Raw genomic sequence first — 56324 nt, 5'->3', positions numbered from 1 at the left:
AGGCAGTCACACCGGCGCCGCCAATGACGCCGGCGGCGAGCAGCGCGATCACCAGGCGTGTGCTTTTCAGGGATACGGTTTTCATGGGCTGTGCTCCTGTGGGTTGAATCGATATCGATGATCCAACTATGGGCAGGCCCGCTTAGGTGAAACTTAAAGGGGCGCGGCGCCGCAGGCAGCGTCAGATCTGGAAGCCCAGCCAGCGCACCAGACCCTCCAGGATGTCGCGCCACAGCGATGCGGCGCGCGCTACATAGCGGCGCGCGCCGCGGAAGTTGGCGGCGATCCAGTGGTCGACGGCCGCGATGTCTTCGGCCGCATAAAAAGCCACCATCAGCTCGAAGTTCAGGAACAGGCTGCGTGCGTCCAGGTTGAGCGAGCCGCACAGGGCCAGCGTGTCGTCCACCACGATCGCCTTGGCATGTGTCATGCCGGCTGTAAGCCGCACCTGCGCACCGGCCGCCGCGAGATCGCGCATGGCGCGCGGGCGCGCAATATCGGCCAGCCGGTGGTTGGAGCGGGCTGGCACGATCAGTTCCACACGCACACCGCGCTGGGCGGCCAGGCGCAGGGCGGTCAACAGGTTGTCGTCCGGCACGAAGTAGGGCGTCACGGCCACCACCCGCTGGCGCGCCCGGTAGATCGCGGTCAGCAGTAGTGCGTGGACCGTGTCCTCGGCCTGATCCGGGCCGCTGGGCACCATCTGGGCCAGGTGCTGGCCCGGGCCGGGCGCTGGTCCGGCCGACTCCGGTGCGGTTTTTTGGCGACTGTTTTCCTGTGGGCCGCTGGTGTGGCGCCAATGCGATTCAAACAGGTCCAGCGCCTCGCCCGCGAGCGGGCCGTGCACGGTGAAACTCAAATCGATCCACGGCGGCGTGCGGCCATCGCCCGTGAAGTATTCCGCTGCCAGGTTGCGCCCGCCGCTCCACACATGCCTCCCGTCGGCAATTGCCAGTTTGCGGTGGTTGCGCAGGTTCACGCGCCCGCGCATCGGGTTGTGCAGCAGGGGCATGAACCAGCGCACCTCCACGCCGGCCGCGCGCAGCCGTTCGATCTGCTGACGCGAGGTGCGCAGGCTGCCCACCGCATCGAGCAGCAGGCGCACGCGCACGCCGGCGCCGGCCCGGTCCTGCAGCAGGCGCACCACACGCTGGCCCACCTCGTCATTGGCGAGAACATAGGTGCAGATGTCCAGCCGGCTTTGGGCGCTGCCGATCACGGCCAACAGTTCGTTCCACGCCGCGTGGCCATCGGCATGGAAGCGCACGGCCCGCTGGGGCTGGGGCGCGGCCAGGCCCATGCCTTCCAGCGTGGCGATGGCCGCGGCCCGCGGTGTGTCGTCATACCCATCCGTCACGGCGCCGGGATGGCGTGGCGGCCTCACAAACTTGCGCGATCCAAAGAAAAGATAGAACGGCAGGCCGATGTACGGCAGCAGGGCAATAAGCAGCACCCACGCGATGGCGGCCGACGGATGACGGCGCTGCCCGCCGACGTGGGTGTTGATCGCATAAATCAACAGGCAGATCAGGACGAAGACAAAGTGACCGAGGATTAGCAAGGCAGGGCGCGGTGGAGGAGGTGTCGCATCCTAACGCAGCTCAGGATGTTCCGAGCCAGTTCAAGCCTCCATCAAGAAGCCAGCGGGGCCGGGCCTCAATCCCTTGCCGGCGCTGAGTCCGCCAGCGGGAAGCGCACCTCGACCTGCAGACCGCCGAGGCGTTCAGACCGATCGAGCCTGAGCGTCGCACCGTGGCGATCGGCGATGGTCTTGACGATGGCCAGCCCCAGTCCGCTGCCGCTGGCCCCCGAGTCACTGGCGGCGCGAAAGAAACGGTCGAACACGCGCGGGCGGTCAAGCGGGGCTATACCCGGCCCGCTGTCCTCCACCACCAGCACGGCGTGCGCGCCCACGATGCGCAGCGCGACATCGACCCGGCCCGGCGCCGGTGTGTACTTGAGCGCGTTGTCCAGCAGATTGCGCAGCAGGATGCGCAAGGCGTCAAGCTGGCCGCGAACCCAGGCGGGTTCGGTGTCTCCCACGCCCAGATCGATGTGGCGAGCCTGGGCCTGCGGCAACACGTCGGCCACGGCGAATTGCACCGCATCCTGCAGATTCAGCCGCTCGCTGGCAGCCGGGTGTCCCGGACCGGCTTCCTCGCGGGCCAGCGCAAGGAGTTGCTCGACCAGCCGGATCGCGCGGTCGATGCCCTGGTTCAGGCGCGCCACGGATACTTCGCGTGCGGCCTCGTCGCCGCTGCGGCGCAGCGCCTGGGCCTGCAGTTTCAGGGCCGTGAGCGGGGAGCGCAGTTCATGCGCCGCATTCGCCACGAACTGGGTTTGCGCGTCGAACGCCGTGCGTACCCGACCCAGCAGCAAATTGAGCTCATCGACCAGCGGACGCACTTCTTCGGGCAGGCCCTCGCCCGGCAGGGGCGAGAGGTCACCGGCGCTGCGACTGGCCACCTGGCGGCGCGTGCGCTCCACCGGTGCCAGCGAACGGCTGATCACCCACCACACCACCAGCATGAGCAGCGGCGCCATCAGCGCGATGGGCAGCACCGCGTGCGCGGCCAGGGCGCGCGCGCGCGCCAGCCGGGCGCTCATGTTCTGTGCGATCTGCACGGTTTGCAGCGGCGTCTGCACGGAATACACGCGGTAGCTGGTGCCACCCACGGTCACGTCGGAAAACCCGAGCACGGCCTGCGGCGGCAGCGCCCTGGGGGCCGAGCGGAAGATCTGGGCGCCGTCCGGGCCCCAGATCTGGACGTAGAAGTCGAAATCGCCCGGTGCGTCACTGTCGGGCGCAGGCGGCCCGAGCGGGATGCCGCCGCGCAGCGAACGCGCCATCTGCTGCAGGTGGTAGTCGAACATGTCGTCGGCCTGCTGCAGCGCACCGCGATACGCCGAAACCCCCTGCACCACAGAGGCCAGCAAGATCGCCAGCAGCAAAAAAAACAGCAGGCGTTTGCGCAAAGAGTGGGTGGCAGGGGGATTCATTGCCGCGGCACCAGGTAGCCCAGGCCGCGCACCGTCTGGATCAGTTCGCTGCCCAGTTTCTTGCGCAGGCCATGGATGTAGACCTCCACGGCATTGCTGCTGATGTCGTCCTTCCAGCTGTAGAGTTTTTCTTCCAGCTGGGTCCGCGACAGCACCATGCCGGGGCGCGCCAGCAGGGGCTCGAGCACGGCCCACTCGCGCGCCGACAGATTCACCGCCTCGCCGTTGACGCTGGCCTCGCGCGTGGCCGGGTTCAGGCTCACGCCCCTGTGCTCGAACGCCGGCTCGCCGCGCCCGGCGCTGCGCCGCAGCAGCGCGCGGATGCGGGCCAGCAGCTCGTCTGTGTCGTAGGGTTTGACCACGTAGTCGTCGGCGCCCGCGTCCAGGCCGGCGACGCGGTCGCCCACCGCGTCGCGCGCCGTGGCGATCAGTACCGGCACGGTTTCGTGGCGCGCGCGCAAGCTGCGCAGCACCTCGATGCCGTCGCGCCGGGGCAGGCCCAGGTCCAGCAGCACGAGGTCATATTTCTGCGTGCCCAGCGCGGTATCGGCCATGGCGCCGTCCCTGACCCAGTCCACGGCGTAGTGCTCGGAGCGCAACAGGTCCAGCACGGCCTCGCCGATCATGGAGTCGTCTTCGACCAGCAGCAATCGCATCTTTTCGGTCCTCGGGTTGAAAAGATTATGGGTCGCCGCGGCTTAGGCCAGGCTTAAGGCCGCACCTGGCCGCGCACCCGGGGCCGGGCGGCTTCAGGTCAGTCGCGCCCGGTGCCGCGTGATCTGCGCACGTACTTGCGCGGGAGCGGTGCCGCCGAGGACGTTACGGGCATTGAGCGAGCCGCGCAGGCTGAGCACGTCGTACACGTCTTTCCCGATCTTCGGGTTGAACTGCTGGAGCACGTCCAGCGGTAATTCGGACAAGTCCACCTTGTGGGCGATCGCCGCCTTCACCGCGTGCGCCACGGCTTCGTGCGCATCGCGGAACGGCAGGCCTTTCTTGACCATATAGTCGGCCAGATCGGTGGCCGTGGCGTAGCCCTTGAGCGCGGCGCGCTCCATGGCCTGCGGCTTGACCGTGATGCCGCCCACCATCTCGGCAAAGATGCGCAGTGTGTCCTTCAAGGTGTCCACCGTATCGAACAGCGGCTCCTTGTCTTCCTGGTTGTCCTTGTTGTAGGCCAGCGGCTGGCCTTTCATGAGCGTGATCAGGCCCATCAGGTGGCCGACCACGCGGCCGGTCTTGCCGCGCGCCAGTTCGGGCACGTCGGGATTCTTTTTCTGCGGCATGATCGACGAGCCGGTGCAAAAGCGGTCGGCAATGTCGATGAAACCAAAACTCTGGCTCATCCACAGCACCAACTCTTCACTGAGGCGGCTGATGTGGATCATCGCGAGCGCGGCCGCCGCGCTGAATTCAATCGCGAAATCGCGGTCGCTCACGGCATCCAGGCTGTTCTGGCAGATGCAGGCATGGCCCTGCTCATCGACCATGCCCAGGGTTCTGGCGACGCGTTCGCGGTCCAGCGGGTAGCTGGTGCCGGCGAGCGCGGCAGCGCCGAGCGGCAGGCGGTTCACGCGCCGGCGCACGTCGGCCATGCGCTCGGCATCGCGGCTGAACATTTCCACATAGGCCAGCATATGGTGGCCGAAGCTCACGGGCTGCGCCACCTGCAGGTGCGTGAAGCCGGGCAGGATGACCTCGACGTTCTTCTCGGCAATGTCCAGCAACGCCTTTTGCAGGGCGGTCAGCAGGCCGGCAATCAGGTCAATCTCGCCGCGCAGCCACAGGCGCACGTCGGTGGCGACCTGGTCGTTGCGGCTGCGCCCGGTGTGCAGGCGCTTGCCGGCATCGCCCACCAGCTGGGTCAGGCGCGCCTCGATGTTGAGGTGCACGTCTTCCAGTTCGAGTTTCCATTCAAACGCGCCCGACTCGATTTCCTGCGCGATCTGCGCCAGACCCTGTTGAATGGCCGCATGGTCGGCGGCGCCGATGATGCCCTGCGCGGCCAGCATCTCGGCGTGCGCCAGCGAGCCGGCGATGTCGGCCTGCCACAGCCGTTTATCAAAAAATACGCTGGCGGTATAGCGCTGGACCAACTCGCTCATGGGTTCCGAGAACAGAGCCGACCACGCTTCGGATTTCTTATCGAGTTGGTTTTGGGACATGTGGGGCAATAATGTTGGTGAATGAAGGACTCCCAAATTTTATCGACCTTCTCGGAACTGTCGGCGCCGGCCGCCCTGGAGCCGCCGCTTCAGCCGCCGCCCAGGGTGCTGGTGTTCGACGCCTGCCATGTGGGTGTGATTTTGCGCGCGGTGCTGTTCATGGAGGCGGTGATCGCCGTTGGGGCGATGTTTGGGGCGCACACTTTCCTGGACTGGCTGGGCCGCCTGTCGCTGCTGACGGGCGGTGCCTTGCCCGCCACGCTGGCCTGGCTGATTGCCGCCTGCAGCCTCAAGAAGCCGCTGGCGCGCCTGCCGCGCGCGGGGCAGTACGTGGCCGGCGTCACGCTCGGCGCGCTGGCGGGTCTGTACGGCTGCGGCCTGCTGGCGCTGGCGGGATTTAGCGAATCGGTGCCGTGGCTGGCCAGTGCGTTTTTGGGCGCCTTGCTGTCGGCCCTGCTGGTGGTCGCGCTGGTGCTGCGCGCCAAGGGCCGCACGCCGGCCGCCACCGCCGCGCGCCTGAGCGAGCTGCAGGCGCGCATCCGCCCGCATTTTTTATTCAACACGCTGAACAGCGCCATTGCGCTGGTGCGCGAAGACCCGGCGCGTGCCGAGACCATGCTGGAAGATCTGAGCGACCTGTTCCGCCACGCGCTCGCCGATCAGGGCGAATCCGTGACGCTGGCTGAAGAAATTGCGCTGGCCCGGCGCTATCTGGCGATCGAACAGGTTCGTTTTGGCGAGCGGCTGCGGGTCGAGTGGGTGCTCGACGGGCAGGCGGACAACGCCAGGCTGCCGCCGCTGCTGTTGCAGCCGCTGGTGGAAAACGCCGTCAGGCACGGGGTCGAACCCAGTGCGATGGGCGCCCAGGTCAAGATCTCGACGCGGCGCCGCGGCACCTCGGTCGTCATCAAGGTCACCAACACGGTGAGCGCCCCCGGCCGGCCCGGCAACGGCGTGGCGCTGGAAAACGTGCGCGACCGCCTGAGCCTGCTGCACGACGTGCAGGGCCAGTTCCAGACGGCACTGAAAGACGGCGTGTTCCAGGCCCGGATCGAGGTGCCCGCATGAACGCCAGAAGGTGCTGCACATGATGATCCTCAACGTGCTGCTGGTGGACGACGAAGCGCTGGCCCGCTCGCGCCTGCGCACGCTGCTGGGCGAGTGCACCTCGCCCCGGGCCATCCTGGGCGGCGAGGCGGCCAACGCGGCGCAGGCGGTGGAGCTGCTGCAGCGCCACGCGTTCGATGCGGTGCTGCTGGATATCAACATGCCAGGCACCGACGGCCTGGCCTTGGCACAGACCCTGTGCAGTCTGCCGCAGCCGCCCGCCCTGGTGTTTGTCACGGCTCATGCCGAACATGCCGTCACGGCGTTCGAGCTCGAGGCGGTCGACTACCTGACCAAGCCGGTGCGGCTCGAGCGGCTGCAGGCGGCGCTACAAAAAGTAGAGCGTATTGTGACCGCCAGGGAAGGGGTTCAGCCCGATTTCGTGAAAGATTTCCTGGTTATCCAGGACCGCGGACGGACCGAACGGGTGCCGCTGGCAGAGGTGGTGTACCTCAAGGCCGAGCTTAAATACGTGACCGTGCGCACCGCCACCCGCAGCTACGTCATCGACGACAGCCTGAGCGAACTCGAAGAGCGCCATGCCCCGCGGTTCCTGCGCATCCACCGCAACGCGCTGGTCGCACGCCAGGCGGTGCGGGCCCTGGAAAAGCATTTCGACCCCGAGGAGGGCGAAGGCTGGGCGGTGCGGCTCAATGGCACCGAAGAAGTGCTCGCGGTATCGAGGCGGCAGTTGCCCGCGGTGCGGGACACGATTGCGGGCGCGGGCAATTGAGCCTTGACCCATCTTCTCCACAGGAAACACCCATGACAGACGATTCTTCGACGCCGGCTGCCGGCTTGCCGCCGGCCGAGACCGTGGCCCTGGCGCCAGACCCACGCGTGCTGCTACACATGCCGGTCGATGTGCGTAGCCTCTCGCTGGTGGTGCTGGCGCTGCTGGGCAGCCTGTTTGTGCTGCGCTGGGCCAGTGCCGTGTTCATCCCGCTGCTGCTCGGGGTGCTGTTCAGCTACGCCTTGTCGCCGGTGGTGGACTGGATGCAGCGCTGGCACGTGCCGCGTGTGCTGGGTGCGGCGGTGCTGCTGGCCGCCCTGCTGGGAGGCGCCGGCTGGACTGTCTATTCACTCAGCGACGATGCCGCCTCATTGATCGAGTCGCTGCCGGTGGCGGCGCAAAAGCTGCGCCAGTCGGTGCGGGCGCGGCGCGGCGCGTCGGAAAGCGCCATTGCGACGGTACAAAAGGCCGCGACCCAGCTGGAGCAGGCGGCAGAAGACAGTGGCGCCGCCAAGCCGGCTGCCAGTCCGGGGGTGACGCGGGTGCAGGTCGAGCGGCCCAGGTTCGACATCAAGGACTACCTGTGGAGCGGTACCGTCGGCCTGATCGGCCTGCTGGGTCAGATGCTGGTCGTGATGTTCATCACCTACTTTCTGGTCGCTTCCGGCGACGTTTTTCGCCGAAAACTGGTGAAAGTTGCCGGTCCGACCTTCAGCAAAAAGAAAATCACGTTGCAGGCGCTCGACGAAATCACGGGGCAGATCCAGCGCTACCTGCTGGTGCAACTGTTCACCAGTACCCTGGTGGGCTTGGCCACGTGGCTCGCATTTTGGTGGATAGGTCTGGAGCACGCCGCGGTGTGGGGCATTGTGGCGGCCGTCCTCAACCTCATCCCCTACATCGGCTCCATTGTCGTGGCAGGCGCATCGGCGATGGTCAGCTTCCTGCAGTTCGGCACGCTCGAGATGGCCGCGCTCGTGGCCCTGGTGTCGTTCGTGATCCACAGCATCGAAGGCTACGCGATCACGCCCTGGCTGACCAGTCGCGCCGCCAGCATGAATCCGGTGGCGATCTTCGTGGGGGTGCTGGCCTGGGGCTGGCTGTGGGGCGTGTGGGGGCTGCTGCTCGGCGTGCCCATTTTGATGGCCATCAAGGCGGTGTGCGACCGCGTCGATGACTTGAAGCCGGTCGGTGAGTTTCTCGGCACCTGAACGCAGGCCCGGCTACTTCAGGGTGCGAAACACAGTGTCCCAAAACGAGGTGGTGACGCCGTAGTAGCCCGCCTCTTCGCTGCGATGGTGCAGTGCGTGGCAGTACTTGCGCCGCCGCAGCCACTTGCCGCCGCCGTGCCAGTGGTGTACCGCGTGATGCACACACGAATAGGCCAGGTAGCCCACCAGCACACCCAGTGTCAGCGCACTGCCGCGCCACAAATTGCTCAGCAGCAGCGCCGGCAGAAAAACCAGCAGGGCGATCAGGGAGCCACTCAGGAGCGTGGGCGTGCAAATCAGGGCAGTAGGCCGCGCGTGATGGTCCGCATGCCAGGTGCTGAACGGCGGCACGCCGTGCAGCACAAAGCGGTGCGCTACGTACTCCATCAGGCTCCAGCCCAACAGCCCCAGCACGACCAGCGTGGCCATGACGGGCCAGTCGGCGCGCGGACCGGCCGCCAGCAAGGCGTAGGCAATCAGCACCACGGCCAGCGCGTAGACCACGAAGTCGGCGCGGTACGCCAGTTTGCTGTGTTCGAGTGCAAAGCTTCCCATGCACGTCCTTCTGTGTTGCTTGTCCGACGGGCCACGGTGTGGCCCGCTCCCGGTTCATCTTACGCGATTGATCCGCCAGCCGGCATGACCCCTCAACCGGTATTGCGCAGCCCCGCCGCGATGCCGTTGATGGAGATGTGAATGCCGCGGTGCACCCGCTCGTTCGCCTGCCCCGCGCGGTAGCGGCGCACCAGTTCCACCTGCAAATGGTGCAGCGGGTCGATGTACGGAAAGCGGTGCCGGATGGAGCGCGAGAGCGCAGCATTGCCGGCCAGGCGCTGCTTCTCGCCGGTGATCAGCGCCAGGGCGTCGGTGGTACGCTGCCACTCCATCTCGATCGCGCTGAAGATCTTCTTGCGCAGGCGGGCGTCGCCCACGAGGTCCGCATAACGCGAGGCCAGCGCCAGGTCGCTCTTGGCCAGCACCATATCCATGTTCGACAGCAGGGTGCGAAAGAAGGGCCACTGGCGGTACATTTTTTGTAGCAGGACGAGCGCGTCCTTGCTGGGCTTCAGGCCTTTTTCATGCTCATTGCCATGCAGGAAGGCCTGCACCGCCGAGCCAAAGCCGTACCAGCCCGGCAGGGTCAGCCGGCACTGGCCCCAGCTGAAGCCCCAGGGAATGGCGCGCAGGTCCTCGATTTTTTGCGAGGCCTTGCGCGACGCGGGACGCGAGCCGATGTTGAGCTCGGCGATTTCGCGGATCGGCGTGGCGCTGAAGAAGTAGTCGGTGAAGCCGGGCGTCTCGTACACCAGCGCGCGGTAGGCCGCCATGCTGGTTTGCGACAGCACGGCCGCGGCTTCCAGGAAGGCCTTGGTGGCCGGCTTGGTCGGCTGCAACAGGGTCGCTTCCAGCGTGGCGGCGACGAGAGTTTCAAGGTTGCGCCGGCCAATCTCGGGGTTGGCGTACTTGGAGCCGATCACCTCGCCCTGCTCGGTCAGGCGAATCTGCCCGCGCACCGTGCCGGGCGGCTGCGCCAGGATGGCCTGATAGCTCGGGCCGCCGCCGCGCCCCACGGTGCCGCCGCGGCCGTGGAACAGGCGCAGCTGCAGCCTGTGCGAGCTTGAGAGCTCATCGAACAGCTCCACCAGCGCGATCTCGGCGCGGTACAGCTCCCAGTTGCTGGTGAAGATGCCGCCGTCCTTGTTGCTGTCGGAGTAGCCGAGCATGATGTCCTGCTCGGCGCCGCTGCGCTGCACCAGGTTGGCCACGCCGGGCAGGGCGTAGAACTCGCGCATGATGGGCGCGGCGTTGCGCAGGTCCTCGATGGTCTCGAACAGCGGCACCACGATCAGGTCGCAGCTCGCGTGGGCGTCATCGAGAACGCCGTGCATCAGCCCCACTTCCTTTTGCAGCAGCAGCACCTCCAGCAAGTCGCTCACGGTCTCGGCGTGGCTGATGATGTAGTGGCGAATGGCCTGTTCGCCAAAGCGCTCGCGCATCACTTTGGCAGTTTCGAAGATGGCCAGCTCGCCCTGCGCCAGCGCTGAGTAACTGGCGCCGAGCACGCGCAGTGGCCGTGCGTCGTTCAGCAGCTGGAGCAGCAGCGCGCGCCTGGTCAGCTCGTCCAGGCTGGCGTAGTCGGGCTCGACGCGCGCCACCGCCAGCAACTCGGCCACCACGTCCTCGTGCTTGTCCGAGCTCTGGCGCAAATCCACCGTGGCCAGGTGAAAGCCGAACACCTCGACCGCGCGGATCAGCGGGTGCAGGCGCTGTGCGACCAGCGCCGCGCCATGGTGGGCCAGCAGCGAGGCCTCGATGGTGCGCAGGTCGGCGCACAGGTCCTGCGCTCTCAAATACGCGTTTTGCGGGGCCACCGCATGGCGCGCGGCCTCGCCGCCGGTCAGGTCCTTCAGGCTGGCCGCGAGTCGTGCATAGATGCCCGTGAGAGCCCGCCGATACGGCTCGTCCTGGCGATGCTCGTTGGTGTCGGGCGAGCGCTCGGCCAGCGCTTGCATTTCGGGGCTGACCTGCACCAGCATGGCCGACAGCGACAGCTCGCTGCCCAGCAGGTGCACCTCGGTCAGGTAGTGGCGCAGCGCGACCTCGGCCTGGCGCCGCAGCGCGTACTCGAGGGTTTGCGCGCTCACATTGGGATTGCCGTCGCGGTCGCCGCCGATCCACTGGCCCATGCGCAAGAAGCTGTGCACCGGGTGGCTGCCCAGTTCGCGCTCCAGTTCGGCGTACAGCTTGGGGATCTCGCGCAAAAAGGTGGCCTCGTAGTAGCTCAGCGCGTTCTCCACCTCGTCCATCACGGTGAGCTTGGAAAAGCGCAGCAGCCGCGTGTGCCACAGCTGCATCACGCGCGCGCGCAGCTGGGCTTCGTTGGCGGCCAGCTCGCGCGGGGTGAGCGCGTCCCGGCTTGTGGGATTCAGCGCCGCGCGGCTTTTGATCTCGTCACGCGCGGCCAGCAGCTGCGCGATGTCGCGCTCGGCGTCCAGAATGCTTTTGCGCTGCACCTCGGTCGGGTGCGCTGTCAGCACCGGCGACAGATACGCGTGGGCCAGCGTGTTGGCGATGGTTTTGGGCGCAATCCCGGCCCAGCGCAGGCGCGCCAGCGCCACTTCGATGCTGCCTTCCTGGGTATTGCCCGCGCGTTCGTGGATGGCGCGGCGGCGGATGTGGTGGCGGTCCTCGGCCAGGTTCGCGAGGTGGCTGAAGTAGGTGAAGGCGCGGATCACGCTGACCGCCTGCTCGCCACTCAGGCTTTTCAGCAGTTTCTTGAGGGCCTTGTCGGCCTCCTGGTCGGCATCGCGGCGGAACGCCACCGAGAGCTTGCGTACCTGCTCCACCAGTTCATACGCGGCGACGCCGTCCTGCTCGCGGATCACGTCGCCCAGGATGCGGCCCAGCAGGCGGATGTCTTCCACCAGCGGTCGCTCGTTGTCCCGGGATCTGCCTGGCGCTCGCTCGTTGTTTTTGGGCCCGACGGCGCCTGCAACGCGTTTTGGGGGTTGATCCTTGTCGGCCGTTTTCATGGGCGCGTATCCTTGGCGGGTGAGCTGGTTTGGCGGGAGTGGGTGGGGAGCGTGCATGCTAGCATTGCCTTCTCCCGCAAACCCCCCCGAAGATTACGAACAGGTTACGACTTTGAGTTCGCCCGCCCGCCCCCCCATCGTTATCGCCACCCGAGAAAGCCGCCTGGCGTTGTGGCAGGCCGGGCACGTGCAAACCCTGCTGGAGCAGCGCGGCCACCGCGTCACCCTGCTGGGCATGACCACCTTGGGCGACCAGACCCTCGATCGCAGCCTGAGCAAGGTGGGTGGCAAGGGCCTGTTCGTGAAGGAGCTGGAAGCTGCCCTTGAAGATGGGCGCGCCGACATCGCCGTGCACTCGCTCAAGGACGTGCCGATGGACCTGCCCGAAGGCTTTGTGCTGGCCTGCGTGCTGGAGCGCGAAGATCCGCGCGATGCGTTCGTGTCCAGCCGCCATGCTGCGCTGGCGGACCTGCCGCAGGGCGCCGTGGTCGGTACCTCCAGCCTGCGCCGCATCGCGCTGCTGCGTGCGCTGCGCCCCGACCTGCGCATCGAGCCGCTGCGCGGCAACCTCGACACCCGGTTGCGCAAGCTCGACGAGGGCCAGTTCGATGCAATCGTGCTGGCCGCGGCCGGCTTGAAGCGCCTGGGCCTGGGCGCGCGCATCCGCGGCGTCTTTGAGCCCGTCGACATGCTGCCGGCCGCCGGCCAGGGCGCGCTCGCGATCGAGGTGCGTGCGGGGCGTCAGGATTTGATCGAGGCGCTGGCCCCGCTGGCGCATCAGGCCACCTGGCTGGCCACCGCGGCCGAGCGCGCCGTGAGCCGCGCCATGGGTGGCAGCTGCTCCATGCCGCTGGCGGCGTTTGCCCGCTTTGACGGCGAATACCTGCAGCTCGGTGCCGCCTGGGGTGACCCGGACGGCACCGGCCCACTGGTCAAGGCGCGCGGGGCCGCCGCTTGTGCCGACCTGGCGGCCGCGCAGGCTCTGGGCGAGCAGGTCGCGGCGAAGCTGCGCGAGGGCGGCGCCCGCTATTTGCCGGGTTAGCACGTACGCTAATTCGTGTCACAACCGCCTGCGGCCATGCGTGTCATCGTGACCCGCCCCGAGCGCGAGGCCAGGGGCTGGAGCCAGCAGCTGTCGGCGCGGGGATTCGACGTGCTGGCGTTGCCGCTGATCGCGATTGGCCCGGTGACAGACCCGCCGGCGCGCCAGGCCCTTGAATCGGCCTGGCAGCGGCTGGACGAGTTCTTTGCCGTCATGTTTGTCAGTGGCAATGCCGTCGCGCATTTCTTTGCATCAAAACCGCCTCTAGCCCATATTCCACGGGGATGGTTAGCTACCAATTCGGGAGTTCAGGAGCATCTGTCGCCGCGTTGCTGGGCCCCCGGGCCGGGCACGGTCCGGGCCTTGCAGCACGCCGGCGTGGCGGCGCACGCCATCGATGCACCCGATGCGCAATCCGGCCAGTTCGACTCCGAGGCGCTGTGGCAGCAGGTGCACGCGCGCGTGCCGGCCGGTGCGTGCGTGCTGATCGTGCGCGGCGGCGATGGGGGCGCCAGCGCCGGGCGCGACTGGCTGGCTCATCAGCTGGCCGGCGCAGGCGCTCAGGTCGAGACCGTGGCAGCCTACGAGCGCCGTGTGCCGGTCCTCGAAGCGCAGCAACTGGCTCTGGCGCAGCAGGCCGCGCAGGACGGTTCCGTCTGGCTGTTCAGCAGTTCGCAGGCCATCCGCCATCTGGCGCAACTGTTGCCGGCGCAATACTGGGGCCGCGCCCGCGCCGTGGCGACCCATCCGCGTATCGCCCAAACCGCGCGGGAGGCCGGTTTTGGTGTTGTTTGCGAGTCACGTCCCACGCTGGATGACGTGGTGGCCTCGATAGAATCTGTGCCATGAACGCGACCGAGCCCCCTGCCGACGCTGCCAGCCCGCTGGCCGGATCCGTGGCCGAGCCGTCCGATTCCATTCCCTCCCTCACCGGCGCGCCGGGGCATGCCGTGTCGCGCACCCTGGTGATTGTCGTGGCGGTGGTCGCGGCATTGGCGCTGTTGCTCAGTGTGCTGCTGTGGCAGAAACTCTCTGCCATCCAGGGTCAGCTGGCGCGCCAGAGCGCCGACTCGGGGGCCCGGGCGGTCGAGGCGAGCGGCATGGCGAAACAGGCGCTGGATCTGGCCCGCGAAACCGCGGCGCGCCAGGCCGTGGCCGATGAACGGCTCAGCGAAGTGACGCTGCAACGCACGCAACTCGAAGACCTGATGCAGAGCCTGTCGCGCACGCGCGACGACAACCTGGTGGTCGATCTGGACTCGGCCGTTCGTCTCGCGCAGCAGCAGGCCCAGCTCACGGGCAGCGTGGCGCCCTTGCTGGCCGCCTTGAAGACCGCCGACCAGCGTGTCACCCGCGCCGCCCAGCCGCGCCTGGCGCCCGTGCAGCGAGCCATTGAACACGACATCGACCGCGTAACGGCGGCGCGTGTCGCGGACACGCCGGGCCTGCTGGACAAGCTCGACGAGCTGGTGCGACTGGTCGACGAGCTGCCGGTGCTCAATGCCGCCATGAGTCCCGCCGCTGCCCGCGGCGCCGCGCCGAAGACCCCGGCCGCGACACCGGCCTGGTGGCAGCGTGCCCTCGAGGTGCTGCATATCGAGGCGCGCAGCCTGCTGCGCGTGAGTCGCATCGAGCAGCCCGAGGCGATGCTGCTGTCGCCCGAGCAATCTTTCTTCCTGCGCGAAAACCTCAAGCTCAAGCTGCTCAACGCACGGCTTGGCCTGCTCGCGCGGCAGATCGACTCGGCGCGTTCCGATCTGGCCGCTGCCAGCCTGGCGCTGAACAAATATTTCGACCCGGCCGCGCGCAAGACACAGGTCGTGGCGGGCTTGCTGCAGCAGGTGCAGGGCCAGATGAAGACGGTGGAGCTGCCGCGCGTGGATGACACGCTGGCGGCGCTGGCCACCGCGGCGGCGGGCCGGTAAATGCGTGCCGCTTTGTGGCTGGTCGCCCTGTTTGGCGTGGCCGTGGCCGTCGCCCTGTTTGCGGGCAACAACCAGGGCCTGATCACCGTGTTCTGGCCGCCGTACCGGGTCGATCTCTCGCTCAACCTGGTGGTGTTGCTGCTGCTGGCCGCCTTTGTGCTGATCTACGCGGCGTTGCGCGCGCTCGCGGCATTGTTTGATTTGCCCCGGCAGGCGAAACGCTGGCGCATGCAGCAAAAGGAGCGGACCATGCACGCGGCGCTGATGGATGCGCTGTCGTATCTGCTGGCCGGGCGCTTCATCCGGGCCCGCAAGTCGGCGCAAGCGGCCCTGAGCCAGGAAAAGGCGCTGGGCGCCTCCGGCGTGAAACTAGTGAATGCGGTGCAGCTGCGAGCCCTGTCGCACCTGGTCGCCGCAGAAAGTGCACAGGCCTTGCAGGACAAGGCCGGGCGCGATGAACACCTGCGGCAGGCGCTGGAAGACCCGTCACAGCGGCACACGGCACTGGGACAGGAAACGCGCGAAGGTGCGCAACTGCGCGCTGCGCGCTGGGCGCTGGACGACCGGGATGCGCCAGCCGCGCTGGCCTGGCTCGACGAGCTGCCGCAGGGCGTGGCGCGCCGCACGCTGGCGCTGCGCGTCAAGCTCAAGGCCGCTCGTCTGGCGCGCCAGACGGTCGATGCGCTGGAGACGGCGCGGCTGCTGGCCAAGCACCGGGCCTTCCCGGGCGACGCGGCGCAAAGCATCGTGCGCGGACTGGCCACCGAGCTGATCAACGGCGCATATGACACCGCCCAACTGCTGCGCGTCTGGAACTCGCTGGAGAACGTTGAGCGCGTGACGCCCGAGCTGGCGATCGAGGCGGCCCAGCGCATGGCGGCCCTGCAGGGGGACGCCAACATCGCGCGCGCCTGGCTGCTGCCGGTATGGGAGCGTATGGTCGCGCCCCACGGTGATCCATCGGCAGGCCTCGGCGATTACCAGAGCATCAAGCTGGTGCGCGCGCTGGAGTTGGGACTGGAGTCGCTGGATGCGCCATGGCTCGCCCGCATCGAGGCGGCCCAGCAGCGAAATCCGCGCGACGCCCGGTTGCAATACCTGGCTGGCATGGCCTGCATGAAGCGCCAGCTGTGGGGCAAGGCGCAGCTGCTGCTGGCCCAGGCCGTGATGGGCCTGCAAGACGCGGGGCTGCATCGCAACGCCTGGTGCGCACTGGCCCAATTGGCCGAGCAGCGCGGTGACGATGCCGCAGCCGCCCAGGCCTGGAAGCGCGCCGCACAGTTGTAACGGCCCCATAAAAAAGCCACCGGGGCCTGGCTGACCCGGCGGCTTTTTTGGGGTTGCTGTGGGGCAGCAACGTCACGCTGAGCGGTCTCCCGCCCAACGGTTGCCTTACGGTGTCGCTTCGTGCGAGGCCTGCTCGAACGGCAGCGTCATGTCGCGCAGATCGCGTTTGGTTTCCACCAGGATCAAGGGGCCGTCGTCCTGCACCACGACCGGGGCGCGCTCGCGCGGCACATGCACGGCGCGCGGCTCGGCCGCCATGGCGGCGCGCGCGGCGGCGATCTTGCCGGCGTCGGAATTCACCCATTGCAGGCCCGAGCCCGTGGCGACCTGCGCCAGCTCGGCCAGCGGCAGTTCGAAGGAGGCTACCTTGGGCAGCGCGGGCGCCGACGAGGCGACGGCGGGTGCGGCAACCGGGGCCGCCGCAACGTGCACGGGCGCAACGGGTGCGGTCGCACCGGGAATCGGTGCCTGCACCGGGATGGCGCTCACGGGTGCCTGACTGGCTGCAGGTTCAACGGCGGCCGGTTCGCTGGCTGCCGGCGCGGCCGTGTCGAAATACGACCTGCGCTGCACCGGTTCATGCTGGGCCGCAGGCTGGCCGGCCTCCGGCACGCCGGATGGTGCTGTTTCAGCGGCCTCCGAGGCATCGCGCGGCGCGCGTTCGCGGCGGTCGCGGCCATAGCGATCACGCGAGCGGCGCTCGCGCGGTTCGCGCTGGCCATCCGTGCGCTCGGCCGACATATCACCGGCGTGGCCTTCGCCCGCCTCGGCTGCAACGCCGACCGTTGCCATGGCCGCTGCGGCCACCTCGGCGCCGACAGACAGCGGTTCACTGCGATTAGCGGCCTCGTCCGTGCCCGGTGCGTGGTCGCCGCTGCGGTCATTGCGACGCTCGCCGCGGCTCTCGGGCTGGCTGTCGCCACGATCGCTGCGCTCACCACGCTCACCACGGCCCTCGGTGCGCTCACCGCGTTCGCCGCGGCCTCCACGTTCGCGCCGCTCACCGCGCTCACCGCGCTCGCCGCTGCGCGGCGCACGCTCCTGCCTGGGCTGCTCATTGCCGGCGCCTTCCACGGCCTGCGGCGTACCCGTCATGGGGCTGGTCGCTGTCGCGTTGTCGGGTGCCGGCGGGCGGCCTTCGCCGTCACGGCGTTCACGGGGTCCCTGGCGGTCGTTGCGGCGTTCACCGCCACGGCCACCGCGGCCACCGCGACCTTCGCCGCGCGGGCCCTGGCCTTCTACCTCGGCGCCTTCTGCGCGACCTTCGGCGCGCTCTTCGCCGCGGCGCTCACCGTCGCGGCCGCCACGACCCTCGCCACGGCCTTCGCCCCGGCGGCCACCGCGGCCTTCGCCCCGGCCTTCTCCACGGCGACCATCGCGGCGTTCACCGTCGCGACCACCACGGCCTTCGCCGTCGCGTCCCGTGCGGCCTTCGCGTTTGTCGTCTTTTTTCGGTTCTGCGGCCACCACCACCGGCGCGGCAGCGGGTTTGCTGCCAAACAGGCCCTTGATCCAGCCAAAGAAGCCGCTTTCCGCGGGCACCGGCGCCGCCATGGCGGCTGGCGCCGTCTTCTCCACCGGAGCAGCCGGGACGGGCTGAGGCTTGGGTACAGCCACCGGGGCGGGTGCATCGGGCAACACACCCTTGATGACGGGCTCCTGCTTGTTGCTGCGCTCCTGCGAGCGACGCGTCACGGTGGTCGGATCCTCGACTTCTTCCGCCATTTTGTAGCTGACTTCCATGCCGTCCAGGCGTGGGTCGTCGTGCTTCAGGCGCTCGAGCCGGTAGTTCGGGGTTTCCAGCGTCTTGTTGGGCACCATCAGCACGTTGATGCGCTGCTTGAGTTCGATCTTGGCGATCTCGGTGCGCTTCTCGTTGAGCAGGAAGGACGCCACTTCTACTGGCACCTGGCACAGCACGGAAGCGGTGTTGTCCTTCATGGACTCTTCCTGGATGATGCGCAGGATCTGCAGTGCCGAGCTTTCCGTGTCGCGGATGTGGCCCGAGCCGCCGCAGCGCGGGCAGGGGATGGAGGCACCTTCGGACAGCGCGGGCTTCAGGCGCTGGCGGCTCATTTCCATGAGACCGAACTTGCTGATGGTGCCGAACTGCACGCGCGCACGGTCCTGCCGCAGCGCATCGCGCAGGCGGTTTTCCACGTCGCGGCGATTGCGCGACTCTTCCATGTCGATGAAGTCGATCACGATCAGGCCGCCCAGGTCGCGCAGGCGCATCTGGCGCGCCACTTCGTCGGCGGCCTCCAGGTTGGTGCGGGTCGCGGTTTCCTCGATGTCGCCGCCACGGATGGCGCGCGCCGAGTTCACGTCCACCGAAACCAGCGCCTCGGTGTGGTCGATCACGATGGCCCCGCCGCTGGGCAGCTGCACGGTGCGCGCGTAAGCCGACTCGATCTGGTGCTCGATCTGGAAACGGCTGAACAGCGGGGCGTCGTCGCGGTAGCGCTTGACGCGCGCGGCGTGCTCGGGCATCACGTGCGCCATGAACTGCTGGGCCTGGTCGTACACGTCGTCGGTGTCGATCAGGATGTCGCCGATATCGTTGTTGAAGTAGTCGCGGATGGCGCGGATCACCAGGCTCGATTCCTGGTAAATCAGGAACGCACCCTTGCCACTTTTGCCGGCACCGTCGATTGCGGTCCACAGCTTGAGCAGGTAGTTCAGGTCCCATTGCAACTCGGGCGCGCTGCGCCCGATGCCGGCGGTGCGCGCGATGATGCTGGCACCGGCAGGGTATTCCAGCTGGTCCATGGCTTCCTTGAGCTCGGCCCGGTCATCGCCCTCGATGCGCCGGCTGACGCCACCGCCGCGCGGGTTGTTGGGCATCAGCACCACGTAGCGGCCGGCCAGCGAGACAAAGGTGGTCAGGGCCGCGCCCTTGTTGCCGCGCTCTTCCTTCTCGACCTGCACCAGCAGTTCCTGGCCTTCCTTGATCACGTCCTGGATGCGCGCCTGGCTGACCGGCACGCCCTGGGCGAAGTACTGTTTGGAGATTTCCTTGAACGGCAAAAAGCCGTGACGGTCTTCGCCGTAGTCGACAAAGCAGGCTTCCAGCGAGGGCTCGACGCGGGTGACGACGGCCTTGTAGATGTTGCCCTTGCGCTGCTCGCGCCCTTCAATTTCAATTTCGTAGTCGAGCAGCTTTTGCCCGTCCACGATCGCCAGCCGGCGTTCTTCGGTCTGGGTGGCGTTAATCAGCATCCGTTTCATGATGCGTTTCCTTCAATCTAAAACATTCACAGGCCTCTTGCGGGCCAACGATGCCTGATCGGGCGCTTTGAAACGAAGGGAATTGCCGGAGAGCCTGCGACTATGCCGGGCCGCGGCTCGGTTGTCGGGGCGTAGGCGCTTGGACGCGGGCGAGAGGATGCAGATATGGATCAGCTACAAAATGGGTAGCTGGGCGCGCCCGAAAGACGGGGGCCACGGGCTTTTCCACGCCGAGGGGCGGGGGCAACAGCCACCGCCACAAGGTTTGAATCAGCACCATCAACACAAGAGTTCTCGCTTTAGTCCGCCGGCAACCCGGTGCGCAGCGCGCGAGGTTGCCGGATTTGGGTATTCCGTATCAGTGTTTCAATTGCGTCGTCTCGACTCACGGGGTTGTGTGCCACCTGGCGCTCAGGCGCCCGGTTTGCAGACAATGGCCATGAGTGGCATCGACCTGCCAGTGCATTTTGTTCGGTGCCCTAAACTTGTAGTTAATCAAGCACTTACAACATATCGCTGGTGAAAAACATTATAGGCGTTCACAAGCCCCCTGCGCCACCCAAGGCCGCGCCGGAAGTCAAATTCATTACGATCGACGATGAGTCTGCCGGTCAGCGGCTGGACAACTTCCTGATGCGGCACCTCAAAGGGGTGCCCAAAACGCATGTGTACCGCATCATCCGCAGCGGCGAGGTCCGGATCAACAAGGGCCGGGCCGCCGCCGACAGCCGGGTGCAGGCCGGCGATGTGGTGCGGTTGCCGCCCGTGCGGGTGTCTGAGCGCCAGCAGGAAAAAGCGGCGAATCCGGCGCCGGCCCGTGAATTCCCGATCCTGCTGGAAGACGACTGGCTGCTCGCCATCGACAAACCGGCCGGCGTGGCGGTGCACGGCGGCAGCGGCGTGAGCTTTGGCGTGATCGAGCAATTGCGCCGGGCCCGGCCGCAGGCCCGGTTCCTGGAACTGGTGCACCGGCTGGATCGCGATACCAGCGGCATCCTGCTGGTGGCCAAGAAGCGCAGCGCCCTGACCCACCTGCAAGACCAGTTTCGCGAGCGCGAGACCGGCAAGACCTACCTGGCGCTGGTCGCGGGCGGCTGGCCGGCGAATAAAAGGGTGATCGACGCGCCGCTGCACAAATACCTGCTGCCGGCGGGCCAGGACGGGGAGGGCGAGCGCCGCGTCAAGGTGGTGGCCAAAGGCGACCCCGACGGCATGCGCTCGGTCACGCTGGTCAAGGTGGCGCGCCAGCTGGCGGGCTTTACCCTGCTGGAGGTCACCATCAAGACGGGACGCACGCACCAGATCCGGGTGCATCTGGCGTCCCAGGGGCACGCCGTCGTCGGGGATGACAAGTACGGCGATTTCGAGTTGAACAAGTCCCTGCAAAAGCAGCAGGGGAATTTGGGCCTGAAGCGCATGTTTTTGCATGCGTGGCGGTTACAGTTCAATCATCCCTCCAGTGGCGAGCGCATCGAGCTGCTGGCCGAACTGCCCCCGGAACTTCAGAGATTTGTCGACCATGTCCCAGCTCCAAAACCCTGATGCCATGCGCGCGCGCCAGTTTGACCTGATCGCCTTCGACTGGGACGGCACGCTGTTCGACTCCACGGCCATCATCACGCGCTGCATCCAGCTGGCCGTGCGCGATGTCGGCGGCACGGTGCCCAGCGACAAGGAGGCCGCCTACGTGATCGGCATGGGGCTGATGCAGGCGCTGGCGCACGCCGCGCCCGATGTGCCGGCCTATAAATATCCCGAACTCGGCGCGCGCTACCGTTTTCACTATATGGCGCGCCAGAGCGATATCGTCCTGTTCGACGGCGTGCTGCCGCTGCTGGCCGACCTGAGATCGCGCCATCATTTGCTGGCGGTTGCCACCGGCAAGAGCCGGCGCGGGCTCGACGAGGCGCTGCGAAGCTCACAGCTCGCGGGCTGCTTCGACGGCTCGCGCACCGCCGATGAGACGGCCGGCAAGCCCGATCCGCGCATGCTGCACGAATTGATGGCCGAATTTGGCGTGCCGCCCGAACGCACGCTGATGATCGGCGACACCACGCACGACCTGCAAATGGCTTTGAGCGCCGGCTGTGCCAGCGTGGGCGTGAGCTACGGCGCGCACGAGCCCGGGGACTTCGAGGCGCTGGGCCCGCGCGTGGTCGCGCATTCGGTGCGCGCGTTGCACGACTGGTTGCTGCAAAACGCCTGAGCGCGACGCATGACCCCCCTGATTGCACTGTGCAGCGCCTCGGACCTGAAGGAGGGCGGCGAGGCGGTTCCGTTTGACGTGGTCTTTGGCGGCCAGACCTGCCGCGCCTTCGCCATCCGCTTCGAGGGCCGGGCGCACGCCTACCTGAATCGCTGCGCCCATGTGGCGATGGAACTGGACTACCAGCCCAACCGGTTTTTTGACGATACGGGTCAGTGGCTGATCTGCGCCACGCATGGTGCGGTGTACCGTCCCGACACCGGAGCGTGCAGCGGCGGGCCGTGCCGGGGTGGCCTGGTCAAAATACAAATTTCCGAGCAGGACGGTGTAGTGCACTGGCATACTGCACACAATCTTTTACCTGTCGAGTTTTGACATGACTGACTCAAATAGCCCGCAAGGCCCCGAAGACTTTACACAGGCTGCTACGAAATCGGTAGCGAACAGCAGCGCGACGAACGCCCCCGGCTGGGAGCGCGCCGCGCTGGAAAAACTGGCCTTTGCCGCGCTCAACGAGCAAAAGTCCTCGCGCCGCTGGAAAACCTTCACCCGGCTGGCGTGGCTGGCGTTTTTTGTCTTCATCGCGTGGGCCCTCATGCACCGGGGCAGCGCCGGCACCGACAAGAGCACGGCGCATACCGCCGTGGTCGATATCAAGGGCGAAATTTCCTCGGGCGGCGAGACCAGCGCCGACGCCGTGGTGGAGGCGCTACGCAGCGCGTTTGACGACGACGGCTCCAAGGCCGTGGTGCTGTTGTGCAACTCGCCGGGCGGCAGCCCGGTGCAGGCCGGCATCATGAACGACGAAATCTACCGCCTGAAAGCCAAATACAAGAAGCCCGTGTATGCGGTGGTGGAGGAGTCCTGCGCCTCGGCGGCCTACTACACCGTGGTGGCGGCCGACAAGATCTTTGTCGACAAGGCCAGCATCGTGGGCAGCATTGGCGTGCTGATGGACGGTTTTGGCTTTACCGGGCTGATGGACAAGCTGGGCATCGAGCGCCGGCTCCTGACCGCCGGCGAAAACAAAGGCTTTCTGGACCCGTTCAGCCCGCAGACCGACAGGCAGCGCGCCTACGCCCAAGTCATGCTCGACCAGATCCACCAGCAGTTCATCGACGTGGTGAAGAAGGGGCGCGGCGAGCGCCTGCACGAAACGCCCGAAACCTTCAGCGGCCTGTTCTGGACCGGCCAGCAAGCCATTGACCTGGGGCTGGCCGATCAGCTAGGCAGCCTCGACTACGTGGCGCGCGAGGTCGTCAAGGCCGAAGACATCGTCGACTACACGCAGCGCGCCAACGTGGCCGAGCGGCTGGCCAAGAAGTTTGGTGCTGCGGTCGGCGAAGGCGCGGTGCGGGCCCTGGAGGCGATTCCGGCGCTGCACTGATCAGCGCCCGATGGCAAACACGGCCGGCGTCTGGTTGTCGGGACCGCCGCCGTGCTGGCGCCATTGCTTCACCGACTGGCTGCGCGTGGCGGCGCTGGCCAGTGTGAGTCCGCTGCTGACGGCCAGCCGGGTGTTGTGCTGCAGCGCTTGCAGCAGTGCCTGCAGCAGCACGGCATTGCGGTAAGGGGTTTCGATGAAGAGCTGGGTCTGGCCCGTTTTCAACGCCAGCGACTCCAGTTCGCGGATTCGGCTGGTGCGCTGCGCCGGGTCTTGCGGCAGGTAACCAACAAAAGCAAAGTTCTGCCCGTTCAGGCCGCTGGCGGCCAGCGCCAGCAGCAGCGACACGGGGCCCACCAGCGGCACCACGGCCAGCCCCAGATCGTGCGCCGCCCGCACCACCGAGGAGCCCGGATCGGCCACGGCCGGCATGCCGGCCTCGCTGACCAGGCCCATGTCATGCCCCTGCAGGGCCGGCGCCAGCAGGGGCCGTGCGTCGAAGTTGCCGGCGTGATCGCCCTTCTTGTGCACCTCGCGCGGCAGCTCCTGAATTTGTAGCGCCTGCAGCTGATGTGATAAGGGCTGCAGCTCGTTTACGCGTTTAAGGTAGGCGCGCAGGGTTTTCGCGTTCTCGCACACCCAGTGCTCCAGCTGCGCCGCGACCTGCAGCGTGGCCAGCGGCATCACGTCGGCAAGCGGGGTTTGCCGGTCGCAGCCAAAGTCCAGCGGCGCCGGCACGAGGTAGAGCTTGCCGAGGCCGGGCATGCTGCCGGGCTGCGCCATCACAGCACCTTCACACCGGCGGCGCGAATCATGCGGCAGGTGCGGATCAGCGGCAGGCCGACCAGCGCGGTCGGGTCGTCGCTTTCGATGGCGTCGAGCAGCGCGATGCCGAGCCCCTCGCTCTTGGCGCTGCCGGCGCAGTCGTAGGGCTGTTCGGCCTGCAGGTACGCCTCGATTTCGGCGTTGCTCAAGTCACGAAACTTCACCTTGACCGGGGCCAGTTCCGTCTGCGCAAAGCCGGTCTGCGCGCAGACCACGGCCACCGCCGTCTGGAAAATCACCGTCTGGCCGCGCATGCGGCGCAGTTGCTGGGTGGCGCGCTCGTGCGTGCCGGGCTTGCCCAGCGGCTCGCCGGCCAGATCCGCCACCTGGTCCGAACCGATCACCACGGCGCCCGGAAATTGGTACGCGATGGCCTGCGCCTTGGCCAGCGCGAGGCGGCACGCCAGGTCGGCGGGCGCCTCGCCCGGCCGCGGCGTTTCATCGACTTGGGGTGCGGCCACTTCAAACGGGATGTGAAGACGTTGCAGCAGTTCGCGCCGGTAGCGCGAGGTCGAACCGAGCACCAGTGCGCGCGACGTCGCAGGGGGCGATTGAGCAAAAACTTGAGCCATACGGGGATTCTCTTACACTGACAGCCATGAAAACCGGGTTTGTTGCCAGCCGTCTCGACGTCAAGGCCTTCGCGCAAGCGGCAGGGCAGTTGGCGGCGCAAGACACGCTACAGAAATATGAGCGCCTTCTGCAGGAGACGCAAGGACTGGGAGCCGATTTTCCTCTCAACTGGGCGGCCACGGGCGAGTTGCGTGCAGTGCCGGGCGAGGCGGACCAGGTCTGGCTGCACCTGAAGGTTGACGCGACCCTGCCGCTGACCTGCCAGCGCTGCCTCGGACCGGTCGATGTGAGCGTGGCGGTGGATCGCGCTTTCCGCTTTGTGGCCGACGAAGAAACCGCGGCCGCGCAGGACGACGATTTCGAGGAAGATTTGCTGGTGCTCAGTCACGACCTCGATCTGCGCGTGCTGATCGAGGACGAGGTGCTGATGGAGCTGCCTCATCTGCCGCGCCATGAGGTGTGCCCGGTAGACGTGAAGTTAGCGGTTGCTGACGAGGCTTTCGAGGCGGAAACAAAGGCCAAGCCCAATCCGTTTGCCGTGCTGGCCAGGCTCAAAGGGGATAAAGCCAGTTAAATCAAGGAGTTGGGCTATAATCGCAGGCTCGGCGCGGACCAGGGACGTTATCCTGTTTGCGCATGGATACGAATCCCTTCAGTCAACCGCATTAATTCCAGGAGCCAACCATGGCCGTCCAGCAGAACAAAAAGTCACCCTCCAAGCGCGGCATGCACCGTTCGCACAACGCCCTGAACGTGCCGGGCATCGCGGTGGAGCCCACCACCGGCGAGACGCATCTGCGCCACCACATCAGCCCGAACGGCTTTTACCGTGGCCGCCAGGTGCTCAAGAACAAGTCTGAAGCCTGATTGCGTTTCAGTGCCAGGGCCCGGCGCTACAGTTTGAGTAGCAACGGGCCTTTGTTTTGATGCCTGCCGTTTCCGGTTATTGCGCGCAGAGTCACCTTGCTGGCGGGGTGAGCCGCCCATGATCACCCTTGCGGTCGACTGCATGGGGGGCGATCACGGCCCCGGCGTCACGCTGCCGGCGTGCCGGCATTTCCTCGAACAGCACCCCGACGCCGAACTCCTGCTGGTGGGCTTGCCCGCGAGCCTGGCCGCGTTCACGCACGAGCGCGCCCGCATGGTGGCGGCCACCGAGGTGGTCAGCATGGACGATTCGATCGAAGTGGCGCTGCGCCGCAAAAAAGACTCCTCCATGCGCGTGGCGATTGCCCAGGTGAAGAGCGGCGCGGCGCAGGCCGCGGTGTCGGCCGGCAATACCGGGGCGCTGATGGCGATCGCGCGTTACCTGCTCAAGACGCTGGACGGCATCGATCGTCCGGCCATTGCCGGGCAAATCCCGAATGCGAAGGGTGCGGCCACTACAGTGCTGGATCTGGGCGCCAATGTGGACTGCACGGCGGAGCACCTGCTGCAGTTTGCCGTGATGGGCTCGGCACTGGTGTCCGTGCTGAGCGACAACGAAAGTCCGACGGTCGGCCTGCTCAATATTGGCGAAGAAGCGATCAAAGGCAACGATATCATCAAGCAGGCCGGTGAATTGCTGCGAACGGCGGCCGGGCTGGGTGATTTGAATTTTTATGGCAATGTCGAGGGCAACGACATTTTCAAGGGCACCACCGACATCGTGGTGTGCGACGGTTTTGTCGGCAACGTGGCGCTGAAAACCAGCGAAGGCCTGGCGACGATGATGGGCAACTTCATCAAGCTGGAGTTCTCACGCAATTTCCTGACGAAAATCGCGGCGGGTGCGGCTTATCCCGTTTTAAAAGCAATTAAAAGCCGCATGGATCACCGGCGCTACAACGGCGCGGCGCTGCTGGGCCTGCGCGGCCTGGTGTTCAAGAGCCACGGCTCTGCCGATGCCTTTGCCTTCGGGCAGGCGCTGAGCCGCGCGTATGATGCCGCTAAACACAATTTGCTCGACCGTGTCCAGGCCCGAATTGCTCATGCGGCGCCCCTCTTGGTGTCTGCCCAACCGATCGCAGAGCCTGTCATGGCGGCACCGATACTCTAAAGCGCAATGAAACGATATTCCCGCATCACGGGCACCGGCAGCTATCTGCCTCCCCACCGGCTCAGCAATGCCGACCTGGTGGCCGAACTGGCCACCAGGGGCGTTGAAACCTCGGACCAATGGATTGTCGAGCGCACCGGCATCCGGGCCCGGTATTTTTCCGCGCCCGGCGTGACCTGCAGCGACCTGGCGCTGGTAGCCGCCCAAAATGCCCTGCAGGCCGCCGGCGTTGACGCCAAAGACATCGACCTGATCATCGTGGCCACCTCCACGCCCGACATGGTGTTTCCGTCCAGCGCCTGCATTCTCCAGCACAAGCTGGGCATCGCGGGCTGCCCCGCGTTCGACGTGCAGGCCGTGTGCAGCGGCTTTGTCTATGCGCTGGCCGTGGCCGATGCGATGATCCAGAACGGCACCGCCAGCCGCGCGCTGGTGATCGGCGCCGAAGTGTTCTCGCGCATCCTCGACTTCAACGACCGCACCACCTGCGTGCTGTTTGGCGACGGCGCCGGCGCCGTGGTGCTGGAGGCCTCCGACACGCCCGGGATTCTGGCCACCGACCTGCATGCCGACGGCAAATACGCCAGCATTTTGTGCGTGCCCGGCAGCGTCTCGGGCGGCGAGGTGCTGGGCCACCCGCTGCTCAAGATGGACGGCCAGGCGGTGTTCAAGCTGGCGGTCGGGGTCCTCGACCAGTCGGCCCGCGCCGTCCTGGCCAAGGCCGGCAAGACCGAAGCCGATATCGACTGGCTGATCCCGCACCAGGCCAACATCCGCATCATGCAAAGCACGGCCCGCCGGCTGAAGATGTCGATGGACAAGGTCATCGTCACGGTCGACGAGCACGGCAACACTTCGGCCGCCTCGATTCCGCTGGCGCTCGATTCGGCGGTGCGCGCCAGCAAGGTCAAAAAAGGCGAGACGATCCTGCTTGAAGGCGTTGGCGGCGGCTTCACCTGGGGTTCGGTGCTATTAGAACTGTAGCCACAAGTGCAGATTGCATATGGGCTAACGACTGTTCTTGTTTAATAAATTCATGAAATCTTTTGCATTTGTCTTTCCCGGTCAGGGTTCCCAGTCGGTGGGTATGCTGGGTGCGTGGGGCGACCATCCGGTGGTCGCGCAGACGCTCCAGGAAGCGTCCGACGCGCTGCATGAAGACGTGGCCCGGCTGATCCAGGAAGGCCCGAAAGAAGCCCTCGCCCTGACCACCAACACCCAGCCCGTGATGCTGGTCGCCGGCGTCGCCGCCTACCGCGCCTGGATGGCCGAGACCGGCGCGGCGCCAGCCGTGGTCGCGGGCCATTCGCTGGGCGAGTATTCGGCGCTGGTCGCAGCCGGGGTGTTGAGCCTGGCCCAGGCGGCGCCGCTGGTGCGCCTGCGCGCGCAGGCCATGCAGGACGCCGTGCCGGTGGGCGTTGGCGCGATGGCGGCGATCCTGGGTCTCGATGCTTCGAAAGTGATAGCGGGGTGCGCAGAAGTGACGCGGGCTTTCGGCCCAAACTCTGCCGAAGTTGTGGAAGCGGTGAATTTCAATGATCCGGCACAGACTGTGATCGCCGGCAGCAAGGCGGCGGTGGACAAGGCCTGTGAAGTCTTGAAGGCGGGCGGTGCCAAGCGCGCGCTGCCGCTGCCGGTGTCGGCCCCGTTCCATTCCAGCCTGATGAAGCCGGCCGCCGAAAAGCTCAAGGCCGCATTGGCCACGACGGTGCTGGCCGCGCCGCAAATCCCGGTGATCAACAACATCGATGTGGCGGTGGAGGTCGATGCCGACCGCATCCGCGACGCACTGGTGCGCCAGGCCTTCGGCCCGGTGCGCTGGGTCGAGTGTGTGGCCGCCATCAAGGCGCGCGGCGTGACGACGCTAGTCGAGTGCGGACCCGGCAAGGTGCTGGCCGGGCTGGTGCGGCGCATCGACGCCGAGCTCACGGGCCTGGCCCTGTTCGACCCGGCCACGCTGGCCGAAGCCCGGGGGATTCTTCAATGAGCGCTGTTCCATTCGAAGACCAGGTGGCCTTGGTCACGGGTGCCTCGCGCGGCATTGGCGCCGCGATTGCGCTGGAGCTGGCGCAGCGGGGCTTGAAGGTCATCGGCACCGCCACCACCGATGCCGGTGCCGCCAGGATTGGCCAGGCGCTGGCGGCGTTTCCCGGCTGCGCCGGCAAAACCCTCAATGTGAATGACGCGCTAGCGGCCGAGGCGCTGATCGACGCGATCGTGAAGGAACACGGCGGCCTGCAGGTGCTGGTGAACAACGCCGGCATCACGCGCGACATGCTCGCCATGCGCATGAAGGACGAAGACTGGGACGCGGTGCTCGACACCAACCTGAAGGCGGTGTTTCGCATGAGCCGCGCCGTGATGCGCACCATGATGAAGCAGCGCTATGGCCGCATCATCAGCATCACCAGCGTGGTGGGCGCCTCGGGCAACCCGGGCCAGGCCAACTATGCGGCCGCCAAGGCCGGTGTCGCCGGCATGACGCGCGCGCTGGCACGTGAGCTCGGCAGCCGCAGCATCACCGTGAACTGCGTGGCGCCCGGCTTTATCGAGACCGACATGACGGCCGGCCTGCCACCCGAGCAGCACCAGGCGCTAGTGGGCCAGATTCCGCTGGGTCACCTGGGCCAGCCGTCGGACATCGCGCACGCCGTGGCCTATCTCGCGTCGCCGCAAGCCGCCTATGTGACGGGGCAGGAACTGCACGTCAACGGCGGCATGTACATGAGCTGAAATAGCAGCGAAAACCAGCCGTTCATCCGTTCGGCAGCCGGACCAGGGGATTGCCTGTGGCCCGGCTAGAATCACGGATTATTTACAACCCTAAGAGGGAACCCATGAGCGATATCGAAGCACGTGTCAAAAAAATCATCGCCGAGCAACTCGGTGTGGAAGAATCTCAAGTCGTCAGCGAGAAGGCCTTTGTGGCCGACCTCGGCGCCGACTCCCTGGACACGGTGGAACTGGTGATGGCACTGGAAGACGAGTTCGGCATTGAAATTCCGGACGAAGACGCCGAGAAGATCACCACCGTTCAAAACGCGATTGATTACGCCACCAGCCACCAGAAGGCTTAACTTCCTCAGGATTCAAGCGCATGAGCCGTCGCCGCGTCGTCGTGACCGGCCTGGGTTGCATCAGCCCCGTGGGCAACACGGTGGCCGAGGCCTGGGCCAACCTGCTCGCCGGACAGTCCGGCATCGACCTCATCACGAAGTTCGATGCCTCGAACTTCGCCTGCAAGATCGCGGGCGAGGTCAAGAGATTTGATCTGGAGGCTTATCTCAGCGTCAAGGATGCGCGCGGGATGGACGCTTTCATCCATTTCGGGATTGCGGCTGCGGCCCAGGCCGTGGCCGATGCGGGCCTGCCGACCGGAGGCGCCCTGAGCGAAGAGCTGGCGACGCGCATCGGCTGCGTGATCGGCTCGGGCATCGGCGGCCTGCCGATGATCGAGGCCACCCACACCGAACTGACCAACCGCGGCCCGCGCCGCATCACCCCGTTCTTTGTGCCGGCGTCCATTGTGAATATGGTGGCGGGCCATGTGTCGATACGCTTTGGCTTCAAGGGGCCCAACATCGCCATCGCCACGGCCTGCACCACGGGCCTGCACTGCATTGGCGAGGCCGGCCGCATGATCGAATACGGCGATGCAGACATCATCGTGGCGGGCGGCTCGGAAGCCACCATCTCGCCGCTCGGCGTAGGCGGGTTTGCCGCCATGCGGGCGCTGTCCACCCGTAACGACGACCCCAAGACGGCATCGCGCCCCTGGGACAAGGACCGCGACGGCTTTGTGCTGGGCGAGGGCGCGGGCATGCTGGTGCTTGAAGAATACGAACATGCCAAGGCGCGCGGCGCCAAAATCTACGCCGAACTGGCGGGCTTTGGCATGAGCGCCGACGCCGGCCACATGACGGCGCCCAACATGGACGGCCCGCGCCGCGCCATGCTGTCCGCACTGCGCAACGCGGGTGTCAACGCCGACCAGGTGGACTACCTGAATGCGCACGGCACCTCCACGCCGCTGGGCGACATCAACGAGTGCAACGCCATCAAGGCCGCGCTCGGAGACCATGCGAAGAAAATGGTGGTCAACTCCACCAAGTCCATGACCGGCCATCTGCTGGGCGGCGCCGGCGGCATCGAGAGCGTGTTCACCGTGCTCGCCCTGCACCATCAAATAAGCCCGCCGACCACGAATATCTTCAACCAGGATCCCGAATGCGATCTGGACTTCTGCGCCAACACGGCGCGGGACATGAAGATCGACGTGGCCGTGAAGAACAATTTCGGCTTTGGCGGCACGAACGGGACGCTCGTCTTCAAACGCGCTCCCTGACGTTCAAGCTTCTCTGAATTTTCCAGAATCACCTGATGCACAGTGCCCCATCGGTCTCCTATCCGGTGGGGCGTTCGCGCGTCTGGGCCCTGGCCCTGGGCCTGGCCTGGCTGGGGGGCGCGCTCCTCACGGGCGCATGGTGTGCCCAGGCGGACAGCGTGGGTTGGCGCCAGTGGCTGGCCGTGGCCTGCGTGCTGGCCGGCGCCGGTGTCGCGCTGGCTGGCTGGCTGGCATCGCCTCTTGGCGAATTGCAATGGGATGGCGTGGGCTGGTGCTGGCTGGCGCGAGGGGCGGGCGGCGAACAGGTCGCGGGACTGTTGACGGTGCATCTGGACTTGCAGCGGTGCCTGCTGATACATCTGCGCGGCGCTGGCTGTGGGCGGCGCTGGCTGTGGCTGGAGCAGCGTCGTGAGCCGGCGCGCTGGGACGATCTGCGCCGTGCGGTATATTCGCGCGCCAGAGCCGCGGCCGACGAGGCGCGAGCGCCGTTGCCCGGCTGAGACCGTGAACCGATGAGCGCCAAGATTCCACCCTCCACCTCTGCGCCGATCCTGCCTGCCGCAGCGCCGGCGCCCGCCGACAGCGATCTGCTGCTGGTCGAACGCACCGTGGCCGGCGACCAGCGGGCATTCGAGCTGCTGGTGATCAAGTACCAGCGCCGCATCGAGCGCCTGATCGGGCGCATGGTGCGCGACGTCGACCTGGTGGAGGACATTGCGCAGGAAACCTTCATCCGGGCCTACCGCGCGCTGCACCAGTTCCGGGGCGAGGCGCAGTTCTACACCTGGCTGTACCGCATCGCGGTGAACACCGCCAAGAAGTCCCTGCTCGACATGAAGCGCAACCCGGTGATCTCCGAGAACGCCTTCAGGGTGCCCGACGAGGACGATGAAACTTCCCAGGCCGGGCACGAACTAACTAGCCAAGAGACACCGGAAACCGTACTGGCCGCCAAAGAGATTGCGGCCGTTGTGAACGCCGCCATGCAGGCGTTGCCCGAGGATTTGCGCCAGGCCGTGACGCTGCGCGAGATCGAAGGGCTAAGTTACGAAGAGATTGCTGACGCGATGAATTGCCCGATAGGCACCGTGCGCTCGCGTATTTTCCGGGCCCGCGAGGCAATATCGGCCAAGGTCCGGCCCCTGCTGGAAAACCAGACGGGCAAGCGGTGGTGATTCCTTTCATGGTGGATGGTGACAGGCTGGCAGGTGACAAACATGAATGACATGGTGAATGAACACGAAGCGATTTCCGCCCTCGCAGATGGGCAGCTGCGTGGCGAAGAATTCGCCCGCGCGGTGGAATCCGTCAGCGCCAACGCGCAGGCGCTGGCCACCTGGCACGCCTACCACGTGGTGGGCGATGTGCTGCGCTCCGGCGAGCTGGCCGCCTGCCGCCAGGACGTCGCCTTCATCGCGCGGCTGAAGACCCGCCTGCAGCAGGAGCAGATCCAGGTGCCGTCCAGGAACGGTATGGGAGCTATGGCAGCCAGTGCATATTTCGCGGGAACTGGCGACCAAAGCGGTGATAAAAGGCGGGCGGCCAACGAGTCCAGCTTGCGCTGGAAGCTGGTCGCTGGCTTTGCTTCGCTGGCCGCCGTGGCGGCCATCAGCTGGAACGGGCTCGCCGGATCGGGCCAGCCGGCCCGCCGGCCCCAACTGGCTCAGGCGGTGGTGCCCGTGCAGCCGCAGGCAGCGCAGCCCGCCGTGGCCGTTGCCGACAGCGACTCACCCGTCATGATCCGCGACCCGCGCCTGGATGCCTTTCTGGCGGCCCATGAGCAGTTCGGCGGGACCTCGGCGCTGCAGATGCCGGCCGGATTTCTGCGCAATGCCACTTTCGAGGGGCAGGCCCGTTAGGGGCGTGGGTGCCTGTGTGAGAAAGCTCTCGTCATGATTTTCAAGCCTTTTTGGCGTTACGCCCTTGTGCTGTCTGCGCTGGGCGCTATGAATCTAGTAGCTGCGCAGACGCCTGCGGCCGTCGCGCCCGCGGCCCAGCCTGACAGCCCATTGGCCGATCGCAGCGTGGGCGATTGGCTGATGCGCATGCACGAGGCTTCGCGCAAGCGCGCCTACACCGGCACGTTCGTGGTGTCTTCTTCGTCGGGCAACCTGTCCAGCGCACGCATCTGGCACGTGTGCGAAGGCGATCAGCAGATGGAGCGCGTCGAGGCGTTGACCGGCGTGCCGCGCTCCACCTTCCGGCACAACGACCAGGTCGTCACGTTTTTCCCGCAGGCGCGGGTCGTCAAAACCGAGCGGCGCGAGTCGCTCGGGCTGTTTCCCAACCTGCTCAAGTCCAGCAACTCGGCGATTGACGAGTTTTACACCGCGCAGCAGGCCGGCAGTGGCCGCGTGGCCGGTTTCGACGCCAGCGTGGTGCAACTCAAGCCCAAAGACAAGCTGCGCTTTGGCTATCGCATCTGGAGCGAAAAGAAGTCCGGCCTGGTGGTCAAGCTGCAAACGCTCGACACCGATGGCCGGGTGCTCGAACAGGCCGCCTTTTCCGATCTGCAAATTGATGCACCGGTCAAGATGAGCGCCCTGGCCCAGATGATGGGCGATACCGCGGGCTACAAGGTCGTCGCCACAGAACTGGTCAAGACCACCGCGGCGGCCGAGGGCTGGGCCCTGAAAAGCCCGGTGGCCGGATTCAAGCCGATGAACTGCTACAAGCGTCCGATGGCCGCAGAAGGCGGCGCCCACGACGCCTCCGACAATACCCTGCAGTGGGTGTTTTCGGATGGGCTGGCGTCGGTTTCCCTCTTTGTCGAAGCCTATGACCCCAAACGTCATACGCAGGAAGTTCATCTGACCATGGGCGCCACCCAGATGCTGACGCGGCATTTGAGCGACCGGTCGGGTGACTGGTGGATCACGGTGGTGGGCGAAGTGCCGCTGCCCACGCTCAGGGTGTTCGCGCAGAATCTTGAGCGTACAAAATAGACCCCGACTCGATGGACTTATTTCAATGAAAGGCCGGTAATGCTTCATATCGACTGGAAAAAAATGCGTGTCAGGGCGGGCTCGTTCGCGGCTGCCGGGGCGCTCGCGCTGGCGGCCGGCACGGCTGCCCTGGTGCCGACCGGGCCCGTGGCGGCGCAAACGCGCACGCTGCCCGACTTCACCGATCTGGTGGAGCAGGTGGGGCCGTCGGTAGTGAACATCCGCACGCTGGAGAAAGCGCCGGCCGACGCCGACGCGGGCAGCAATCCAGACGCCGACATGCAGGAATTCTTCCGGCGCTTTTTTGGCGTGCCGCTGCCCGGCGCGCCGCGCCAGTCACCGCCGCGCCCGAACCGCTCGCAACCGGAAGAAGAGCAGCCGCGCGGCGTTGCCTCCGGCTTCATCCTCACCACGGACGGCTACATCATGACCAATGCGCACGTGGTCGATGGCGCCGACGAAGTCATGGTGACGCTGACCGACAAGCGCGAGTTCAAGGCCAAGATTATTGGCGCCGACAAGCGCAGCGATATCGCCGTGGTGAAGATTGACGCCACCGGCCTGCCGGCCGTGAAAATCGGCGACGTGGGCAAGCTCAAGGTCGGCGAGTGGGTGATGGCGATCGGCTCGCCGTTCGGCCTGGAAAACACCGTGACTGCCGGCATCGTGAGCGCCAAGCAGCGCGACACCGGCGACTACCTGCCGTTCATCCAGACCGACGTGGCCATCAACCCGGGCAACTCGGGCGGCCCCCTGATCAATATGCGCGGCGAAGTGGTGGGCATCAACAGCCAGATCTACTCGCGCTCGGGCGGCTTCATGGGGATTTCGTTTGCGATCCCCGTGGACGAGGCCATTCGCGTGAGCGACCAGCTGCGTGCCACCGGGCGCGTGTCGCGCGGGCGCATCGGCGTGCAGATCGACGAGGTCACCAAGGACGTGGCCGAGTCGATCGGGCTGGGCAAGCCGGTGGGGGCGCTGGTGCGCGGCGTCGAGAGCGGCTCGCCGGCCGACAAGGCGGGCGTGCAGCCGGGCGACGTCATCACGCGCTTCGACGGCAAGGCGATCGACAAGGCGACCGACCTGCCGCGCCTGGTGGGCAACACCAAGCCCGGCACGCGCAGCCTACTCACGGTGTTCCGCCGCGGCGCCTCCAAGGATCTGGCTATCACCATCGCGGAGATCGAACCCGACAAGACCGTCAAGACCACCGCCCGCAATGAAAAACCGAAGGCCGCCAGCGCCGCGCAGTCGCTGGGCCTGTCGGTCAGTGACCTGTCGGCGGAGCAGAAAAAAGAGCTCAAGCTCAAGGGCGGCGTGAAGGTCGACGCAGTGACCGACGCAGCACAGCGCGCGGGCCTGCGTGAAGGCGATGTGATTATGGCCGTTGCCAACACGCCGGTCAGCAACGTCAGGGAATTCGACGCGGCCGTCACCAAGGCCGACAAGAGCAAGCCGGTGAATGTGCTGTTCCGCCGTGGGGACTGGGCGCAATACGCCCTGATCCGGCAGGCGCGTTGATCGGGCCGGGGCCATCTCCAAACGCAGCGAAAGGCCGCCCCGAGCAGGTTGGCCCCCTTGAGGGGCAATGCAATGCAGCCACGCAGTGGCAAATGTGGGGGCTCGTAAAGCCCCAGCCCGGACTCGGGTTTGGGGTTTTTTGGGGGTGGTGGACTTAAAACGACTGCCTGCAAAAAATATTTTTTTGAAGCTGCGGGGTCGATTATTGTTTGTAATCACTAACTTCTAAAAGGGTTAATTACAAATTTGGATAGAATCTGCAGCCTAAAGCAGTGATTAGCGACATATTGAAAATGCCTAAACCCACGATGCGGGATGAAGTCAGGCTGTGCACCGTCGGTCCACAGATCACCCACAAGTTGTCCAGAGTCTTACCCACGGTAATTGTTGATAAGCTGTGAATAAAATTCTTGTTGTTAGGTTGCAACGACCCGATTTGGCGGGTGTCGGGCCTGTACGCGCCGGACTTTTTGCCTACAATGAAGCTCCAACTAATCGCAGTTGCCATAGATTGTTGGTTCAGGGCGCGTCACAACTCGACGCGCCCTTTTTTATTTCCGTACCCCATTCAATTCAATCACTTGAAGCTCTTCGTTGATGAATCACATCAGAAATTTTTCGATCATTGCGCACATTGATCACGGCAAGTCGACACTCGCAGACCGCTTGATTCAGCGCTGCGGTGGTCTTGCCGATCGCGAGATGCAGGCGCAGGTGCTCGACTCGATGGACATCGAAAAAGAGCGTGGGATAACCATCAAGGCGCAGACCGCTGCGCTGCATTACAAGGCACTCGATGGACAGATCTACAACCTCAATTTGATCGACACACCGGGCCACGTCGACTTCTCTTATGAAGTGAGCCGCTCGCTCTCCGCCTGCGAAGGTGCGTTGCTCGTGGTCGATGCATCGCAAGGTGTCGAGGCGCAGACGGTGGCCAACTGCTACACCGCGCTCGATCTCGGCGTCGAAGTGGTGCCGGTGCTCAACAAGATGGATTTGCCGAACGCCGATCCCGACAACGCCCGAGCAGAGATTGAGGACGTGATCGGCATCGACGCGACCGACGCGATTCCGTGTTCGGCCAAGACCGGCATGGGCATCGACGAAATCCTCGAGGCCGTGGTGGCCAGAATTCCGCCGCCCAGGGGCAATCCGGCGGGCCCGCTGCGCGCCATGATCATCGACAGCTGGTTCGACAGCTACGTCGGCGTGGTGATGCTGGTGCGTGTGGTCGATGGCCGGCTGGCTAGAGGCGAGCGTATCAAGATGATGGCTACCGGTGCCATGTACAACGCCGACAGCCTGGGCGTCTTCACGCCCGCCAACGAGACGCGCGCGGCACTGGAGGCGGGCGAGGTGGGCTACATCATCGCCGGCATTCGCGAATTGCAGGCCGCCAAGGTGGGTGACACCATCACATTGATCCGGCCCGGCACCGGCGGCGCGGCCTTCACCGCGACCGAGGCGCTGCCCGGCTTCAAGGAAATCCAGCCGCAGGTGTTTGCCGGGCTGTATCCGACCGAGGCGAACCAGTACGAAGGATTGCGCGACAGCCTGGAAAAGCTCAAGCTGAACGACTCCTCGCTGTACTACGAGCCCGAAGTCTCGCAGGCGCTGGGCTTCGGTTTTCGCTGCGGTTTTCTGGGCCTGCTGCACATGGAGATCGTGCAGGAGCGGCTCGAGCGCGAGTTCGATCAGGATCTGATCACCACGGCGCCGAGCGTGGTGTACCAGGTCGTCAAGGCCGATGGCGAAATCGTGATGGTGGAGAACCCCGCGAAGATGCCGGACCAGGGGCGCATGGAAGAAATCCGCGAGCCGATTGTCACGGTGCACCTGTACATGCCGCAGGAATACGTGGGCGCGGTCATGACGCTGGCCAACCAGAAGCGCGGCGTGCAGATGAACATGGCGTACCACGGGCGCCAGGTGATGCTGACCTACGAACTGCCGCTGGGCGAGATCGTGCTCGACTTCTTCGACAAGCTCAAGTCAGTGAGCCGGGGCTACGCCTCGATGGACTACGAGTTCAAGGAGTACCGCGCGGCGGACGTGGTCAAGGTCGATATCTTGCTCAACGGCGAGAAGGTCGACGCGCTGTCCATCATCGTGCACCGTTCCCAGTCGCAGTACCGCGGCCGCGCCGTGGTGGCCAAGATGCGCGAGATCATCTCGCGCCAGATGTACGACGTCGCCATCCAGGCGGCCATCGGGAGCAACATCATTGCGCGTGAGACAATCAAGGCGCTGCGCAAGAACGTGCTCGCCAAGTGTTATGGCGGCGATATTTCGCGCAAACGCAAACTCCTTGAAAAACAAAAAGCAGGCAAGAAGCGCATGAAGCAGATTGGATCGGTCGAAGTCCCCCAGGAAGCCTTTCTGGCCATTTTGCAGGTGGAGGACTGATGCAAATCCTGACCTCCCTGATTCTGGCGGCCTTTGCCGCCTATGCCGGTGCCTGGTACTTCGGCGCGTTCGAGGGCAACTTCGCCTTGCTGCTGTTCATGGCGACCGTGGTCACCGGCCTGTACTGGCTGGCCGAGCGGTTTTACTTTTTGCCCCAGCGCAAAAAAGCCGCTGTCGCACTCGAGGTGCAGGCGACCCAGCGCCGCAGCGAACTCGCCAAAATGGGCATCGACAAGGTCGATGGCGACATCGCCCAGGCCAGGAGCCGGATCATCATGCAGCCCTGGTGGCTGGACTGGACCGCGGGTTTGTTCCCGGTGATCGCCGCCGTGTTCCTGCTGCGCTCGTTTCTGTTCGAGCCGTTCAAGATCCCGTCGGGCTCGATGATTCCCACGCTGCGGGTGGGCGACCTGATCCTGGTCAACAAATTTATCTACGGCATCCGCCTGCCGGTGCTCAACACCAAAATTACCGAAGGCAGTCCGCCCCAGCGCGGCGACGTGATGGTGTTTCGCTACCCGCCGCAGCCGAGCCTGGACTACATCAAGCGCGTGGTGGGCCTGCCGGGCGACGAGGTGGCCTATCTCAACAAGCGGCTCACCATCAACGGCAAGCCAGTGGTCACCACGGCCTTGCCCGAATTTTTTGACGATGATGCGATGCGCTATTACAAGCAGTACCAGGAAGTGCTGGGCACGCATACGCACCGGCTGCTCAACGATGACGACCGGCCGGCCTTTGTGCCTGGCGTGGAAGATTTCCCCAACCGCCAGAATTGCCGCTACAGTATCGAGGGCGTCGTTTGCAAGGTGCCGCCAGGCCAGTATTTCATGATGGGTGACAACCGCGATAATTCACTCGATTCGCGCTACTGGGGGTTCGTGCCCGATAACAACATTGTCGGCAAGGCGTTCTTCGTCTGGATGAACTTCGGCGACCTCAAGCGCATTGGCTCGTTCAATTAATAGTGGTTTAAAAGGCAGGGTATGCAACGTCAATTCAAATCGAGGCAGCGCGGTCTTTCCTTCATCGGGTTGATTTTCTTCGGTGGCATCCTGGCCTGTATCGGCGTGATGCTGGCACAGGTCGCGCCCACCGTCATCGAATACCAGTCGATCTCCAAAGCCGTCGACAAGGCGGCCCGCGAGGGCAATTCGGTCGTCGAAGTGCGCACGATTTTTGACAAGGCCGCCGACATTGACTACATCACCGCCATCACTGGAAAAGACCTGGACGTTACCAAGGACGGCGACAAGGTGGTCGTCAACTTTGCCTACAACAAGGAAATCCACATGGTCGGCCCCGCGTACCTGCTGCTGAAATACAGCGGGCGCTCCAAGTAAGCGTGACGGGCGGCCTCGCCAGCCTGCAAGCACGCTTGCAGCACAGCTTTTCCGATTCCCGCTTGCTTGAGCGTGCCGTCACGCACCGCAGCTTTTCTTCCGACCATAACGAGCGTCTCGAATTTCTGGGCGACTCCGTTCTGAGCCTGGCGGTTTCCAGCCTGCTGTACGACAGGCTGCGTGACCTGCCCGAGGGCGATCTGTCGCGCATCCGCGCCAACCTGGTCAAGCAGGACACGTTGCACCGGCTGGCGCTGGAACTGGGCCTGTCCAGTGTGATCCGTCTCGGGGAGGGTGAGGCCCGCTCCGGCGGCCAAAAGCGCCCCTCGATCCTGGCCGATGTGCTCGAGGCCCTGATCGGGGCCGTCTACCTGGATGCGGGCTACGGCACGGCCGAGGCACTGGTACACCGCCTGTTCCAGGCGGTCGAGATCAACCCCACGATGCAGGCCATCGGCAAGGACCCCAAGACCGAGTTGCAGGAATGGCTGCAGGGGCGCAAGATGAAGCTGCCAAGCTACCGCGTGGTGGGCACCCTGGGCGCGGCCCATAAGCAGACGTTTGACGTGGAATGCGAAATCACCGAACTGGGCGCCACCGAGCGTGGCATTGGCGGCTCGAGGCGCGCCGGTGAACAGGCCGCGGCGGCGGCGATGCTGACCCACCTGAAAGCGAAGATCAAATGAACAATGCTACGAAAACTGTAGCTTCCAGTGAAGAACCCACGGGGGCTACAGGCTCAATTGAGTCTAAAAACCTGGGTGTAGCCAGTGCCGGCGCAGCGGGTCAGCACTGCGGCCTGATCGCCATCGTGGGCAAGCCCAATGTGGGCAAGTCCACGCTGCTCAACGCGCTGGTGGGCCAGAAGATCAGCATCACCTCGAACAAGGCGCAAACCACGCGCCACCGCATCACGGGCATCCGCACGCGCGGCGCCACGCAGTTCGTGTTCGCCGATACGCCGGGTTTCCAGACGCGGCACAACACGGCGCTGAACAAGTCGCTCAACAAGACCGTGCTGGGCGCGGTCAGCGATGTGGACCTGATCCTGTTCGTGGTCGAGGCCGGCAGCTTCACGCTGGCCGATGCCAAGGTGCTGTCGCTGCTCAAACAAGACATCCCGACCCTGTTGATCGCCAACAAGCTCGACAACATCCACCGCCGCGCCGAAATCGCGCCCTGGCTCAAGAGCATGCAGGAGCGCCACCCGTTCACCGAGTTCGTGCCGATGTCGGCCAAGAGCCCCAAGGATGTCGAGCGGCTGTTCGGCATCTGCGAGAAATACCTGCCCGAGCAGCCCTGGATGTACGCCGAGGACGAACTCACCGACCGCAGCGAGAAGTTCCTGGCCTCCGAGACCGTGCGCGAAAAGCTGTTCCGCTTCACCGGCGACGAGCTGCCCTACACCTCCACGGTCATCATCGACAAGTTCGAGGAGGAAATGGGCAAGAACCACAGCCGGCTGGTCAAGATCGCGGCCACCATCGTGGTCGAGCGCGAAGGCCACAAGGCCATGGTGATTGGCGAGAAGGGCGAGCGCCTCAAGCGCATCGGCACCGAGGCGCGCCAGGAGCTGGAAAAACTGATGGAAGCCAAGGTGTTTCTCGAGCTCTGGGTCAAGGTGCGCTCGGGCTGGGCCGATGACGAGGCGCGCGTGCGCTCTTTTGGCTATGAGTAGGTGTGGCGGCTAAACGCATCTCCGACGAGCCGGCCTATGTGCTGCACCGCTACGACTGGAGCGAGTCGAGCCTGATTCTCGAAGTGTTCACGCGCCAGCAGGGCCGGGTCGCGCTGGTGGCCAAGGGGGCCAAACGGCCCAGCTCCAGCTTTCGCCCGGTGCTGCTGCCGCTGCAGCCGCTGCGCGTCACGTATTCGCTCGGGGCGGGCGGCGACGCCGAAATTCACACCCTCAAGGGCGCGGAATGGGTCGGCGGCCATGTGATGCCCACCGGCGACGCGCTCCTGTCGGGCTACTACCTCAACGAGCTGCTGCTGCGCCTGCTGGCCCGCGACGATCCGCACCAGCGGCTGTTCGACAGCTATTGCTCCGTGGTGCAGGTGCTGGCGTCCGAGCATGGCGAGGCCCTGCAACCCGCGCTGCGCGCCTTCGAGCTGCTGCTGCTGCGCGAGATCGGCCTGCTGCCGCTGCTCGATGCGCAAACCATGACGCTCGGCGCGCTGCAGGCCGACACCCGCTACGTGCTGGTGCCGGAGGGCGGCCTGCGCCAGAGCCATGCACAGGACCGGGCCAGCCTGAGCGGCGCGCAGTGGGCCGCGCTGCAGCATTCGCTGGACAACGAGGCGCCGTTTACCGCCACGCTGCGTGCCTGCGCCGAGGTGATGGCCGAGCTCAAGCCCCAATTGCGCACGCTGCTGCACTACCATTGCGGTGTCGCCACCCTCAAAACGCGGCAGATGATGCTGGATATCCAATCGCTATGAACAAAACGGCGCTGTCGGTCAATGTCAATCTCGTGGCGCAGGTGCGCAACCGGCGCAACCTGGGTTTTCCCAGCGTCACGCGCGCGGCCCTGCTGTGCCTGCAGGCCGGAGCGCAGGGCATCACGGTGCATCCGCGGCCCGATGAGCGGCATATCCGGCCGCATGACGTGCAGGAGCTGGCCGAGCTGCTGAAAGCCTGGCCGGATCGCGAATTCAACATCGAAGGCAACCCGTTTCAGAACCTGATGGGCTTCGTGCGCGCGCAGCGGCCGCAGCAGTGCACCTTTGTGCCGGACTCCGAGGACCAGCCGACCAGCGACCACGGCTGGGATTTGACGCGCGACGGCGAGCGGCTGCGCCCGCTGATCGCCGAGGCCCATGCGCTGGGCGCGCGCGTCAGCCTGTTCATGGACGCCGAGCCACAAGCCATGGCGGCCGCGAAGGCCGTGGGCGCCGATCGTGTGGAGCTGTACACCGAGCCCTATGCCGCGGCGTGGGGCACGCCCGGGCAAGCCGCGCAGCTGCAGCGGTTCACACGCACCGCGCAGGCCGCGATTGACGCGGGCCTGGAAATCAACGCCGGCCACGACCTGAACCGCGACAACCTCGCCGCCTTTTTGAAGCAGGTGCCCGGCGTGCGCGAAGTCTCGATCGGCCATGCGCTGATGGCCGACGCGCTGGAGCTGGGCTATGCCGCCACGGTAAAGGAGTACCTGCGCTGTATCGACCAGGCCTTCGCATGAGGCGCGCGTGATTTACGGCATCGGCACCGACATCTGCGACGTGCGCCGCATCCGCGCCAGCGTGGAACGCCACGGCGAACGCTTTGCGCAAAAAATCCTCAGCGACGTCGAGTTCGCCACCTGGACGGCGCGCAGCGCACGCTGGCCCGAGCGCGGCATCCGCTACCTGGCGACCCGCTTTTCGGCCAAGGAGGCCTTCAGCAAGGCGATTGGTCTGGGCATGCGCCTGCCGATGAGCTGGCGGCTGTGCGAGGTGGGCAAACTTGCCAGCGGCAAGCCCTGCATCGTGCTGCACGGCGGCCTGAAAACCTGGTTTGAATCGCAGGGCCTGAGCGCGCACGTCAGCGTGACCGACGAGACCGATTACGCGGCGAGCTTTTGCGTGGTTGAAAAAATATAGAAAAAGTGCCTGTGACCTATATGGGTGCTTCGCATATAGCTATTAAAATAGTAGCAATCCATTTTTGACCAAATACCTTCCATGTCCCAGCACGCCCCCCTCATCATCGACATCGCCGGCCTGACGCTGAGCAAAGCCGACCGCCGCCGCCTCAAGCATTCCTTGACCGGCGGCATCATCCTGTTCGCGCGCAACTGGCAAGACCGCGCGCAGCTCACGGCCTTGTGCCGCGATATCAAGAAGATCCGCCAGGACCTGCTGATCTGCGTGGACCACGAGGGCGGGCGCGTGCAGCGCTTCAGGACCGATGGCTTCACCCATCTGCCGCCGATGCGCGCGCTGGGCGAGCTGTGGCTGACGCAGCCGCTGCAGGCCACCAACGCAGCCACCGCCTGCGGCTACGTGCTCGGCGCCGAGTTGCGCGCCTGCGGCGTGGACTTCAGCTTTACCCCGGTGCTGGATCTGGATTTTGGCGCCAGCAGCGTCATTGGCGACCGCGCCTTTGGGCGCGATCCGCGCGTGGTGGCGCTGCTGGCCAAGAGCCTGATGCACGGCCTCTTGCAAAGCGGCATGGCCAATTGCGGCAAACACTTCCCGGGCCATGGTTTCGTGCGGGCCGACTCGCACACCGACGTGCCCGTGGACCGGCGCAGCCTCAAGGCCATCCTGGCCGACGATGCGGCGCCGTACCAGTGGCTCAGTACCACGCTGTCCAGCGTCATGCCGGCCCACGTGATCTACCCCAAGGTCGATGCCCGGCCGGCCGGTTTCTCGTCCAAGTGGCTGGGCGACATTCTGCGCGGCCGCCTGGGTTTTGGCGGCGCGATTTTCAGCGACGACCTCAGCATGGCCGGGGCGCGCCTGCTCGATGGCCGGCCCGTGAGCTACACCGAGGCGGCCGTGGCGGCACTCGCCGCGGGCTGCGACTTGGTGTTGCTGTGCAACCAGAGTGTGGGCGACGGCAAAGAGGTGGACGCCCTGCTGGACGGCCTGGTCGTCGCGCAGCTGCGCGGGCAGTGGCATCCGATGGAGGCCAGCGAAGAGCGCCGGCGCGCGTTGCTGCCGCTCGCACCACCGCTGGCCTGGGACGCGCTGATGGTGCAGCCAGCCTACATGCACGCGCTGGATTTACTGCCCTGACGCCTCGGCGCCGGCCGCCCCGGGCCACGCCAGCGGACCCACCAGATCGAGGTGCGTCAGGTACAGGCGCAGGTCGAACTCCAGCTGGTGGTAGTCGGGTTCCATGTGGGTGCAGAGCTGGTAGAAGGCCTTGTCGTGCTGCTTTTCCTTGATGTGCGCCAGCTCGTGCACCGCGATCATCTTCAGGAACCCGGCCGGCGCGTCCCTGAACAGGGTGGCGACACGGATTTCGCGCTTGGACTTGAGCTTGCCGCCCTGCACCCGTGACACGGTGCTGTGCGTGCCCAGGGCGTTCTGGATGACGTGCAGCTTGCTGTCGAAGGCGACCTTGCTCAGGGGATCGGAGCTGCGCAGGAAGTCGTTCTTGAGCGCCATCACGTAGTCGTACAGCGCCCTGTCGGTGCGCACGCCGTGCGCGGGCGTGCGGTATTTTTTGAGCAGCAGTTCGCCCAGGCGGCTTTGCTGGACGAGCCGGTGCACCTGCGCTTTGACGTCGTCCGGGTAGCCCGACAGGTATTTCAGGTTTTGCATGGGGTGGAAGGGCCTATTGTCCGTCACGTCCGCCAGGGCTACCGTCTTCGAATCTTGCTACCCTTGGGGCATGAACCCGACCCATACATCCGACTCCCGCCGCATCAATCTGGCCCTGCAGGGCGGTGGCTCCCACGGCGCCTTCACCTGGGGCGTGCTCGATGCGCTGCTGGAAGATGGCCGCATCGAGATCGAGGGCATCAGCGGCACCAGCGCGGGCGCCATGAATGCGGTGGCGCTGGCGCAGGGTCTGGCCCAAGCCGCCGACAAGCCCGGTGCCGACCCGCGTGAGGCCGCGCGTGCCGCGCTGGCCCGCTTCTGGAACGGCATCGTCGACATGGGCGCCGTGTCGTCGTCCATTTCGCAAGCGCAGCGTGCGCCGTTCGATCTGCTATTTGGCGGGCTGGGCAGCTCGATCGGCGGCAACTCCCCCGCCCAACTCTGGACCGATGCCATGACCAGCTTCTGGGCGGGCTCGGTGTCGCCCTACCAGAGCAATCCGTTCGATATCAATCCCTTGATGAAATTCCTGGAGAGCCAGATCGATTTCGAGCGGCTGGCGGCGCACAAGGGCACCCGGGTGTTCGCGGTGGCCACCTGCGTGCAGACCGGCAAGGCCGAGGTGTTTTCGGGCAAGCGGCTGACCGCCCGTGCGGTCATGGCCTCGGCCTGCCTGCCCATGGTGTTCCAGGCGGTCGAGATCGAGGGTCACCACTATTGGGACGGCGGCTACTCGGGCAACCCCGCGATCCACCCCCTGATCTACCAATGCCAGAGCCGCGACGTGTTGCTGGTGCAACTCAACCCGATCAAGCGCGACAAGCTGCCCACCACCGCCGCCGAAATCATGGACCGGACCAGCGAGATCACCTTCAACGGCGCCCTGATCGCCGAGATGCGCGCCATCGCCTTCGTCAAGCGCCTGCTGGCCGAGGGCAAGCTCGATCCCGCGCGCTACAAGGATGTGCTGATGCACCGCATCGACGGCGGCGAAGCGCTGGAAGCGTACGACGCGTCCAGCAAGTCATCGATGGACGGCAAGCTGATCCTTGCCTTGCGCGACCTCGGCATCAGTTGCACCCGACAGTGGCTCGGCAAGCGCTACAAGTCGCTCGGGGTGATGGACACCGTGAATATCGCGCGCGACTATCTGGATGACCTTCGGGTGCCGGTGCAGGAGGCCAGAAATGGCGCCTCGTCTGTGACGTCCGGCTGATCCGGAGAATTCGCTGGCCCGACACTTCCCGGCGCAAGGCCGGCGTCTCAGGATTCCCGTCGCAAGGCCGGGAATAAAATCACGTCGCGGATGCTGGGGCTGTCGGTCAGCAGCATCATCAGGCGGTCGATGCCGATGCCGCAGCCGCCCGTGGGCGGCATGCCGTATTCGAGGGCGCGCACGAAGTCGTGGTCGTAGAACATGGCTTCGTCGTCGCCGCCGTCCTTGGCCGCCACCTGCGCCTGGAAGCGCGCCGCCTGGTCCTCGGCGTCGTTGAGCTCGGAAAAGCCATTGCCGAATTCGCGCCCGGTGATGTAGAGCTCGAAGCGCTCGGTGACTTCAGGACGTTCGTCGTTGGCGCGCGCCAGCGGTGAAATCTCGGTCGGGTGCTCCATGATGAAGGTCGGCTGCCAGAGCTTTTCTTCCACGGTCTCTTCGAAGTACAGCACCTGCAGGCTGGGCAGCGAGCGGCTCGATAGTTTGTTTTTCCCCTCCGACAGGCCCAGCTTTTTGAGCGCATTGGTCAGCCAGGCGGCGTCGTCCACATGGGCGCCGGCGTCGGTGTGTTTGAGAATGGCTTCGACGATGGTCAGCCGCTCGAACGGCTGCGACAGATCCACCGGTTTGCCGCCGTACTGGAGCTGCAGCGTGCCCAGGGTCTTCTGCGCCACATTGCGGATGATGGCTTCGGTAAAACTCATCAGATCCAGGTAGTTCCAGTACGCAGCGTAGAACTCCATCATGGTGAACTCGGGGTTGTGGCGCACCGAGATGCCTTCGTTGCGGTAGCTGCGGTTGATCTCGAACACGCGCTCGAAGCCGCCCACGATCAGGCGCTTGAGGTACAGCTCGGGCGCGATGCGCAGGAACATTTCCTGATCCAGCGCGTTGTGGTGCGTCTTGAACGGTTTGGCGTTGGCGCCCCCGGGAATGGGGTGCAGCATGGGCGTCTCGACCTCCAGAAAATCGTTCTCCACCATAAAGTCGCGGATCGCGCTGACGGCGCGGCTGCGTGCCTTGAAGCGCTCGCGCGCCGACTCGTCGGTCATCAGGTCCACATAGCGCTGGCGGTACTTGGTTTCCTGGTCGGCCATGCCGTGGAACTTGTCGGGCATGGGGCGCAGGCTCTTGGTGAGCAGGCGCACGTTGCTGGCGTGGATCGATAGCTCGCCGGTCTTGGTCTTGAAGACCTGGCCCTCGGCGGCCACGATGTCGCCCAGATCCCAATGCTTGAAGCGGGTGTACAGCTCTTCGCCGACGGCATCGCGCGTGACGTAGATCTGGATGCGCCCGCTGCCGTCCTGCAGCGTCGCAAAGCTGGCCTTGCCCATCACGCGCTTGAGCATCATGCGCCCGGCGATCTTGGCGGGGATGCCCAGTGCTGCCAGCTCTTCGGTGCTTTTCCCATCGTGCGCGGTAAACAGCGTGGCAGCATGGTCGGTCGGCTTGAAGTCATTGGGGAAGGCGACGCCCTTGCCCTCGCGCTGACGCTGGCGGATGGCCTTGAGTTTTTCGCGGCGCTCCAGGATCAGCAGGTTTTCGTCGGGCGCGGCGACGGGCGCCGAATGGTTTTTGTGGTCAGACATGAATGAGGGCCGCTATGGAAATGCCGCAGTGAAGGCTGCGTTCGCGAAGAACTTTTCGCCAAAACCACGTATTTTAAGTTTTTGGCGTGTGCGGCCCGGAATCAGTGCGGGATGCCGGCCCGCGCCAGCAGGTCGCTCACCAGTTCCAGTCGCACCAGCGGGTTCTCCAGCGCCATCAGGCGCTGCTTGAGTTCTAACGGCAGCGGCAGCAGTTCGCACCAGCGATTGGCGACCCAGCCGCACTCGTCGAGCTGCCACGGTTCCTGCAGCGGCATTTGCGCCGGCGCGGGCTCGCGCAGCTGCAGCGCGTGGATCAGTTGGCGCAGCGCGTCCGCCGTGCCCTGCAGGTCGTCGGGTACGGGCACCGCCATGTCGTCGTCGATCCGCTGCACTTCGGCGACCCACAATCCGTGCTTGAGCCGCTCGCTGCGGCTGATTCGAAAGCGCTGGGCGCCGGTACAGCGGATTTGCAGCAACCCCGCTTGCGGTGCCGCCAGCTCGGTGATGGTGGCCAGGGTGCCCACGTCGGAGAAGGCCTCGTGGGCGCCCGGCACCTGCACTTCCGGGCCCTGCGTCAGGCTGACGATGCCAAAAGGAGCGCCGGCCCGGTGGCATTTGCCGATCATGTCGAGATAGCGCACCTCGAAAATACGCAGTGGCAGTACCCCGCCGGGGAAAAGAACGGTGCCCAGCGGAAACAGCGGCAAAGAGGAGAGGGTGAGCGCAGGGAGCATCGCTACATCGATAAGTCACTTCTGGCCGCTATCATCCCATGACCTGATCGACTTGTACCCATGCCTTACCAAATCATCTCCTTCCTGCTCGACGTGACCATCGGCCTGCTGGGCGGCGCCTGCCTGCTGCGCCTGTACATGCAGTACCAGCGCGTGCCCTTTGGCAATCCGGTGGGGCGCTTTGTGTTTGCGCTGACCGACTGGCTGGTGCTGCCGCTGCGGCGCATCGTGCCCGCGGCGGGGCGCTGGGATCTGGCGAGTCTGGCGGGCGCTTTCCTGCTGGTGCTGGCACAGTACATCGTGCTGTGGCTGCTGGCCGGCGCCGAGAGTGCGCTGATTTTTCTGCCGGTACTGGCCGCCTTTGGCCTGGTACGGCTGGTGATTTCGGGGCTGACGGGCCTGTTGATCGTGTATGCCGTGATGTCCTGGGTGCAAACCGGCGGCTCACCGCTGTTCCATGTGATCGAGCGTTTGTGCGAGCCGCTATTGCGTCCGATCCGGCGTATCGTTCCGCTGGTCGGGGGGATCGACCTGTCACCGCTGGTGCTGCTGGTGCTGCTGCAGGTGGCGTCGATGGTGTGGTGGACTATCCAGGCGGTGGTGCTGCACTGAGCCGCTGCCGTCAAGCCACCGCGTCCGCCGACTGGCGCAGCAGCATGGCCAGCGTGCTGGCAATGGTCTTGCGCAGCTCGCGGCGGTCGCAAATGAGGTCGATCGCGCCTTTTTGCTGCAGGAATTCGGCGCGCTGAAAGCCTTCGGGCAGGGTCACGCGCACCGTGGACTCGATCACGCGCGGGCCGGCAAAACCGATCAGCGCCTTGGGCTCGGCCATCACCACATCGCCCAAGAAGGCAAAGCCGGCGCTGACGCCGCCCATGGTCGGGTCGGTCAGCACGCTGATATAGGGCAGGCCTTTCTTGGCCAGACGGGTCAAGGAGGCATTCGTCTTGGCCATCTGCATCAGGCTCAGCAAGCCTTCCTGCATGCGGGCGCCGCCGGTGGCGGTAAAGCAGATGAAGGGCACCTTTTGTTCGATCGCCGCGTGCACGCCGCGCACAAAGCGCTCGCCCACCACGCTGCCCATGCTGCCGCCCATGAAGTCAAATTCGAAGCACGCCACCACCACGCTGATGCTGTGCACCGCGCCGCCCATGACCACCAGCGCATCGGTCTCGCCGGTGTTTTCCAGCGCTTCTTTCAGGCGCTCGGGGTATTTGCGGCTGTCCTTGAACTTGAGCGCGTCCACGGGAAGCACCTCCTGCCCGATCTCGTAGCGGCCTTCCGGGTCGAGAAATACATTGAGCCGCGCGCGCGCACCGATGCGGTGGTGGTGGCCGCAACTCGGGCACACGTTCTGGTTCTGCTCCAGATCGGTCTTGTACAGCACCGTTTCGCAGCTTGGGCACTTGACCCACAGGCCTTCGGGCACGCTACGGCGGTCCGCCGGGTCGGTTTGCTGGATTTTGGGGGGAAGAAGTTTTTCTAGCCAACTCATGGATTCAATGCTCCTGTGGGTGGGATTATCGGCCAGCGGCATTCTTGGCCGTGGCGGCGGGCAGGGCGTCGAGCGCCTCGCGGATGCCGGCCAGGAATGCGCGCACCACCGGCACGACCTGCTCGCGCGGCTGGCCATCGATCAACTGGATGATCTTCGTGCCGATCACCACCGCATCGGCGGCCGAGCCGATGGCTTGCGCCGTGCGCGCGTCGCGGATGCCGAAGCCCACGCCGACCGGAATGCCCACATGCTCTCGGATGCGCGGGATCATGCGCCCGACCGCTTCGGTGTCCAGGTGGCCTGCACCCGTCACGCCCTTGAGCGAGACGTAGTAGACGTAGCCGCTGGCGATACGCGCGACCTGCGCCATGCGCTCGGAGGTAGAGGTCGGTGCCAGCAGGAAGATCAGGTCGATGCCGGCGCTGCGCAGCCGGGCCGCGAAGTCCTCGCACTCCTCGGGCGGATAGTCGACGATCAGCAAACCATCGACGCCCGCGGCCGCAGCGTCGCGGATGAAGGCGTCGGGGCCGTGCACCAGGCCGTAGTGCTCGACCGGATTGGCGTAGCCCATCAGCACCACGGGCGTGGTCGTGTCTTTCTCGCGAAAGGCGCCAACCATGGCCAGCACCTGCTTCATGCCGACGCCTGACGCGAGCGCCGCTTCGCCGGCTTTCTGGATCACCGGGCCGTCGGCCATCGGGTCGGAGAAGGGCACGCCCAGCTCGATCACGTCGGCGCCGGCGGCCACCATGCCGTGCATCAGCTCCGGCGTGATGTCGGCGTAGGGGAAACCGGCCGTGACGTAGGGGATGAGCGCGCGGCGCCCATCCTTCCTGAGGGCCGCGAAGGTGGCGGCAATGCGGCTCATGGCGCCTCCCGACGAGCCGTCTCTAGGGCGGCGCGTGCCCCCTCGGGGGGCAGTGAATACACGAAGTGATGAACGTGGGGGCTGTTCATGTCTTGCCTCCTTTCACCTGCAGGCCGCGCATCGACGGCCGGTCGTAGAAGTCCACACCTGCCAGATCGGCTACCGTGCCGATGTCCTTGTCGCCGCGACCCGAGAGGTTGACCAGGATGGTCTGGTCCGGGCGCATGGTTTTCGCGAGTTTCATGGCGTAAGCCACGGCGTGGCTCGATTCGAGGGCCGGGATGATGCCTTCGGTGCGGCACAGGTAGTGGAAGGCTGCCAGCGCTTCGGCGTCGGTGATGCCGACGTACTCGGCACGCCCGATGTCGGCCAGGTAGGCATGTTCGGGGCCGACGCCGGGGTAGTCCAGGCCGGCGCTGATGCTGTGTGTTTCTGTCACCTGGCCGTCCTCGTTCTGCAGCAGGTAGGTGCGGTTGCCGTGCAGCACGCCGGGGCTGCCGCGCAGGATCGAGGCCGAATGGCGGCCAGAGTCCAGCCCTTCGCCGGCGGCCTCGACGCCGATCAGGCGCGTGGCTTCGTGCGCAATATAGGGGTAGAAGATGCCCATCGCGTTGCTGCCACCGCCCACGCAGGCAACCACCACATCGGGCTGCCTGCCGCCCGTCATCTCGGGCATCTGCGTCAGGCATTCCTCGCCGATCACGCTCTGGAAGTCGCGCACCATGGTCGGGTAGGGGTGCGGCCCGGCCACCGTGCCGATGATGTAGAAGGTGTTGTCCACGTTGGCGACCCAGTCGCGCATGGCTTCGTTCAGTGCGTCTTTCAGCGTTTTGCTGCCCGATTCGACCGGCACCACGGTGGCGCCCAGCAGGTTCATGCGGTACACGTTCGGGCTTTGGCGCTTGACGTCTTCGGAGCCCATGTAGACCACGCATTCGAGCCCATAGCGCGCGCAGATGGTGGCGGTGGCCACGCCGTGCTGGCCGGCGCCGGTTTCGGCGATGATGCGCGGCTTGCCCATGCGGCGCGCCAGCATGGCCTGCCCGATCACGTTGTTGATCTTGTGCGCGCCGGTGTGGTTCAGGTCCTCGCGCTTGAGATAGATCTGCGCACCTTTCAACTCGCGGCTGGTGCGCGCGGCGTGGTAAATCGGCGAGGGCCGGCCGACGTAGTGCACGAGTTCGTATTTGAATTCGTCGATGAAGGCGGGGTCGTGCTGGTACTTCGCGTAGGCGTCTTTGAGCTCGTTGATGGCGTGCGTCAGCGTCTCGCTCACGAAACTGCCGCCGTAGATCCCGAAGTGGCCCGTCGGGTCAGGTTGCTGGTACTGGAACATGGTTTGACTTTGCAAATTGTTCGTCGGCCGCGCGCACGGCGGCAACGAACTGGTTGATTTTCTCCGCGCTCTTGATCCCCTTGTGGATCTCGACGCCGGAACTCACATCAACGGCCAGCGTCCTGCAACGCGGCCTGACCTGCAAGATGCCATCGATCACGTTGGCAGCATTCAACCCACCACTCAAGACGAGGTGAGCGTTGACGCTTGGAGGCAAAAGTGACCAATTGAATGCCTTGCCGCCGCCGCCATAGCCGTCGACATGGGCGTCGAGCAGGATGGCCTGGGCGTTTGAATAATCTTGGGCGTATTTTACGAGGTCAAAGCCTGCCGCCGCTGCGCCCAGCGGAATCCGCGCGGCACGGAGGTAGGGGCGCGCGATGCGGTCGCAGTCCCCGGGCGTTTCTTCACCATGAAATTGAACTGTAGCCCCCGGTATATCTTGGCAGGTCGCTATTATTTTCGCAGCACTCTCGTTGACGAAAAGCAGTACGGGCGTGACAAACGGCGGCAGGCGCCGGGCCAGCTCCAGCGCGCGCGCGGGCGTGACATAACGCGGGCTGGGCGGGTATAGCACAAAGCCCACGGCGTCGGCCCCGGCGGCCACGGCCGCATCCACGTCCTGCTCACGCGTCAGGCCGCAGATCTTGATCCTGGTGCGCTGAGCCCCCACGCTTGCCACTGCGTGTGCTGCGCTGCCCCCGAGGGGGCCTTCGCGCCTTGGGGCGGCCCGACGTCGCCGAAGCTGGATCGTGTGGAGCGCTGTTGGGTGGTCATGGAAGCCAATCATACGCAGCCGCACGGGCCGGCAGGCCCCAGCGGTCTTCGTACACCGGCCCCAGAAAATACAACCCATCGGGCGAGAAGGTGGGGGCGGCGGCATCGCGGTCGCGCGCGGCCAGCACGGTCTGCATCCAGTCGGGTGGCTGCCGGCCCTGGCCGATTGCGACCAGGCAGCCCATGATGTTGCGGATCATGTGGTGCAAGAACGCATTGGCTTCGAATTCAAAGCGCCAGTACGCGGCTTGAGTCGTGCCGCGCCGCTGAATCTCGATGCTGTTCATGATTTTAACGGGCGATCTGGCCTGGCAGGCCGAGGCCCGGAACGACGTGAAGTCATGCTCGCCCACCAGCTGCCGGGCCGCCAGGCGCATCGCATCCCCATCGAGCGGATACATGGTCCAGCCGACGCGTCCCGCCTCCACGCTGGGCCGAACCGGCGACTCAAGCAGCACGTAAGCGTAGCGCCGGGCGATAGCACTGGCGCGGCAATGGAACGCGTCGGGCACCTCGTGTGCCCATTGCACCGCGATGTCCGGGGGCAGGTAGGTGTTGGTGCCGCGCACCCACGAGAAGGCTTCACGCTGCAATGTAGTGTCGAAATGCACCACCTGCATCAGGCCGTGCACACCGGCATCGGTGCGCCCCGCGCACAGTGTGGAGACGGGCGTCTGGGTGAAGCGAGCGAGAGCGGTCTCGAGCTTGTCCTGAACCGTACGGCCCGAGAGCTGGCTTTGCCAGCCCTCGTAGGCCTGTCCGTTGTAGCTGATGCCTAACGCCAGCCTCACCACGACGGGGCTGAAAGAAGAGCGGGCGCGTCCACGGTCAGCGGAGCTCGGCAATCAGCTGCTGGGCACGGGCCTTCAGGCTGCCCGATGCCTGGGCAATGACTTCTTCGGCCAGCGCGCGCGCGCCGTCCGAATCGCCAATGGCGCGGAACTCTTCGGCCAGCGCCAGTTTGGTGGCCAGCGGGTCATGGATGGGTTCATGGGCGGATTCATGGGACGCGAGCAGGGCAGCATCGGCCGGCGCGGCGTCCAGATCCAGCGACAGCGACAGCGAATTCATGTCGAACTCGATCATGCCGGAGTCATGTACCGGCGCAGCATCGGCGGCGGCGACCGAGTGCTGAAGGCCGGACGTGGCAGCGCTGAAATCCATGTCCAGCGGTACCGATGCCGATGTGGGGGCATTGATGGTGACTGTTGGCTCTGCGGGTTGCATGTGCGGCACCACGTCGTCCACACCGAGGCCGGGCCGGCTTGCCGTGGGCGGCGCTGGCGCATCGTCGGCCGAGAAGTCGAGGTCAAGATCGAGGGGCACCGGCGATTGGGACAGCGCGGGCTGCAGGGTGCGCGGCATGGTGCTGACCATGTCGTTGACGGGCGCCTTGCCGAAAGCCGGTGCGCCGTCTTGCGCGGGCGGATGGCCGCCGGGCTGGTACAGAGGGTTGGCCGGGTCGAGATCCTGCCCGAGTTTGCAGATCTGCTCCCACTCGGGGCTCTCGCCCGCCGTCAGATTGTAGGCTTCGGTGGCGACCAACTCGAAGGTCTTGACATCACGCCGCTTGGCATAGATTTCCAGCAATTTGGCATGAATCGCCACGCGCGAAGGGTTGGTGCGGATGGCTTCCTTGAGGATTTCCTCGGCCTGCAGGTCACGGCCATAGGCCAGGTACACATCGGCCTCGGCCACGGGGTCGACGTCGCCCGCGGCATCGAGCTGGCTGGCGGAGTACACCATGGACGAGCTGGGCACTGCCGCCTTGGTGGTGTCAACGCTCTGGCCACCGCTGGAGCCGAAGAACGAGTCGGGTTGCAGGCGGCTCTCCAGAAAGGAGCTGTCCACCGGGCCCGCCTTCTTGCGCTGGCGTGCCCGGTAGAAGCCAAAGCCTGCCAACAGGGCGATCAGGCCGCCGGCAGCCACCGGAGCCAGGGGGTTGTCGAGCAGTTCGCTCATGAAGCTGGTCTCGGGCGCCGGTGTAGGCGCCACCTTGGCGGGGGCCGGAGCCGATGCGACCACGGCAGGCGCCGGCGCTGCCGCAGCGCTGGCGGCAGCGGCCACGGGTGCCACTGCTTCGGAGGCCGCCGTAGCGGCTGCTGCGGCCGAAGCGGCCGTGCTGGCCTCACCGGCGGCGACCGCCACACCACCCGTTGCGGCACTGGCGGCCAGGGCGGGTGCCGAGCCGGCGGCGGTCGAGGCCGCTTCCAGCTTGCTCAGTTCGGTGATGTTTTTTGACAGTTCGGCCACGCGCGCTTCGGCATCCCTGGCCTTGCGGGCGGCGAGCGTACTATCCTCGGCCGCCTTACCCTGCACCGCTCCTTTGGAGAGCGTCAGCTTGTCCGGTGAAGTGGCGGCGGGGGCTTTCTCTTCGACATTGGCCTGCAACTGGCCGCCGGCCTTGCGGTCTGCTGCCGCCATCTGCATGGTGGGTGCACCCTCGGCCAGCTTGTGGCGGAATTCGTTGAAATCCCGGCTCTGCGCGATGATGGTTTTTTGCGCCTCACCCGCCGGCGTGGCGGAAGCCTGCTGCGCATCGGGCAGCGTTAGCACCGCACCAGCCTTGATCCGGTTCACGTTGCCGGCAATGAAGGCCTGTGGATTGGTCCGCAAAAGGGCGACCAGCATTTGGTCCAGCGACACATTGTCCGGCTTGTTGGCGGCCGCAATTCTGCCGGCCGTGTCGCCCCGGTTCACCGTTACCTGGTTGCCGGCACCCGACGGCGCCGGACTCGTAGCGCGCGGCGCCGGCGCGGGGCGGCTTGGCGCGCGGCGCGCTGACGGTGCCGCCATGGCCGGAGCCGGCGGCATGGCAGCGGCAGAAGTCTGGGGCGCCGTTGGCTGAACCGGAGCCAGTTGCCGCGTCAGGTTCGGGTCGAACAGCATCGTGTAGTCGCGCACGATGCGCCCGGTCGACCAGTTGGCTTCGAGGATGACGTCGATGAACGGGTCGTTGACGGCGCGATCGCTGCGCAGGCTCAAGTAAGAGCGCCCATCGGGGCGGCGCTGCAGGCTGATCTGCAAGCGGGAAACGGCGGCGTTGTATTCGAGCCCGGCCGCTTTGAAGGCATCGGGAGAGGCCACGGTGGCGCGCAGGCTGGCGGCTTCTTCGGCATTGATGTCCGGAATGTCGATTTCGGCCCGCAACGGCTCACCCAGGGCCGACTGGACCGTGAGACGACCCAGCGCCAGCGCGTGGGCGTCGGTGGCGGCCAGACCAAAAGACACGGCGATGGCGGCCGCGATGGCGCCCGCCTGCCAGCCGCATGACTTTCTCATTAATTTTTGGGCAGCAAAGACTGGGTCAGCAGGCAATTTTTTTCGCATCATTGGGAGGAACGCCTAAGTACTTAATACTGAAATTTGACAGTAACATCAATGTCTTAGCCTGACAAGGCGAGACCAGTTTTTAGCTCTGTGCGCACACAACTAGTCGACACTTATGTGCAGAGGGTTGTTGCCAAACGACAACGGCTGCCATCGGGGCTCTGCGCCCACTGTTGGCGGCCGGTCCCCGACTCAGGCGTCCAGCAGGATGCGCAGCATGCGCCGCAGCGGCTCGGCGGCGCCCCAGAGCAACTGGTCGCCGACGGTGAAAGCGCCCACGTACTCAGGGCCCATCGCGAGCTTGCGGATGCGCCCGACCGGGATGCCCAGCGTGCCGGTCACCGCCACCGGCGTCAGGTCGTGAATGGTCGCCTCGCGCGTGTTTGGCACCACCTTGACCCAGGCGTTGTCGGCGGCGATCAGGGCCTCGATGTCGGCGGTCGGGACGTCTTTCTTGAGCTTGAAGGTCAGCGCCTGGCTGTGGCAGCGCATCGCGCCGATGCGCACGCAAAAGCCGTCCACGGGGGTGTGCGGTGTTCCGAATGCGGCGCCCTGGCCCAGAATCTTGTTGGTCTCGGCACCGGCCTTCCATTCTTCCTTGCTCATGCCCCACTCGGCATCGTCCGGGTTTTTCCCGATACCCAGATCCTTGTCGATCCAGGGAATCAGCGAACCGGCCAGCGGCACGCCGAAGTGGGCGGTCTCGGCGGCGGACAGCGACTGCTGCCGGGCCAGGATCTTGCGGTCGATCTCCAGGATGGCCGACTTGGGGTCGTCCAAGAGGGCGCGCACTTCGTGGTTCAGGGTGCCGAACTGGGTCAGCAGCTCGCGCATGTGCTGGGCGCCGCCGCCAGATGCGGCCTGATAGGTCATGGCGGTCATCCACTCGACCAAACCGGCCTT

At 65.7% G+C, this 56324-nt stretch carries 55 protein-coding genes (2 of these 55 cut by a window edge); 35 read left to right on the top strand and 20 right to left on the bottom strand.

Annotation, left to right across the window (positions count from 1 at the left end; genetic code table 11):
* The 5 genes from EUB48_RS17650 to argH all read right to left on the bottom strand — a co-directional run.
* On the bottom strand, positions 1-85 hold the 5' portion of the coding sequence (locus tag EUB48_RS17650) for a Do family serine endopeptidase (protein ID WP_142820342.1). The gene continues 1409 nt to the left of window position 1, outside the view; only the first 85 of its 1494 coding nucleotides appear in the window; its start codon is at positions 83-85; the stop codon falls past the left edge of the window.
* Between the two features lie 96 nt (positions 86-181).
* Positions 182-1561 (bottom strand): phospholipase D-like domain-containing protein, encoded by a 1380-nt coding sequence (locus tag EUB48_RS17645; protein WP_142820341.1) that lies wholly within the window; start codon positions 1559-1561, stop codon positions 182-184.
* Between the two features lie 95 nt (positions 1562-1656).
* Positions 1657-3000 (bottom strand): sensor histidine kinase, encoded by a 1344-nt coding sequence (locus tag EUB48_RS17640; protein WP_142820340.1) that lies wholly within the window; start codon positions 2998-3000, stop codon positions 1657-1659.
* Positions 2997-3656 carry a response regulator gene (locus tag EUB48_RS17635; RefSeq protein ID WP_142820339.1) on the bottom strand — a complete coding sequence of 220 codons (660 nt, stop codon included), beginning with the start codon at positions 3654-3656 and terminating at the stop codon, positions 2997-2999. The genes EUB48_RS17640 and EUB48_RS17635 overlap by 4 nt, the downstream gene beginning before the upstream one ends.
* 93 nt (positions 3657-3749) lie before the next feature.
* Positions 3750-5165 carry an argininosuccinate lyase gene (gene argH, locus EUB48_RS17630; protein ID WP_142820338.1) on the bottom strand — a complete coding sequence of 472 codons (1416 nt, stop codon included), beginning with the start codon at positions 5163-5165 and terminating at the stop codon, positions 3750-3752.
* A gap of 21 nt (positions 5166-5186) precedes the next feature.
* Here argH and EUB48_RS17625 point away from each other — a divergent pair, with 21 nt between their 5' ends.
* Genes EUB48_RS17625 through EUB48_RS17615 form a run of 3 tightly spaced genes read left to right on the top strand, consistent with a single transcriptional unit; the run spans position 5187 to position 8216 of the window.
* Complete coding sequence (locus EUB48_RS17625; RefSeq protein ID WP_142820337.1) at positions 5187-6233, top strand: sensor histidine kinase; 1047 nt, start codon at positions 5187-5189, stop codon at positions 6231-6233.
* A gap of 22 nt (positions 6234-6255) precedes the next feature.
* Positions 6256-7005, top strand: coding sequence for a LytR/AlgR family response regulator transcription factor (locus EUB48_RS17620; RefSeq protein ID WP_142821393.1), 750 nt, complete (start codon positions 6256-6258; stop codon positions 7003-7005).
* 32 nt (positions 7006-7037) lie between these two features.
* Positions 7038-8216: an AI-2E family transporter gene (locus EUB48_RS17615; RefSeq protein ID WP_142820336.1), complete on the top strand. Its 1179-nt coding sequence runs from the start codon at positions 7038-7040 to the stop codon at positions 8214-8216.
* Positions 8217-8228: 12 nt separating this feature from the next.
* Here EUB48_RS17615 and EUB48_RS17610 read toward each other — a convergent pair whose 3' ends face one another.
* Both EUB48_RS17610 and ppc read right to left on the bottom strand, forming a co-directional pair.
* The gene (locus EUB48_RS17610; protein WP_142820335.1) at positions 8229-8771 is read right to left on the bottom strand and encodes a sterol desaturase family protein; all 543 of its coding nucleotides are present in this window, start codon (positions 8769-8771) and stop codon (positions 8229-8231) included.
* Positions 8772-8863: 92 nt separating this feature from the next.
* A complete protein-coding gene (gene ppc / locus EUB48_RS17605) occupies positions 8864-11806 on the bottom strand; it encodes a phosphoenolpyruvate carboxylase (RefSeq protein ID WP_420821420.1) in 2943 nt (980 codons plus the stop codon).
* 7 nt (positions 11807-11813) lie between these two features.
* On the opposite strand from ppc, the gene hemC reads away from it, so the two are divergent.
* Genes hemC through EUB48_RS17585 form a run of 4 tightly spaced genes read left to right on the top strand, consistent with a single transcriptional unit; the run spans position 11814 to position 16003 of the window.
* Complete coding sequence (hemC, locus tag EUB48_RS17600) at positions 11814-12791, top strand: hydroxymethylbilane synthase (protein ID WP_420821460.1); 978 nt, start codon at positions 11814-11816, stop codon at positions 12789-12791.
* 36 nt (positions 12792-12827) lie between these two features.
* Positions 12828-13640, top strand: coding sequence for a uroporphyrinogen-III synthase (locus EUB48_RS17595; RefSeq protein WP_142820332.1), 813 nt, complete (start codon positions 12828-12830; stop codon positions 13638-13640).
* Positions 13637-14716, top strand: a complete 1080-nt coding sequence (locus EUB48_RS17590) for a uroporphyrinogen-III C-methyltransferase (RefSeq protein WP_142820331.1) — start codon at positions 13637-13639, stop codon at positions 14714-14716. Before EUB48_RS17595 ends, EUB48_RS17590 begins: the two co-directional genes overlap by 4 nt.
* Entirely contained in the window at positions 14717-16003 is a 1287-nt protein-coding gene (locus EUB48_RS17585) for a heme biosynthesis protein HemY (RefSeq protein WP_142820330.1), read from the top strand. It begins immediately after the preceding gene.
* 105 nt (positions 16004-16108) lie between these two features.
* Here the strand turns inward: EUB48_RS17585 and EUB48_RS17580 are convergent, their stop codons facing one another.
* Positions 16109-19231: an Rne/Rng family ribonuclease gene (locus EUB48_RS17580; RefSeq protein WP_142820329.1), complete on the bottom strand. Its 3123-nt coding sequence runs from the start codon at positions 19229-19231 to the stop codon at positions 16109-16111.
* A 519-nt stretch (positions 19232-19750) separates the two neighbouring features.
* Here EUB48_RS17580 and EUB48_RS17575 point away from each other — a divergent pair.
* From EUB48_RS17575 to EUB48_RS17560, 4 genes are read left to right on the top strand one after another with little or no spacing between them, the layout of a single operon-like run.
* A complete protein-coding gene (locus EUB48_RS17575; protein ID WP_142820328.1) occupies positions 19751-20773 on the top strand; it encodes an RluA family pseudouridine synthase in 1023 nt (340 codons plus the stop codon).
* A gap of 4 nt (positions 20774-20777) precedes the next feature.
* Positions 20778-21437: an HAD family hydrolase gene (locus EUB48_RS17570; RefSeq protein WP_142821392.1), complete on the top strand. Its 660-nt coding sequence runs from the start codon at positions 20778-20780 to the stop codon at positions 21435-21437.
* 9 nt (positions 21438-21446) lie between these two features.
* Entirely contained in the window at positions 21447-21812 is a 366-nt protein-coding gene (locus tag EUB48_RS17565) for a Rieske (2Fe-2S) protein (protein WP_142820327.1), read from the top strand.
* A gap of 1 nt (position 21813) precedes the next feature.
* Positions 21814-22824, top strand: a complete 1011-nt coding sequence (locus EUB48_RS17560; RefSeq protein ID WP_142820326.1) for a S49 family peptidase — start codon at positions 21814-21816, stop codon at positions 22822-22824.
* Here the strand turns inward: EUB48_RS17560 and EUB48_RS17555 are convergent, their stop codons facing one another.
* Both EUB48_RS17555 and EUB48_RS17550 read right to left on the bottom strand, forming a co-directional pair.
* Complete coding sequence (locus EUB48_RS17555; RefSeq protein WP_142820325.1) at positions 22825-23604, bottom strand: SAM-dependent methyltransferase; 780 nt, start codon at positions 23602-23604, stop codon at positions 22825-22827.
* Positions 23604-24218: a Maf family nucleotide pyrophosphatase gene (locus tag EUB48_RS17550; protein WP_142820324.1), complete on the bottom strand. Its 615-nt coding sequence runs from the start codon at positions 24216-24218 to the stop codon at positions 23604-23606. The genes EUB48_RS17555 and EUB48_RS17550 overlap by 1 nt, the downstream gene beginning before the upstream one ends.
* A gap of 26 nt (positions 24219-24244) precedes the next feature.
* Here EUB48_RS17550 and EUB48_RS17545 point away from each other — a divergent pair, with 26 nt between their 5' ends.
* The 22 genes from EUB48_RS17545 (at position 24245) to nagZ (ending at position 43545) form a co-directional block, all read left to right on the top strand.
* Positions 24245-24793, top strand: a complete 549-nt coding sequence (locus EUB48_RS17545; protein ID WP_142820323.1) for a YceD family protein — start codon at positions 24245-24247, stop codon at positions 24791-24793.
* 110 nt (positions 24794-24903) lie between these two features.
* A complete protein-coding gene (gene rpmF / locus EUB48_RS17540; protein WP_005794249.1) occupies positions 24904-25086 on the top strand; it encodes a 50S ribosomal protein L32 in 183 nt (60 codons plus the stop codon).
* A gap of 118 nt (positions 25087-25204) precedes the next feature.
* Positions 25205-26257 (top strand): phosphate acyltransferase PlsX, encoded by a 1053-nt coding sequence (gene plsX, locus EUB48_RS17535; RefSeq protein WP_142820322.1) that lies wholly within the window; start codon positions 25205-25207, stop codon positions 26255-26257.
* A gap of 6 nt (positions 26258-26263) precedes the next feature.
* Complete coding sequence (locus EUB48_RS17530; protein ID WP_142820321.1) at positions 26264-27241, top strand: beta-ketoacyl-ACP synthase III; 978 nt, start codon at positions 26264-26266, stop codon at positions 27239-27241.
* Between the two features lie 52 nt (positions 27242-27293).
* Positions 27294-28244, top strand: coding sequence for an ACP S-malonyltransferase (gene fabD, locus EUB48_RS17525; RefSeq protein WP_142820320.1), 951 nt, complete (start codon positions 27294-27296; stop codon positions 28242-28244).
* Positions 28241-28990: a 3-oxoacyl-ACP reductase FabG gene (fabG, locus tag EUB48_RS17520; protein WP_142820319.1), complete on the top strand. Its 750-nt coding sequence runs from the start codon at positions 28241-28243 to the stop codon at positions 28988-28990. Before fabD ends, fabG begins: the two co-directional genes overlap by 4 nt.
* A 104-nt stretch (positions 28991-29094) precedes the next feature.
* Positions 29095-29334, top strand: coding sequence for an acyl carrier protein (gene acpP, locus EUB48_RS17515; protein ID WP_077562580.1), 240 nt, complete (start codon positions 29095-29097; stop codon positions 29332-29334).
* Positions 29335-29354: 20 nt separating this feature from the next.
* Positions 29355-30602 carry a beta-ketoacyl-ACP synthase II gene (gene fabF, locus EUB48_RS17510; protein ID WP_142820318.1) on the top strand — a complete coding sequence of 416 codons (1248 nt, stop codon included), beginning with the start codon at positions 29355-29357 and terminating at the stop codon, positions 30600-30602.
* A 35-nt stretch (positions 30603-30637) separates the two neighbouring features.
* On the top strand, positions 30638-31102 hold the full coding sequence (locus tag EUB48_RS17505; protein WP_142820317.1) for a hypothetical protein: 465 nt from the start codon (positions 30638-30640) through the stop codon (positions 31100-31102).
* A 12-nt stretch (positions 31103-31114) separates the two neighbouring features.
* Positions 31115-31777: an RNA polymerase sigma factor RpoE gene (gene rpoE, locus EUB48_RS17500; protein WP_142820316.1), complete on the top strand. Its 663-nt coding sequence runs from the start codon at positions 31115-31117 to the stop codon at positions 31775-31777.
* Positions 31778-31819: 42 nt separating this feature from the next.
* The gene (locus EUB48_RS17495) at positions 31820-32461 is read left to right on the top strand and encodes a sigma-E factor negative regulatory protein (RefSeq protein WP_142820315.1); all 642 of its coding nucleotides are present in this window, start codon (positions 31820-31822) and stop codon (positions 32459-32461) included.
* 87 nt (positions 32462-32548) lie between these two features.
* On the top strand, positions 32549-33547 hold the full coding sequence (locus tag EUB48_RS17490; RefSeq protein ID WP_244618256.1) for a MucB/RseB C-terminal domain-containing protein: 999 nt from the start codon (positions 32549-32551) through the stop codon (positions 33545-33547).
* Positions 33548-33586: 39 nt separating this feature from the next.
* Positions 33587-35068, top strand: a complete 1482-nt coding sequence (locus tag EUB48_RS17485) for a DegQ family serine endoprotease (protein ID WP_142820313.1) — start codon at positions 33587-33589, stop codon at positions 35066-35068.
* A 597-nt stretch (positions 35069-35665) separates the two neighbouring features.
* The gene (gene lepA / locus EUB48_RS17480; protein WP_142820312.1) at positions 35666-37477 is read left to right on the top strand and encodes a translation elongation factor 4; all 1812 of its coding nucleotides are present in this window, start codon (positions 35666-35668) and stop codon (positions 37475-37477) included.
* Positions 37477-38442, top strand: a complete 966-nt coding sequence (lepB, locus tag EUB48_RS17475) for a signal peptidase I (RefSeq protein WP_142820311.1) — start codon at positions 37477-37479, stop codon at positions 38440-38442. The genes lepA and lepB overlap by 1 nt, the downstream gene beginning before the upstream one ends.
* Before the next feature lie 21 nt (positions 38443-38463).
* Positions 38464-38820 carry a DUF4845 domain-containing protein gene (locus EUB48_RS17470; protein WP_077562588.1) on the top strand — a complete coding sequence of 119 codons (357 nt, stop codon included), beginning with the start codon at positions 38464-38466 and terminating at the stop codon, positions 38818-38820.
* A 2-nt stretch (positions 38821-38822) separates the two neighbouring features.
* Positions 38823-39506 (top strand): ribonuclease III, encoded by a 684-nt coding sequence (gene rnc, locus EUB48_RS17465; protein WP_142820310.1) that lies wholly within the window; start codon positions 38823-38825, stop codon positions 39504-39506.
* Positions 39503-40498: a GTPase Era gene (gene era, locus EUB48_RS17460; RefSeq protein ID WP_142820309.1), complete on the top strand. Its 996-nt coding sequence runs from the start codon at positions 39503-39505 to the stop codon at positions 40496-40498. Before rnc ends, era begins: the two co-directional genes overlap by 4 nt.
* Before the next feature lie 2 nt (positions 40499-40500).
* The gene (gene recO / locus EUB48_RS17455; RefSeq protein WP_142820308.1) at positions 40501-41262 is read left to right on the top strand and encodes a DNA repair protein RecO; all 762 of its coding nucleotides are present in this window, start codon (positions 40501-40503) and stop codon (positions 41260-41262) included.
* Entirely contained in the window at positions 41259-42005 is a 747-nt protein-coding gene (locus EUB48_RS17450) for a pyridoxine 5'-phosphate synthase (protein WP_142820307.1), read from the top strand. The genes recO and EUB48_RS17450 overlap by 4 nt, the downstream gene beginning before the upstream one ends.
* A gap of 7 nt (positions 42006-42012) precedes the next feature.
* A complete protein-coding gene (gene acpS, locus EUB48_RS17445) occupies positions 42013-42405 on the top strand; it encodes a holo-ACP synthase (RefSeq protein ID WP_142820306.1) in 393 nt (130 codons plus the stop codon).
* Between the two features lie 81 nt (positions 42406-42486).
* Entirely contained in the window at positions 42487-43545 is a 1059-nt protein-coding gene (nagZ, locus tag EUB48_RS17440; RefSeq protein WP_142820305.1) for a beta-N-acetylhexosaminidase, read from the top strand.
* Here the strand turns inward: nagZ and EUB48_RS17435 are convergent.
* A complete protein-coding gene (locus EUB48_RS17435; protein WP_142820304.1) occupies positions 43534-44076 on the bottom strand; it encodes a YgjP-like metallopeptidase domain-containing protein in 543 nt (180 codons plus the stop codon). The two genes, nagZ and EUB48_RS17435, sit on opposite strands and share 12 nt — an antisense overlap.
* A gap of 70 nt (positions 44077-44146) precedes the next feature.
* On the opposite strand from EUB48_RS17435, the gene EUB48_RS17430 reads away from it, so the two are divergent.
* Complete coding sequence (locus EUB48_RS17430) at positions 44147-45292, top strand: patatin-like phospholipase family protein (RefSeq protein ID WP_142820303.1); 1146 nt, start codon at positions 44147-44149, stop codon at positions 45290-45292.
* Positions 45293-45339: 47 nt separating this feature from the next.
* Here EUB48_RS17430 and lysS read toward each other — a convergent pair whose 3' ends face one another.
* Positions 45340-46878 (bottom strand): lysine--tRNA ligase, encoded by a 1539-nt coding sequence (gene lysS / locus EUB48_RS17425; RefSeq protein ID WP_142820302.1) that lies wholly within the window; start codon positions 46876-46878, stop codon positions 45340-45342.
* A 101-nt stretch (positions 46879-46979) separates the two neighbouring features.
* On the bottom strand, positions 46980-47612 hold the full coding sequence (locus tag EUB48_RS17420; RefSeq protein ID WP_142820301.1) for an LON peptidase substrate-binding domain-containing protein: 633 nt from the start codon (positions 47610-47612) through the stop codon (positions 46980-46982).
* Positions 47613-47672: 60 nt separating this feature from the next.
* Here EUB48_RS17420 and EUB48_RS17415 point away from each other — a divergent pair, with 60 nt between their 5' ends.
* Positions 47673-48224 (top strand): YggT family protein, encoded by a 552-nt coding sequence (locus tag EUB48_RS17415; RefSeq protein ID WP_142820300.1) that lies wholly within the window; start codon positions 47673-47675, stop codon positions 48222-48224.
* A gap of 10 nt (positions 48225-48234) precedes the next feature.
* Here EUB48_RS17415 and accD read toward each other — a convergent pair whose 3' ends face one another.
* The 7 genes from accD to asd all read right to left on the bottom strand — a co-directional run.
* Positions 48235-49107, bottom strand: coding sequence for an acetyl-CoA carboxylase, carboxyltransferase subunit beta (gene accD, locus EUB48_RS17410; RefSeq protein WP_142820299.1), 873 nt, complete (start codon positions 49105-49107; stop codon positions 48235-48237).
* A 25-nt stretch (positions 49108-49132) separates the two neighbouring features.
* Positions 49133-49978, bottom strand: a complete 846-nt coding sequence (trpA, locus tag EUB48_RS17405) for a tryptophan synthase subunit alpha (RefSeq protein ID WP_142820298.1) — start codon at positions 49976-49978, stop codon at positions 49133-49135.
* An 85-nt stretch (positions 49979-50063) separates the two neighbouring features.
* A complete protein-coding gene (gene trpB / locus EUB48_RS17400) occupies positions 50064-51314 on the bottom strand; it encodes a tryptophan synthase subunit beta (RefSeq protein WP_142820297.1) in 1251 nt (416 codons plus the stop codon).
* On the bottom strand, positions 51292-52104 hold the full coding sequence (locus EUB48_RS17395; RefSeq protein WP_142820296.1) for a phosphoribosylanthranilate isomerase: 813 nt from the start codon (positions 52102-52104) through the stop codon (positions 51292-51294). The genes trpB and EUB48_RS17395 overlap by 23 nt, the downstream gene beginning before the upstream one ends.
* A complete protein-coding gene (truA, locus tag EUB48_RS17390) occupies positions 52088-52882 on the bottom strand; it encodes a tRNA pseudouridine(38-40) synthase TruA (RefSeq protein WP_142820295.1) in 795 nt (264 codons plus the stop codon). Before truA ends, EUB48_RS17395 begins: the two co-directional genes overlap by 17 nt.
* A 37-nt stretch (positions 52883-52919) precedes the next feature.
* Positions 52920-55373 (bottom strand): motility hub landmark protein FimV, encoded by a 2454-nt coding sequence (locus EUB48_RS17385; protein ID WP_244618255.1) that lies wholly within the window; start codon positions 55371-55373, stop codon positions 52920-52922.
* A 240-nt stretch (positions 55374-55613) separates the two neighbouring features.
* Positions 55614-56324, bottom strand: the 3' portion of a protein-coding gene (asd, locus tag EUB48_RS17380) for an aspartate-semialdehyde dehydrogenase (RefSeq protein ID WP_142820293.1). Its footprint extends 453 nt past the window's final position; the window shows 711 of its 1164 coding nt (coding positions 454-1164); its start codon lies beyond the right edge, outside the window; its stop codon occupies positions 55614-55616.

Source organism: Rhodoferax sediminis, from assembly GCF_006970865.1.
Lineage (GTDB): Bacteria > Pseudomonadota > Gammaproteobacteria > Burkholderiales > Burkholderiaceae_C > Rhodoferax_A > Rhodoferax_A sediminis.
This window is presented reverse-complemented; position numbering and strand designations above follow the sequence as displayed.

Bases quoted from the DNA above. Each gene is read 5' to 3' on its own strand.
- EUB48_RS17640 (WP_142820340.1), bottom strand. From the start codon at position 3,000: ATGAATCCCCCTGCCACCCACTCTTTGCGCAAACGCCTGCTGTTTTTT.
- EUB48_RS17635 (WP_142820339.1), bottom strand. From the start codon at position 3,656: ATGCGATTGCTGCTGGTCGAAGACGACTCCATGATCGGCGAGGCCGTG.
- argH (WP_142820338.1), bottom strand. From the start codon at position 5,165: ATGTCCCAAAACCAACTCGATAAGAAATCCGAAGCGTGGTCGGCTCTG.
- EUB48_RS17625 (WP_142820337.1), top strand. From the start codon at position 5,187: ATGAAGGACTCCCAAATTTTATCGACCTTCTCGGAACTGTCGGCGCCG.
- EUB48_RS17620 (WP_142821393.1), top strand. From the start codon at position 6,256: ATGATCCTCAACGTGCTGCTGGTGGACGACGAAGCGCTGGCCCGCTCG.
- EUB48_RS17615 (WP_142820336.1), top strand. From the start codon at position 7,038: ATGACAGACGATTCTTCGACGCCGGCTGCCGGCTTGCCGCCGGCCGAG.
- EUB48_RS17610 (WP_142820335.1), bottom strand. From the start codon at position 8,771: ATGGGAAGCTTTGCACTCGAACACAGCAAACTGGCGTACCGCGCCGAC.
- ppc (WP_420821420.1), bottom strand. From the start codon at position 11,806: ATGCACGCTCCCCACCCACTCCCGCCAAACCAGCTCACCCGCCAAGGA.
- EUB48_RS17595 (WP_142820332.1), top strand. From the start codon at position 12,828: ATGCGTGTCATCGTGACCCGCCCCGAGCGCGAGGCCAGGGGCTGGAGC.
- EUB48_RS17590 (WP_142820331.1), top strand. From the start codon at position 13,637: ATGAACGCGACCGAGCCCCCTGCCGACGCTGCCAGCCCGCTGGCCGGA.
- EUB48_RS17585 (WP_142820330.1), top strand. From the start codon at position 14,717: ATGCGTGCCGCTTTGTGGCTGGTCGCCCTGTTTGGCGTGGCCGTGGCC.
- EUB48_RS17580 (WP_142820329.1), bottom strand. From the start codon at position 19,231: ATGAAACGGATGCTGATTAACGCCACCCAGACCGAAGAACGCCGGCTG.
- EUB48_RS17570 (WP_142821392.1), top strand. From the start codon at position 20,778: ATGCGCGCGCGCCAGTTTGACCTGATCGCCTTCGACTGGGACGGCACG.
- EUB48_RS17565 (WP_142820327.1), top strand. From the start codon at position 21,447: ATGACCCCCCTGATTGCACTGTGCAGCGCCTCGGACCTGAAGGAGGGC.
- EUB48_RS17560 (WP_142820326.1), top strand. From the start codon at position 21,814: ATGACTGACTCAAATAGCCCGCAAGGCCCCGAAGACTTTACACAGGCT.
- EUB48_RS17555 (WP_142820325.1), bottom strand. From the start codon at position 23,604: ATGGCGCAGCCCGGCAGCATGCCCGGCCTCGGCAAGCTCTACCTCGTG.
- EUB48_RS17550 (WP_142820324.1), bottom strand. From the start codon at position 24,218: ATGGCTCAAGTTTTTGCTCAATCGCCCCCTGCGACGTCGCGCGCACTG.
- EUB48_RS17545 (WP_142820323.1), top strand. From the start codon at position 24,245: ATGAAAACCGGGTTTGTTGCCAGCCGTCTCGACGTCAAGGCCTTCGCG.
- rpmF (WP_005794249.1), top strand. From the start codon at position 24,904: ATGGCCGTCCAGCAGAACAAAAAGTCACCCTCCAAGCGCGGCATGCAC.
- plsX (WP_142820322.1), top strand. From the start codon at position 25,205: ATGATCACCCTTGCGGTCGACTGCATGGGGGGCGATCACGGCCCCGGC.
- EUB48_RS17530 (WP_142820321.1), top strand. From the start codon at position 26,264: ATGAAACGATATTCCCGCATCACGGGCACCGGCAGCTATCTGCCTCCC.
- fabD (WP_142820320.1), top strand. From the start codon at position 27,294: ATGAAATCTTTTGCATTTGTCTTTCCCGGTCAGGGTTCCCAGTCGGTG.
- fabG (WP_142820319.1), top strand. From the start codon at position 28,241: ATGAGCGCTGTTCCATTCGAAGACCAGGTGGCCTTGGTCACGGGTGCC.
- acpP (WP_077562580.1), top strand. From the start codon at position 29,095: ATGAGCGATATCGAAGCACGTGTCAAAAAAATCATCGCCGAGCAACTC.
- fabF (WP_142820318.1), top strand. From the start codon at position 29,355: ATGAGCCGTCGCCGCGTCGTCGTGACCGGCCTGGGTTGCATCAGCCCC.
- EUB48_RS17505 (WP_142820317.1), top strand. From the start codon at position 30,638: ATGCACAGTGCCCCATCGGTCTCCTATCCGGTGGGGCGTTCGCGCGTC.
- rpoE (WP_142820316.1), top strand. From the start codon at position 31,115: ATGAGCGCCAAGATTCCACCCTCCACCTCTGCGCCGATCCTGCCTGCC.
- EUB48_RS17495 (WP_142820315.1), top strand. From the start codon at position 31,820: ATGAATGACATGGTGAATGAACACGAAGCGATTTCCGCCCTCGCAGAT.
- EUB48_RS17490 (WP_244618256.1), top strand. From the start codon at position 32,549: ATGAATCTAGTAGCTGCGCAGACGCCTGCGGCCGTCGCGCCCGCGGCC.
- EUB48_RS17485 (WP_142820313.1), top strand. From the start codon at position 33,587: ATGCTTCATATCGACTGGAAAAAAATGCGTGTCAGGGCGGGCTCGTTC.
- lepA (WP_142820312.1), top strand. From the start codon at position 35,666: ATGAATCACATCAGAAATTTTTCGATCATTGCGCACATTGATCACGGC.
- lepB (WP_142820311.1), top strand. From the start codon at position 37,477: ATGCAAATCCTGACCTCCCTGATTCTGGCGGCCTTTGCCGCCTATGCC.
- EUB48_RS17470 (WP_077562588.1), top strand. From the start codon at position 38,464: ATGCAACGTCAATTCAAATCGAGGCAGCGCGGTCTTTCCTTCATCGGG.
- era (WP_142820309.1), top strand. From the start codon at position 39,503: ATGAACAATGCTACGAAAACTGTAGCTTCCAGTGAAGAACCCACGGGG.
- EUB48_RS17450 (WP_142820307.1), top strand. From the start codon at position 41,259: ATGAACAAAACGGCGCTGTCGGTCAATGTCAATCTCGTGGCGCAGGTG.
- nagZ (WP_142820305.1), top strand. From the start codon at position 42,487: ATGTCCCAGCACGCCCCCCTCATCATCGACATCGCCGGCCTGACGCTG.
- EUB48_RS17435 (WP_142820304.1), bottom strand. From the start codon at position 44,076: ATGCAAAACCTGAAATACCTGTCGGGCTACCCGGACGACGTCAAAGCG.
- EUB48_RS17430 (WP_142820303.1), top strand. From the start codon at position 44,147: ATGAACCCGACCCATACATCCGACTCCCGCCGCATCAATCTGGCCCTG.
- lysS (WP_142820302.1), bottom strand. From the start codon at position 46,878: ATGTCTGACCACAAAAACCATTCGGCGCCCGTCGCCGCGCCCGACGAA.
- EUB48_RS17420 (WP_142820301.1), bottom strand. From the start codon at position 47,612: ATGCTCCCTGCGCTCACCCTCTCCTCTTTGCCGCTGTTTCCGCTGGGC.
- EUB48_RS17415 (WP_142820300.1), top strand. From the start codon at position 47,673: ATGCCTTACCAAATCATCTCCTTCCTGCTCGACGTGACCATCGGCCTG.
- accD (WP_142820299.1), bottom strand. From the start codon at position 49,107: ATGAGTTGGCTAGAAAAACTTCTTCCCCCCAAAATCCAGCAAACCGAC.
- trpA (WP_142820298.1), bottom strand. From the start codon at position 49,978: ATGAGCCGCATTGCCGCCACCTTCGCGGCCCTCAGGAAGGATGGGCGC.
- trpB (WP_142820297.1), bottom strand. From the start codon at position 51,314: ATGTTCCAGTACCAGCAACCTGACCCGACGGGCCACTTCGGGATCTAC.
- EUB48_RS17395 (WP_142820296.1), bottom strand. From the start codon at position 52,104: ATGATTGGCTTCCATGACCACCCAACAGCGCTCCACACGATCCAGCTT.
- EUB48_RS17385 (WP_244618255.1), bottom strand. From the start codon at position 55,373: ATGAGAAAGTCATGCGGCTGGCAGGCGGGCGCCATCGCGGCCGCCATC.